Source organism: Carboxydocella sp. ULO1, assembly GCF_002049255.1.
Taxonomy (GTDB): domain Bacteria; phylum Bacillota.
This window is the reverse complement of sequence record NZ_BDLQ01000058.1, coordinates 1-57,671: the sequence shown is the minus strand read 5'-3', so window position 1 is coordinate 57,671 and position 57,671 is coordinate 1. Positions and strand designations below refer to the sequence as shown.

The window sequence follows — 57,671 nt, the reverse complement described above, 5'->3', positions numbered from 1 at the left end:
GTGTATGATATTATCATCATCGGAGGGGGGCCGGCAGGGTTGACGGCTGCCCTCTATGGAGCCCGCTCCAATCTGAAAGTGCTGGTAATCGAAAAAATGATGCCCGGTGGACAGGCTGCCATTACGGAAAGCATTGAAAATTATCCTGGTTTTCCCCAGGGTATTGCCGGTTTTGAACTGGGCATGAAATTGCATGAACAGGCCGGACGTTTTGGTGCTGAAATGGTAGTGGAAGAAGTGGTGGAACTGCAACTGGCCGGCCAGCCCAAGGTGGTCAAAACCACCCAGAATACTTATGAAGCTAAAGCGGTAATTCTGGCTACTGGGGCCAAAAACCGCGCCCTGGGTTGTCCGGGGGAAGAACAATTCCGGGGCCGGGGAGTTTCTTATTGTGCCACCTGTGATGGAGCCTTTTTCACCGGTAAAAAGGTGGTAGTAGTAGGTGGCGGCAACTCCGCAGTGGAGGAAGCGGTGTATCTGACCAAGTTTGCGGAAAAGGTAACCATTATCCACCGTCGGGATACTTTGCGGGCTGACAAAGTAGTACAGGAAAAGGCTTTTAATGAACCAAAGATCGATTTTCTCTGGAATAAAGTAGTGGTGGAAATCACCGGGCAGGATCAGGTAACAGGGGTAGTGGTTCAGGATACGGTGACCGGAGAAAAATCCACTGTAGCCACTGATGGGGTTTTCGTCTTTGTCGGCATGGAGCCCCAGACTGCTCTGGTAGCAGGACAGGTGGAACTCACTGAAGATGGCTATATTCGGGCCGATGAAAGCACTGCTACCAATTTGCCGGGGGTTTTTGCTGCCGGAGATGTGCGCAAAAAACCCCTGCGCCAGGTGGTAACAGCCGTAGCTGATGGAGCGGTAGCAGCCATGGCTGCTGAAAAATATGTCGAAAATTTGAAATAGATCAGGCCTGGCAGGAATCTGCCTGCCGGGGTAGAATATAACCTGTGGGAATTTTACCACAGGAAGGAGAATGTCTGGTGCCAAAGCCAAAACACCGGAAAAAGCCAAAGGTCGTGAAACAGGATGGGCTGGTTGGTACTGCGCCTACCGGGAACAAAAAGAAAGATCACTGGGTTATTCTGGCCATCTTTACCATTGCAGCCCTGATCGGGGCCATCCTGTTACCGGCAATATTCAACCGGGGGCAAGCCCAGCTGGGCGGCGGAGGAGTTAATATCAGCCAGCTGGAAGAGATAGTTAAGAAAAACCCTCAGGATATTGATGCCAAGGATGCGCTGGGGACTGCCTATTTCAACCAGGGCAGCAGCAAATTGCAGGCCGGGGACCAGAAAGGGGCCCAGCAGGATTTGCAACGGGCAATCGCTCTTTTCAATGATGTACTCAAAGTCAAGCCCCAAAAAATCGAAACCCTGGGTGACCTGGCCACAGCCTATTATTATACTGGCGATACGGTTAAAGCCATAGAACTGGCCCAAAAGGCCCTCAGTATTAATCCCGATTTTACTCCGGCGCGCTTGAACCTGGCTATCTACCTCAGCAGCCAGGGCAAATACCAGGAAGCGATAAATGAGCTGAAGAAAATCCCCGCTACCAGCCCGGATTATGCCACAGCTCAGGCGCGGATTAAGGAATATCAGCAGGCTCTGACCCAGCCTGCCCCTTCCGGAACAGGAAGCGCTGGAACGGGCAGCAGCACTACAGGAACAGGCGGTACTCCGGTTCCCGGTCCGGCACCGGCTCCCACACCGGCTAAACCGGCTCAATAAGATTTTCACCTCTGCCTTTCAGGGCAGAGGTTTTTTCTTGCCATAACTTACCGGGACCGCAAATAGCATATAAATTGTATAATAGAGGAGGAGAAAGAGTTAAAGGGAGAGATTAATATGCCGATTTTAGATACTAATCTTTATTACTGGCGGGGATTGCTGGCTGGTCTTGCCCTTTGTTTGCTAGGGCTGGTTTTGGTCTGGTGGCCTCAACCAAAACAGGGACTTTACCTGATTTTGCAGCAGCTACTCAAGGCCAAACTGGTCTGGGAGACCAGAGATTGGCGGGAAATTGAAGGGGAGCATTTTCGCATTCGCTATCAGGGCGATGCGGAAGGAGCTGATGAAGCCCGATTGGTTTTGCAGACTGCGGAAAAATTTTATCCTTCGCTGCTGAAAAAGTTTCATATTTCAGGAATAGAGGGAAAAACCCTGGTAGTCATTTTCCCCGACAAAGACAGCCTTAATCGTTCTTTTGGCTGGGGTGGGGATCAGGGGACTATGGGTGTCTACTGGGCAGGTACGATTCGGGTGCTGGCTCCGCAGCAATGGGCACAGGCAGAGGAGGATTTTGTGGTCAATGGACCTATGGCTCATGAATTTGCCCATTTGCTGGTGGATAAACTGACTCTGGGCAATTATCCCCGCTGGCTGACGGAAGGGATTGCCCAGCAACTGGAATATGAATTGACCGGTTTTGAATTTAAGGCCAGGTCAGGCTCTCATTCCTGGTATCCGGTAGAAATGATGGATGGACAGTTTGACAGCTTGCCTGATCAGGAGCTGGCCTATATCCAGGCCCGGCAAATGGTCAGGTTCATGGAGGAAAGATATGGCGAAAAAGCCTGGCGGCGCCTGTTGCCATATCTCGGTCAGGGCTGGCCTTTTAGCTGGGCCTGGTACAAAGCTTTTGGCGAAAATTTTGCTGATTTTTCCCGGGCATTTATAAGCACCGATCAAGCTGGGTAAACTACTGCCAAAAAGGGGTGCTGCTGATGAATCAGGATAACCGCTTGCAGGAAAAAATTACCTGGCATTTGCAGGAAAAGATGAACTTGAGTGCTGAAGATATCAATGTCCGGGTGGTCAAGGGCAAGATCCAGCTTTCCGGTTGTGTGGATGTACTGGCAGAAAAGGAAAGGGCAGAGGAACTGGTACGGGAAGTGGCCGGGGCTGAACCTCTGGATAATAGCCTGACGGTGGTAACGGAAAATGTGCCTGCCGATAAGGATGTAGAGGCGGCAGTACGGGAAAGATTGCTGCGCCATGGGATTGACCTGGGCCATATAGGAGTTAAAGTTAGTAACGGTGTGGTGGTACTGGTCGGCAAGACCGCCAGCTGGGCGGAAGAAGAGGCGGCTCGCCAGGCTGCCTCCCAGGTCTACGGGGTGAAGGAAGTAATTTCTCAGGTAGAAGCGGGGGCACTGGCAGACTGGGATGACGCTACCATTACCAACAGTATAGAGGATGTTTTTGCCCATGCCGAAACACTGGCCAACCATGACATTGTGACCCAAACCCGGGCTGGAGTGGTTACCCTGTTGGGCTGGGTAAACCGCCCCGAGGACAGAACTACTGCTGAAAAGCTGGCTGGACAGGTACCAGGGGTAAAAAAGGTGCGCAATCATCTGCGGGTCAGGGAAGGAGCCCGGAACGGGGATATTGCCCTGACCAATCAGGCTCGCAGTTTGCTGGGAGCCAGTGGTCTGGCCATGGTCAGGGTTTATGTGGTAGAGGGGATCGCTTTTCTGGCTGGTCGGGTAGCCAGCATTGACCAGAAGAAAAAGGCCGAAGCCCTGGTGACCGGGATTGAGGGGATAAAAGGTATCAATAATTCTATAATTGTTTCTCTGCATTGAAGGATTTTGCTGCTCAATGGCGAAAAATATTATAGGGAAAACGATACAAATGAAACGGAGGCGGGCCCTGAACGGTCCCGCTCCTTCTTTGCTTGCAGAGAATGGAGGAGACACGAGAGTGACAGTATTGAAAATACGCGGTGGTGTGAGACTGGAAGGAAAAGTACGGGTTAGTGGTGCCAAAAATGCTGCTCTGACTGCTATCAGTGCAGCCATGCTGGCTACCAGCCCTGTTTATCTGGAAAATATGCCGCAAATCAGCGATGTGCTGGTGATGCTGGATATTATTCGTCTGCTGGGAGCGGAAGTAAGCTGGGATGAGCCGACGGTAGTGCGGATTGTTCCCCCGGAGCACCCCGGTTATGATACCCCTTATGAACTGGTGAAAAAACTGCGGGCCTCCAATCTCTTACTGGGTTCGCTGCTACCACGGACCGGCCGGGCCCACATCGCCCTGCCGGGAGGCTGCAATATCGGGAGCCGGCCCATGGACTTGCATATCAAAGGGCTGGGGGCGCTGGGAGCCGAGGTGGAACTGAGCCAGGGGTATATTAAGGCCAGGGTTAGAAATGGTTTGCAGGGGGCCAAGATCTATCTGGATTTTCCCAGTGTTGGCGCAACGGAAAATCTGATGATGGCAGCTGCTACTGCCAAAGGCCAAACAATCATCGAAAATGCGGCCAAGGAACCGGAAATTGTGGATCTAGCCAATTTTCTCAATGCAATGGGTGCCAAAATCCGCGGAGCCGGCACTGATGTGATCAAAATCGAGGGAGTCAAGGCTTTGCAGGGGACCCGTTATGCCATCATTCCTGACCGTATTGAAGCCGGGACCTACATGGTGGCAGCGGCAGCCACTGATGGGGATGTTACTATCGAAAATGTCATTCCAACCCACGTGGAACCGGTGACAGCTAAACTAAAAGAAATGGGTGTAAGAGTAATTGAGGAAGATGATGTTATTCGGGTTATCAGCACAGGAACACGCCGACCGGTAGATATAAAAACGATGCCTTATCCTGGTTTTCCGACCGATATGCAGTCTCAAATGATGGCCCTGTTAGCTGTAACCCCTGGTGTCTCCATGGTTACCGAAAATGTCTTCGAAAACCGGATGCAACTGGCTGATGAGTTGAAACGCATGGGAGCCCGGATTAAGATTCAGGGCAGAACAGCAGTGGTGGAAGGAATTGAGCGGCTGGAAGGAGCCCAGGTGCGGGCCACGGATCTGCGGGCAGGCGCTGCCTTGATCATCGCCGGTCTGGTAGCAGAGGGAATTACTGAAATCGATAATGTTCACTATATTGACCGGGGTTATGAAAATCTGGAAGAAAAATTTAATGGTCTCGGGGCAGGAATTTGGCGGGAAATAGCGAAATAAGTCGCGTAGGTTAGATTATGGAAGTAGAGGAGTGTGAGAGGTGTGATATTTACCAGGTGGAAATACAGGCCGTTCTGGCGTCTGGGCGTAGTTTTTCTAACGGTGACCGGAGGCGGAACACTGATCTGGACCGCTTTTCTGGCCTGGTATCTGGAGGTACCGGATGATAAGTTGCTGGCCATTTTCGGACCAGTAATTCCTATCGGTGTCGTAGCGGCAGCTGCGATTCTGGCCTACGTGAATAGGTTGCTGGTGGAGGTCTTAACGATATTTGCAGATGCAGCGAAGCGGGTAGCAGAAAAAGACCTTACCACCACCATCTATTTTCCTACCAATGATATTTTTGGCAAGACCGCCGAAGCTTTTAATAAAATGATTGTCGATGTGAGAGCTACTGTCCAGCAAAGCGCTGTTACAGCAGAAGGGGTAACAAAAGAAGCTGTTGAGGTTTCAAAGGCTACGGAGAGTGCCACTGCCTCTATTCAGCAGATTTCCGCAGCCATGGAGCAAATTGCCGGCGGTTCGCAGCGACAGGCTGATGAGATTCTGGAAACCGTGCAGACCATGCAGGAAATATCGGCTGCTGTATCCCAGGTTGCGGCCCATTCCCAGCAGGCCTTTGCTTCCTCTCAGCAGGCAGCCCAGCTGGCCAGTAAAGGACTAAAGCAGGTGGAAGAGGCGGTAGCTAAAATGCATGCCATTTCAGAGGCGGTACAAACCTCCTCGGCAGCAGTGGAAAAACTCTATCAACGGTCCACTTACATTGGCGAGATTGTCAATGTCATTACCGGTATTGCCGATCAGACCAATTTGCTGGCCTTGAATGCGGCGATTGAAGCGGCCCGGGCCGGTGAACACGGACGCGGCTTTGCTGTTGTAGCCGATGAGGTGCGCAAACTGGCAGAAGGCTCAGGAGAAGCTGCCCAGAAAATTGGTGAACTGATTGAGGAAATTCAGGCTGAAACCGCCAGTGCTGCTCTGGCCATGACCAATGGCAACCGGGAGGTTGAAGACGGGGTCAAGGTTGCGCTGAAAGCAAAACAGGCCCTGGATGAAATTCACCATGCTGTTCTTTTAACCGAGGAAATGGTACAGGGTATAAGCAAGGCTTCCCAGGAGCAGTCTCAGGGACTATCCCAGCTGGCTGGAGCAGTGGAAAAAATCAGTGGCATTGCCCAGCAGTTCTCCACTGCTACCCAGCAGGTGGCAGCTTCCCTGGAACAGCAAATGTCGGCTAATGAGCAAATCAATGTTCTTTCCTATAACCTGGTGAAACTGGCAGAGGAATTGAAAAGGTATATTGATAATTTTAAAGTTCAGTGAACTTTAGCCGACCACGGTTGTCGCCGTGGTTTTTTTCTTGCTATAATGAAGAAGTACGGGAGGAACTGGTAATCATGGAACTGGAGCTGGTGAGCTGGCAGGGCAAGAAGAGGAGTTTTCAACTGTACCGGGTGCGCGACCTTGATACTCTGCTGGCTCAGGTGGAAACGGATGAAGATATTCCCTTCTGGGCCGAACTGTGGCCGTCGGCAGAAGGGCTGGCCCTGTGGCTGGAAGCGAGACCGGAACTGGTACAGGGCAAGCGGGCCCTGGAGCTGGGCTGTGGTCTGGGACTGGTGGGTCTGGTAGCAGCTGCCAACGGAGCAGAGGTAGTGCAAACCGATTTTGTCCCAGCGGCCCTGGAACTGGCCGGTCGAAATGCCCGGGCTAATGGCCTGGAACAACTGACCTGGCAGTTGCTGGACTGGCGGCAGCATCGAAAGCTGGGAGAGTTTCAGCTCATCCTGGGTTCGGATTTGTTTTATGAACCCGGGTTGCATGAAGATTTACTGGCCACCCTGGAACTTAACCTGGCTCCGTCTGGACACTGTCTTTTCAGTGACCCTGGGCGTGAAGGGGCCCAGGCCTTTGTCCGCCTTCTGGAGCAACGGGGCTGGCAGATTGAGAAAACCAAAGTGGAAAAGATCGATATTATCCAGGCAAGGAGAGGAGACCATGAGAATAGCTACCCTGGCGAGTAGCAGTTCAGGCAATGCCATCTGGGTGGAGGGAGAGGAAACGGCTGTACTGATTGATGCCGGACTGAGTGTACGCAAGCTAAAAGAGGCAGCTGCCCAGCTGGAACGCTGTCTGGAACAGCTAGCCGCAGTAGTGGTTACCCATGAACACAGGGATCATACCTGCGGACTGGGAGCTTTAAGCAGGAAATATAACTTGCCTGTGTATGCGACGGAATCCACCTGGGCGGCCATGGAGGCTCAGCTGGGCCCTATTGCCGAGCATAATCGCTGTATGCTGGCACCGGAGGAAAAAATAGAAATCGGGGAGCTGGCTTTCGAGGCTTTTTCCACTTCCCATGATGCCGGTGATCCGGTTGGCTATGTTTTTCATACCCGGGAAGCCACGGCAGGGGTTATGACTGATACCGGCTATGTCAGCCGGGGCATGGCTCGCAAATTGATGGAGTGTGAGCTACTGGTTTTTGAGGCTAACCATGACCGGGAGATGCTGATTCAGGGCCCTTATCCCTGGTCTTTAAAAAAGCGTATACTCAGTGACCGGGGGCACCTGGCCAATGATACGGCCGGTGATGTACTGGCCCGGCTCTGGGGTGGCCGCCAGCAGGGGGTGTTGCTGGCCCACCTGAGCCAGGAAAACAATACGCCCCAGAAGGCGCTGAAAACAGTGGAGGAACACTTTCAGGCTCTGGGAATCAAACCGGGAGAGGAAGCATGGCTGGAAGTGGCACCGGCCAGCAGTCCTTCTGCCTGGTTAGAAAAAAAATAATAAGGTAATCCTAATAAACAAAGGGAAGGAGGATACTTATGGATCAGTTTTATTATGAACGGAGACCTGGATTTTTAAGCTACATAGTTGTCAGTCTGCTTAGCGCCATAGTGGGCGGTCTGGTAGTAGGAGCTGCTTTATGGGGGCCACTTCGCGATCTGGAAAAGAAACAGGCAGAAGTGAAGATTAATCAGCCAGCGCAAATTACGCCCGGACAGACTGTCCCCCTGCCCGCAGGCTCGGCGCCAGTTGTGGATATTGCCAAACAGGTAGGACCGGCGGTAGTGGGAATATCTAACCGGGCTACCCGCATTGATTTCTGGGGTGAAACTCATGGCAGTGTGGAACAGGGTTCTGGCTCCGGGGTAATCATCGATCCCCAGGGTTATATAGTTACCAATAACCATGTAGTGGAAGGGGCCCAGGAACTGGTTGTCAGTCTGGCTAATGGCAAACATATCCCCGCCAAACTCATCGGCCGGGATCCCCGAACTGACCTGGCCGTAATCAAAATCAATCCGGCGGAAGCGGGAGAACTGACGGTGGCCAAACTGGGAGACTCCTCCCAGCTGCAGGTTGGGGAACTGGTAGTAGCTATCGGTAACCCGCTGGGGGAAGAATTTGCCCGCACGGTTACGGCCGGAATTATTTCCGCTCTCAACCGGACTCTGACCGTGGGGGAACAGAAATTTACCCTGATTCAGACTGATGCTGCCATCAACCCGGGTAATTCCGGTGGGGCCCTGGTCAATTCCAGGGGAGAAGTTATTGGGATCAACAGTGTAAAAATCATCAGCGAAAAAGTGGAAGGCATGAATTTCGCCATTCCCATCAATACCGCTAAACCCATAATTGAACAGCTCATCAAAAACGGGAAGGTAATCCGGCCCTGGCTGGGTATTCTCTACCGTGGTGTGGAAATTGACAAAGATCTGCAGCAACAATATGACTTGCCAGTAGATTACGGAATCGTGGTCGATGATGTAGTGGCCAATGGCCCTGCTGGTCTGGCCGGGATCCAGGCCCAGGATATCATCGTGGGAGTTGAGGGGGAAAAGGTAAAGACCTTCCAGGATCTGCAGGACCTGATCGGAAAACACAAGGTGGGCGATATCATCAAGGTAAAAGTGGTGCGTAACCGTCAATTCAAGGAATTTAGTGTAAAACTGGGTGAAATGCCGGGGACTTTACAGCCCTAAATGATGGGAGTGGCTAATGTGTATTGTGTTTGTGAACGCCATCTGGAGAAAGCAATGGACGAATTCGTCGATGTCTATGAACAACCTCCCGACCTCTATCTGCTAGAGAAGGTATCCTTTACGGACTGGCTGGCTCCTCAGCACTGCGATTTCTGCGATCAGCCGCCCAAATATCTGGTGGTATGACTATGCAGATAACTATAGTTTGTGTGGGTAAGCTCAAGGAAAAATACTGGCGAGAGGCGGAACAGGAATACCTGAAGCGGCTGGCACCCTATGCCAGGGTGAAAATCATTGAAGTCGCGGATGAGTCCTGCCCGGAAGAGGCCGGGGAGAGTGTTCGGGAACAGGTACGACAAAAAGAGGGGGAGCGTTTGCTGGCGGCTCTCCCCCCTCATTCCTGGCGGGTAGCTCTTGACCTGCGGGGAAAGACCTGTTCTTCGGAGGAGATGGCGGCCAGGGTCGAGGAATGGTTACTGGCAGGCTGGAGCCATCTGGTTTTTGTCATTGGCGGTTCCCTGGGACTGGCGGATAAGGTGCTGGCTGCCTGTCAGTTTAAGCTCAGTTTTGGGGCGTTTACCTATCCACATCAGCTGATGCGCGTGATTTTGCTGGAACAAATCTATCGCTGGCAGAAAATCCGGCGCGGGGAGCCGTATCATAAATAAAGCTGGTGATAAAATGATAAAATTTAACAAAATTAATTTCCATAAAATAAAACAACGATTGCCATTAACCAGTCAAATTTTTTCAAGATACAGTGAAGAAATAATTGCAGTGTATCTTTTTGGGTCATTAGTAAAGGATAATATCAAGCCTTTGAGTGATATTGATCTGGCCATTTTATTTAATTTTAAATTGACTCAGACAGTAATGGTCGATTTAGAAAACCGGATATTTATCGAGCTTATAAGATTTCTAGAAACAGAAGAAATAGACGGGATTGTTCTTAACTACCAGCCAATAAGCAGACAATTTGCAGTCCTTAAGAATAAACAGATCCTATATTGTTCTGATCATAAAAAAAGAATAGATTTTGAAACAGGGGTAATCCTTAGTTATCTTGATTTTAAGCCCTACCGGGAGGAATTTAACCGGGAGTTTGTTAGGGCACTGGGGGGAAGGTAAATTGGATGAAAAGTTACTTAAATCAAACAAGATTGCTAAAAAAATATATCAATCTGTTGGAAAAAGTTGCTCATACTGAAAAAAACGTTTTTTTAAAAGATGAAATTTTAACAGCTGCCGCTGAACGTTATTTACAGTTAGCTATTGAAACCTGCATCAATATAGGAAATCGAATAATAGCTTTAGAGTAATGGGGGAGCGCGAGGGGGCAGTAATCCCCCTCGATTCATTGAGGGGATACACGGACCCCCTCGCTCCGATATTTACAGAAATTTCATGTTATGTTATCATAATGGTATAAAGAAGAAAACCAGGATGTGATTGGATGCCTTTAATCACTCTCAAGGCGCAGGTCCACGCAGATTCTCAGACCGAAGCTGTTCTAAAAGACGCCATGTTCTGTGCCACCAAGGTCTACAACGGCCTCCTGTGGCACCTGCGGGAAGAGTACAAAGAAAACGGGAAAGTGAATATTTCTCGAAAGAACCTCAACCGCATCTTAAAGGAGCTACCCAGGGTCAAAGGGTATTACTCGATGTCAGTCCAGCTCACCCGTGATGAGGTACGGGAAGCATATAGGTCTTTCTTTGCTCTCAAGAAAAAGGGCCTCACACAACACAAGGCTCCCGGCTTCCGCCATAAAAATTATCTTTCCCCGCTCAAGTATGTCCAAAGCGGGTTCAGGGTAGATAAAAACAGAGTCACTCTGAGTCTGGGCACCAGCCGGGAAGATGGTGTAAAACAGGTTTCTTTCCGCATATCTCACCGTCCTGGTATTGAGTACGACCGGGTGCGGGAGCTTTCCATCACTTACGACAAGATTTCCGGGCAGATAGAGGCCCGTCTGGTGGTGGAGGTTAAGGCCCGTGAGAATAACGGGACGGAGAGAGTAGCGGTGGACCTCGGGGAGACGGTCCTTATGGCCTGCGCCTTTGGCGATGGCATGGTAACGCTTTACTCCGGCAGGCTGGTCAAGGCCATAAGGCGGTACTGGCAGAAGGTACGGGCCAGCCTTCAACGGAATTCCCGGAGATGGGGACAGGTAGCGCACCGGGAGAAGAAGCAGGTAGAACAGTTACTGCACGTAGCCACGTCCCACTTCATTGCAGAGTGTGTGCGGCGGGGCGTGAAGGAGATAGCCATAGGTGACCTCAACGGTATCCGTGAAAGCACCGACTATGGGGACCAGCTGAACCAACGTCTGCACGCCTGGCCGTACCGGAAGCTCATCAACATGCTCAAGTACAAGGGTGCTTTGGCGGGGATTGTGGTCCGGGACGACGTGAATGAGAGAGGTACGTCAGTCACTTGCCACGTCTGCGGGCGCGTCTTGTCCTCCAACCGGAAAAGCCGGGGGTTATACGAGTGTTCCTGCGGCTGGAGGGCGCAGGCGGACGTGAACGGGGCCTTGAACATTTTCGAGAAGAAGTACAAGGTATCTCCCATAAAGGGGAGTAGTGGCCGTGTGGCGTGGCCCGTGGTCCTGTCGTTCCGTTTGGGATGGCAAGGAGTCCACGAACCAAAGCGCGGGAATAAAGGCCTGCGTGCATCCGCTTGAAGATGCCCCTCAATTTATTGAGGGGAGGACGTCACAAACAAGCTTGTGCATGTCTAGTGGGAAATTGACCATGAAACGGTATATGAGATAATCACAAACAACCTAAGTGATTCAAAAGAGTTTTTAAATATTGTGGTCAGCTACCTACAAAAAAACTAAAATCCTTCCCCGCCTATTCAGCGGGAAAGGATTTTTTATTCCCCAATAATCTTAATCAGTACCCTTTTTCGGCGTTTGCCATCAAATTCCCCGTAAAAAATCTGTTCCCATGGTCCCAGGTCTAACTGGCCATTGGTAACAGCTACCACTACTTCCCGACCCATGATAGTACGTTTAAGGTGAGCATCGGCATTATCCTCAAAGCCATTATGCCGGTATTGTTCATAGGGCTTCTCGGGAGCCAGCTTTTCCAGCCAGGTTTCAAAATCGTGATGCAAGCCGCTTTCATCATCATTGATGAAAACACTGGCGGTTATATGCATGGCATTGCATAATAAAAGACCTTCCTTGATTCCGCTTTCCCGCAGGGCGGCTTCTACCTGAGGTGTAATATTAATAAAAGCCCGCCGGGTTTTGGTTTCAAACCACAGTTCCTTGCGATAGCTTTTCAATTTAATCCCCTCCTGCTTCCATTTTACGAACCTTAATGCAAGTATGCAATATGCATGCAGCAGAATGATTGTATTTAAGCACAAGCAATGTTAGAATATACAGCAATAGGAAAACTTAAACGAAGAAAGGTGCATGCTATGAGAGAGTACATGAATGGCTTACCACCCAAGCAAGGACTGTATGATCCCCAGTTTGAGCATGATGCCTGCGGTATTGGATTTGTGGCCAATATCAAGGGCAAGAAGTCCAATGAGATTGTACGTCAGGCTCTGACTATTCTCCTGAACCTGGATCACCGGGGAGGCCAGGGTTCGGAGACCAACACCGGTGACGGTGCCGGTATACTTATGCAAATTCCTCATGCCTTCCTGGTAAAGGAATGTGCCCGGCTGGGCATTGATTTACCTGAACCCGGACAATACGGGGTTGGTATGCTCTTTTTACCGGTTGATCCGGAGGAAAGGGCAGCCTGTGAACAGAAACTGGTGGAAATAATCGCAGAAGAAGGCCAGGTCTTGCTGGGCTGGCGGACTGTGCCTACCGATAATTCCAGCCTGGGGGAAATGGCTCGCAAAGCGCAGCCTTTTATTCGCCAGGTCTTTATTGCTCCTCCCCGGCCGCAGTCAGATCGGATGGCCTTTGAGCGTAAGCTCTATGTTATCCGTAAACGGGCTGAAAAGGAAATTCGCCATGGGGACCACCCTGGTGGTAAATATTTCTATTTCGCTAGTCTCTCGGCTAGCACTATTGTCTACAAGGGCATGCTGACTCCAGAACAAGTAGACCGCTTCTACATCGACCTACAGGACCCCGCAGTTGAAACAGCATTGGCCCTGGTTCATTCCCGCTTCAGTACCAATACCTTTCCCAGCTGGGAGAGGGCTCATCCCTACCGCTATCTGATTCACAATGGAGAAATCAATACTTTGCGCGGCAATGTCAACTGGATGCATGCACGCCAGGCGGTTTGTGAAAGCGAGCTTTTTGGTGAAGATATGGCCAAAATCCTGCCAGTTATCGATCCAGATGGCAGTGACTCGGCAATGTTCGATAACTGCCTGGAATTCCTCTACTTAACTGGACGGTCCTTGCCTCATGCCATGATGATGATGATTCCGGAACCCTGGCAGAACCATGAGAGCATGAGCCCGGAGAAAAAAGCCTTTTATGAGTATCATAGCTGCTTGATGGAACCATGGGATGGTCCGGCGGCTATGGCCTTTACCGATGGCCGCATCATCGGGGCTGTGCTGGACCGGAATGGGCTCAGACCTTCCCGCTATTATGTTACAGAAGATGACCTGATTATCATGGCTTCTGAAGTAGGGGTGCTGGAAGTTCCCCAGGAAAAAGTGATTATCAAGGAAAGACTGCGTCCGGGCCGCATGTTGCTGGTGGATACGGAAGCAGGCCGTATTATCTCCGATGATGAACTAAAGCATCAAATTGCAACCGAACATCCCTATGAAGAATGGCTGAAAGAACATCTGGTAGCACTGGAAGACCTGCCCGAAGGTCCGGTGGCACCGGAGCTGGATCACCAGACAGTACTGAAAAAACAGCTGGCCTTTGGTTATACTTTTGAGGAACTGAAAGATACCCTGGCGCCCATGGCGGAAAAGGGGATGGAACCGGTTGGATCCATGGGGATGGATGCACCGCTGGCGGTGCTTTCCGACCGGCCGCGGCTTCTGTATGATTACTTTAAACAGCTGTTTGCTCAGGTGACTAACCCGCCTATTGATGCTATTCGGGAGGAAATCATCACTGCGACGGTGACCAATCTGGGCCCGGAAGGAAACCTTCTCAAACCAGAGCCCACCAGTTGCCGGCAGATTAAAATCCAGACCCCGATTCTGAGCAACGAAGAGCTGGCCAAAATCCGCTATCTCCGGCGTGAGGGGGCCAAATCAGTAACTCTACCCATTCTCTTCCGGGCAGCAGACGGCGCCAGAGGCATGGAACAGGCACTGGAAGACCTGTGCCGGGCGGCGGATGCAGCTATTGATGCAGGGTGCAATTATCTGATTCTTTCCGACCGGGGAGTAGACGCCTATAATGCACCCATTCCCGCTTTGCTGGCCCTGTCCTGTGTCAACCATCATCTGGTCCGCAATGGCAGAAGGACTAAAGCCAGCCTGATTCTCGAATCAGGGGAGCCGCGGGAAGTTCACCATTTTGCTGTTCTACTGGGCTATGGGGCCGGCGCCATTAACCCTTACCTGGCTTTTGAGACCTTAGATGACATGATCAATCAGGGCATGTTGCCTGGCATCAGCCGGGAAAAGGCCATCAAAAACTATATCAAGGCTGTTACTAAAGGGGTAGTAAAAGTCCTGTCCAAAATGGGTATCTCCACTATCCAGAGCTACCGGGGAGCTCAGATCTTTGAAGCCATTGGCCTTTCCCAGGAGTTTATAGACAAGTATTTCACCTGGACTCCTTCGCGGGTGGGAGGTATTGGGCTGGATATAGTAGCCCAGGAGGCTTTAATGCGCCATCAACGAGCATTTTCTGCTCAGGAGGGGCTGGACCAAACCCTGGATCCTGGCTCCGATTACCAGTGGCGGCGAAATGGAGAGGACCATCTCTTCAATCCTGAGACCATTCATCTGTTGCAGGAAGCTTGCCGCCGGGGAGACTACCAGCTCTACAAAAAGTATGCTGCTTTAATTAATGACCAAACTCAGAAACACTTTACTTTACGGGGATTATTCAAGTTTAAACCCAAGCGCAAACCTATTCCACTGAATGAGGTCGAATCGGTGGAATCCATTTGCCGTCGTTTCAAGACGGGGGCGATGTCCTTTGGCTCCATTAGCAAGGAGGCCCATGAATGTCTGGCCATCGCCATGAACCGCATTGGCGGGAAGAGCAATACCGGGGAAGGCGGGGAGGATCCTGCCCGTTTTAAACCCGACCCCAATGGGGATCTCAGACGCAGTGCCATTAAACAGGTGGCTTCCGGACGTTTCGGGGTTACCAGCGAATATCTGGTCAATGCCGATGAAATTCAGATCAAAATGGCTCAAGGGGCCAAGCCCGGGGAAGGGGGCCAGCTGCCAGGGCGTAAGGTTTATCCCTGGGTAGCAGCGGTGCGGCATTCTACTCCTGGAGTGGAGCTGATTTCCCCTCCGCCTCACCATGATATCTATTCCATAGAGGATCTGGCTCAGTTGATCCATGACCTGAAAAACGCTAACTCCAATGCCCGTATTAATGTGAAGCTGGTATCGGAAGTGGGCGTAGGGACCATTGCTGCCGGGGTGGCCAAAGGCCGGGCTGATGTGGTGCTGATCAGCGGTTATGATGGTGGTACTGGAGCTTCCCCGCGGACCAGTATCAAGCACGCAGGGTTGCCCTGGGAGCTGGGACTGGCAGAAACCCACCAGACCCTGGTGTTAAATAACCTGCGGGACCGGATTGTGGTGGAAGTGGATGGCAAGCTGATGACCGGCCGGGATGTAGTGATCGCTACTCTGCTGGGGGCAGAGGAATATGGCTTTGCCACCGCGCCGCTAGTAGTTATGGGCTGTGTGATGATGCGGGTCTGTCATATGGACACCTGTCCGGTGGGGATTGCCACCCAGAACCCGGAACTGCGGAAAAACTTCCAGGGTAAACCGGAACATGTGGTTAACTTCATGCGTTTTGTGGCCCAGGAAATCAGGGAAATCATGGCTGAGCTCGGTTTCCGCACCATTGATGAAATGGTGGGACGTACCGATGTGCTGGAAGTAAATGAAGCCATTGAACACTGGAAGGCCAGGCATCTGGATTTATCACCCCTGTTGTACCAGCCGGATGTGCCGGAAACAGTAGGCAGATATTGCCGCACACAGCAGGACCATGGGCTGGATAAGTCCCTGGACCGTCGGGAGCTGCTGGATATTTGCCGACCGGCCATCGAGCGGGGTGAAAAGGTTACTGCCACTCTGCCTATCCGCAATATTAACCGGGTGGTGGGAACCATTGTGGGCAGTGAAATCACCCGTCGCTATGGTTCGGAAGGCCTGCCGGAAGATACCATCTGGCTCAAGTTTAAAGGCTCAGCAGGCCAGAGTTTTGGTGCCTTTATACCCAGAGGTATGACACTGGAGCTTGAAGGAGATGCCAATGACTATATTGGCAAGGGTCTATCAGGTGGCAAGATTATCGTCTATCCGCCTCTGGAAGCCAAATTCAAGCCGGAGGAGAATATCATTATCGGTAACGTCGCCCTTTATGGGGCTACTTCGGGGGAAGCGTATTTCCGGGGTGTAGCCGGGGAAAGATTCTGTGTGCGGAACAGTGGCGCCTATGCCGTGGTAGAAGGGGTAGGTGACCATGGTTGTGAATATATGACCGGTGGCCGGGTAGTAGTGCTGGGTAAAACCGGGCGCAACTTCGCTGCCGGGATGTCAGGCGGTATCGCCTATGTGCTGGACGAAGACGGCACTTTCCCGCAGCGCTGCAATAAAGAAATGGTATTGCTGGAACGGCTGGAAAATGAACGGGAAATCGAGGAAGTCAAGACTATGATCACTAAACACGCCCGTTACACCGGCAGTGCTCTGGCCGAAGCCGTACTGGCTGATTGGGATAACAAGATAACCCAATTCGTCAAGGTCATACCCAGGGATTATAAACGGATGATTGAGGCCATCGAGGAAGCCTATGCATCCGGTCTGACCGGGGACGAAGCCCTGCTGGCGGCCTTTAAGAAAAACTGGAATTAAGGGTGTATAGGAGGTACGGCTATGGGTAAACCGACCGGTTTTATGGAATACCAGCGGCAACTGCCGGGTGACCGGGAGCCATTGGAAAGAATCAAGGACTGGAATGAATTTCACTACCAATTTGAGGAAGAACAACTGAAGATCCAGGGGGCCCGCTGCATGGAGTGCGGCACCCCCTACTGCCACACCGGAGTGATCATCAATGGAGCTGTTTCCGGCTGTCCCCTCAACAATTTGATCCCTGAGTGGAATGACCTCATTTACCGGGGTCTGTGGCGGGAGGCACTGGAACGGTTGCACAAGACCAATAACTTCCCCGAATTTACAGGCCGGGTCTGTCCTGCTCCCTGTGAAGGGGCTTGTACTTGCGGTTTGCACGGTCAGCCGGTAACTATCAAGAATAACGAATGTGCTATAATCGACCGGGCTTATGAAGAAGGCTGGGTTGTGCCCCGGCCTCCGGCCATCCGCACTGGCAAAAAAATAGCGGTGGTAGGGTCAGGTCCCTCGGGTTTGGCAGCTGCAGCTCAGCTCAATAAAGCAGGCCACTGGGTTACTGTATTTGAGCGGGCTGACCGGGTGGGGGGGCTGTTGATGTATGGCATCCCCAATATGAAGCTGGATAAGAAGATTGTCCAGCGCCGCATCGATATTCTGACAGCAGAAGGCATTACATTCGTCACCAATACCGAAGTGGGTAAGGACTTTCCCGTAGGCCGCTTGCTGGGAGAATTTGATGCTGTTATCCTTTGCGGAGGTTCAACTAAGCCCCGGGATCTGCCGGTAGAAGGCCGTAACCTGCAAGGTATCCATTTCGCCATGGAGTTTCTCAAGGCCAATACCAAGAGTCTGCTGGACTCCAATCTGGAAGATGGTAACTATATTTCCGCCGCGGGCAAGGATGTAGTGGTGATCGGGGGCGGTGACACCGGTACTGACTGTGTTGCTACTGCCATCAGGCACGGTTGCCGTAGCGTGGTACAGCTGGAGATCATGCCCCAGCCACCGAAAACGAGAGCGGCAGACAATCCCTGGCCGCAGTTTCCCCGGGTATTGAAGGTGGATTATGGCCAGGAGGAAGCTGCCGCCCTTTATGGTGCAGATCCCCGTCAATATTGTGTGATGACCAAACGGTTTGTTGGTGATGAACAGGGGCGGGTCAAGGAAGTGCATACAGTCCAGGTGGAATGGGTGAAAGGGCCACAGGACCGCCTGGTACCACAGGAAATTCCCGGTACGGAAAAAGTCTGGCCCGCGCAGCTGGTGCTGCTGGCCATGGGTTTTGTGGGACCGGAAAGACAGCTCCTGGATCAGCTGGGAGTTGAACTGGACCAATTCGGTAATGTGAAAGCGGAATTTGGCAAATTCCGTACCAATATACCGAAGGTATTTGTAGCTGGTGACATGCGCCGGGGCCAGAGTTTGGTGGTCTGGGCCATTCGCGAAGGCCGGGGAGCGGCCCGGGAGTGTGACCGCTTCTTGATGGGAAACACCAATTTGCCATAAAGAGGGGCCTTATCGCCCCTTTTTGTTTTCTGTGGACTGTGCTACTTTTCACAAAAAATTCAGGGATTTAGCAGGAAAAAAAGAAAAAGCAGCGAATATAATTTGAGCGAAAAATTACAAACAATTACTGGAGGTGTCAAAATGGTAGAGAGAAAGAAAGTGTTGGGGGGAGTGCTGGCTGGGGCCTTATTGCTGGGGAGTTTTACTCTGGCTGGCTGTGGCAGTGAAGCCCAGAAGACCGGCGAAAATAGCGGTGAAAAGGCTGCCAGCGCACCGGCGGTTCAGGTCTATCAGCGACCGGAAATCATCAAAAATCCGGATGAAGCATTGAATCTGCTGAAAGATGGAAATGCCCGCTTTGCCGGCGAAAAGGTTTTGCCCGACAATCTGGGGGATGAACGGCGGGAAGAGCTGAAAAAGAATGGCCAGCATCCTTTTGCCATCATTGTCAGCTGTTCTGATTCCAGGGTACCGCCGGAAATCATCTTCGATCAGGCTTTAGGGGATTTATTTGTTATACGGGTAGCCGGAAATGTGATTGATCCGGTGGCTACTGGCAGTGTTGAATATGCGGCTGAACACCTGGGTACTCCCCTGATTGTCGTCATGGGTCATGAAAAATGCGGTGCCGTTACCGCTGCGGTTAAGGGCGGAGAAGTACCGGGCAGCATCGGCTCAATTATAGAAAAAATCAAGCCTTCGGTGGAAAAAGCGAAGGCTACCGGTCTGGCCGGCGATCAGCTGGTAGAAAAGTCTACGGAACTGAATGTGGAAGCTTCCATGGTCGAACTGGAAAAAAGCCCTATCATTAAGGAACTGGTAGAACAGGGTAAGCTGAAAATCGTGGGAGCCAAATATCATCTGGGCAGTGGCCAGGTTGAATGGCTGGAAACCAAATAAGGATAAAAGGCACTTTGCGGGAGAGCAAAGTGCCTTTTTATCTTACCGGGAGAGAGGAGTACCGGGGCTAATTGGAATATCTTCCTCTTCATCATGTTTGTAGATGACTTCCACATAGGGGCCCTGGTCCTGATACATGGCCAGGAAATCCTGTTCATATTTCTTGTATATGATCCTGCGTCGGATTTTCAGAGTGGGAGTGACTTCTCCGGCATCCATAGTAAATTCCTGGGCGCGGATGGTAATGCGTTTAACCTGTTCATACCTGGGGAGATGCTTGAGGGCTTTGGCTACCCGCTTGGCCAGAAGTTTCTGGATTTTGGGCAAGGTAATCAATTCCTGGCGGGTAGTGAAATTCACCCCTTTCTCGCGCGCATAGTGTTCCAGGTCGGTAAAATCAGGAACAATCATTGCAGTCATAAAAGGCTGTTTATCTCCATAAACAACGGCCTGGGCGATAAAACGGTCAGCTGTAAGGAGTTGTTCAATGGGCTGGGGGGCTACATTTTTGCCTCCGGCAGTGATGATTAAATCCTTTTTACGGTCGGTGATGAAAAGAAAGCCGTCATTATCAATGATGCCGATATCTCCTGTTTTTAACCAGCCATCTTCAGTAAATAATTCGGCAGTAGCTTCCGGATTGTTATAATAGCCCAGTGTGAGATTGGGGCCTTTGGCCAGAATTTCGCCATCAGGGGCAATTTTTAATTGCACTTCCGGAATGGCCAGGCCAACTGAACCAAACCGATAGTTTTCCCGGCGGTTACAGGTTAGAACCGGGGCAGTTTCGGTCAGACCATAGCCTTCAATGACCCTGATGCCTACAGCATAAAAGAATTCAGCCAGACCTCGGCCCAGGGGAGCGCCACCGGAGACGCAGAAATCCAGACGGCCGCCAAAGCGTTCCCTGATTTTACGAAAAACCAGACGGTCAGCCAGAGTGTCCTGCCAGCGTAGCCACAGGGGAACAGGTTGTTTGGCAGCCAGCAGGTTAGCGCGTTTTTTTCCTGCTTTAATTGCCCAGTGGAAAATGCGTTTTTTCAGGAAGGAAGAAGTGGCGACGTTTTCCATAATGCGGTGATGGATTTTTTCATAAAGGCGGGGTACACTGCACATGAGATGAGGACGAACTTCTTCCAGGTTTTTGGGGACGTCATTGATGCTTTCGGCATAGGCGATGGTTACCCCGGCATAAAGCATGTAGTACCAGCCCAGGGTTCTTTCCAGCACATGACTTAATGGCAGGAAGGAAAGGCTGACATGGGTATCCGGGCTGGGGACAACCTGGTAACAGCCCCAGGCATTGCTGAGAAAATTGATATGGGTCAGGATAACTCCTTTGGGGTTACCAGTAGTGCCGGATGTATAAATGATGGAACAGATATCAGTGGGTTTTACCTGGGGCCAGGTTCGATCATAAAGACCGGGTTGTTGTTGCCAGAGTTCCTTGCCCAGCTGACGCAAATCGGCAAAAGACCACAGTTTTATGTTTTCTGCTTTTTCTTTCAAAGAAGTGGGGATGGGGTCAGGCAGAATCAAATGTTTTAAATCTGGCATCAGCTGCTGATGATTTATTACTTCTTCTGCTAGTTCTGAGGAGCCAACAATCAGGATTTTGCTGCCACTATCATTGATAATATGAGCAACCTGAGGGCCTTTATTTGTAGGATAGATGGGAACATTGATGGCACGAGCAGCGATAATGGCCAGATCCCAGAGGGGCCAGAAATACTGGGTTGTCATCATCAGACCTATCCGGTCTCCGGGATTGGTTTCCAGGGCCAGAAGACCCAGGGTAAAGAGCTGGACTTCTTCGGCAGCCTCTTTCCAGGTTACAGGCTGATATTTGCCCTCTTTTTTGGTTAGAAACAGGGGTTTATTGATATATTTGGGCAGTTGTTGGTGAAACAGCCCAATAGTAGTTTGGTGATACATAGCATCTCCCTCCGGCCTGGCAGAATGAATATTCATTCAATTTAAAAATAATTCTATTTTCAGGCAAATACAACTTCTCTCCCCCTAAATGCAATTAAGTCATGGTAAATGGTAAAATATATAGGTTGGATGGTAGGTCTTTTTCATCGGTCAGCCTAACCGGTTACTGTTATCAGAAAGGGAAATATGCTACAATTAGCTTATGTCCAAATAGCAATATCTAAAACAGAAGGGAATGGATGGACAGCCATGGTTTTATTATCCTGGACCAGTGGGTTGATTTTGCTGGTCATGGTGGGAGTTTTCTGGCTCTTGCCGGGAAGCAGCAGCCGCAGCTTATGGTTGGCTCTGAGCAATATCGCACTCCTGCTATACTGGTATCCTGGGCAGGGCTTATTAATGCTGGGATTGGCCATGCTAACTTTTCTGCTGGGAGAAATTCTGAGTCGGTGGGGCCAGAGGCGAGCCTGGCTGCTGGCACTGGCTATAATAGTGGTGAGTTTTTATTTGCTTTATACCAAGTATTTTGCTTTTCTTTTACAAATACTCAATCAGGCTTTACAGGCCCTGGGACAGCCGGGCCGCTGGCACTGGGAAAAGGTGGCGGTTCCGGTGGGGATATCTTTTGTCACCTTTCGCTGGCTGCATTATGTAATCGATAGCTACTGGGGCAAGGTTGAGCAAAGAGAGTTAATAACCTTCCTGGGCTATTCCTTTTTCTGGCCCATTCTTACTTCCGGGCCTATTGAACGCTGGCAGGATTTTTCTCGCCAATTGGGAGAAAAACAGCGCTGGCAGTGGAATTACCTCTGGGAGGGGCTGGAACGCATTTTGCTGGGGTTGTTCAAGAAATTGCTGGTGGCAGCGGCGCTGGCTCCACTGGCCAGTGGCTTGAGCAAGCCCGGACTGTCTGCAGGAGCCTACTGGCTGGCAGCTCACGCCTATGCCTGGCAACTCTATGTGGATTTTTCCGGCTATACTGATATAGCTGTGGGCAGCAGCCGTCTCTTTGGTCTGAGAATCCAGGAAAACTTCGACTGGCCTTATTTGCGAGGGAATATATCTCTGTTCTGGAAACACTGGCATATGTCTTTGACCCGCTGGTTCCGGGACAATCTTTTTATCCCCCTGGGGGGAAGCCGGGTGGCTTTCCGCCGGATTTTATTCAATACCCTGGTGGTCATGTTTGTAACCGGTCTCTGGCATGGAGCGGGCTGGAACTTTATTTTCTGGGGGATGCTCCATGCTGGGGCGCTCATTCTCTGGCGGCTTTATCGCCGCTATCTTCTGCCCCGTTTACCCGAGAGCTGGCCTGACCAGTACTGGTATCGCAGTTTGGCCATATTCATTACATATAATTTTGTTGTACTGGCCTGGATACCTTTTACTACAAACCTGCAACAGGCCCTTCGGGTTCTGCAGATTATGGGAGGCGGTGGCTGATGCTGAGCTGGCGGGAGCTAATAGCGGCTATTTTCTGGCTTGGTTTGATCTTACTGGCTGTACTGGGCTCTACTCTTGGACAAACCCAGTTTATCTATAATCAATTTTAAGGAGAAAGAGGTATGAACAAAATTTTGCCTTTCAATGGCAAAGTACTGATATTGATTATAATTGGCCTCTTCCTGGTGGACTGGGGCCTGAACCGCTATCTGGACTGGCGGCTCCTGGAAAAACAGGACTGGCGGGTGAATAATCCTGATCTGGGTTCAATCCGGGTAGTGCTGGACCGGTTACCACGCGCTCCCGGACTGGTGGTAGTCTGTCTGGGGGATTCGGAAATGTATGGTTCCAGTACACCTGCTGACCGTACTATTCCGGCTTATTTGGCCCGCTCCCTGCGGGAGAAGTTTCCCGGTCAAAAGATAACTGTAATTAACCTGGGTATAAAGGGTTTGAAACCGGCAGAAGCCTATTTTCTGGTACGTCAGCTGAAAAAAATGCCGGTGGATATTCTGGTGTATAATATCAGCCGGGGCTGGTTTGCCGAAAAAGGGGGAGTGCGCTTTCAGGACGTACTACGCCTGCCCGGCAATGCTGAGGCAGCTCGTAACCTGGGCATAAAAGTAGCTGAGACCAGCAGGGAAGAGCAACTGGGGGAGAAAGTAGCGGCGGTTTGGAGTTTTTATCGCTATCGCCAGGTGGTAGCGCGGGACTTTTTGCATTTATCTGATCTGGTTCAGGGTACAGCCGAACGCAGCCAGGCGCCTCAGCAGTGGCAGCAGAAACAGCAACAGCAGGCAGGACAGGGAAGACCCTGGCAGGAAAAAAAGGAGGTTTTGTTAAAAGGGGCCGGAGGGCAACTGGCATCCCTGAATTTAACCACTGCCAATCTGGAGTGGCGGCTTTACCTGGAATTGTTGCGGGAATGGGAAAACGCAGGTCGACCGGCCCTGGTTTATGCTACTCCTGCCAATATGGAGTTATTGAAACAAAAGTATAAAATTGATGTACAGCGCTGGGAAAAGGAAAAGCAGCAAATACTGGCTGCAGCCCGGCGGCACAACTGCCGTTCCCTGGACTACAGCCAGCTGATAGAGAGTAAGTGGTTTACTGATGAGATTCACCTCATGGCAGAAGGTAACCGGAAGGTAGCGGAGCAACTGGCTCAGGAGCTAGCCAGTTTACCTGCCGCCCGGGCCAGTTTGGCCGGGATGGGCAACTGATAGGGGCATTTCTCCTGACACTGGCCACAGGCCTGACACTGGCTGGCTGGAACGGGGAGGGCGGCATAGCGCTCCTGGGCCCATTCCTTGAGATCATAACGGTCATAATAGCCTTCCAGTAGAAAAACCATGGGGATATCGATTTGCTGGGGGCAGGGCAGGCAATAGCCGCAGCGGCGGCAGAACTCCTGGCCAGCTGCCTGGGCCCAGGTCAGAAGTTTCTCTTCTTCTTCAATACCAAGAGCACCCTGGGCCAGAGCCTGGACATTAGCAGTGACTTCTGCAGCAGAAGCCATTCCCACCAGCAGGCAATCGACAGCTGGATCGGCGGCTAACCAGCGCAAAGCCTGATCTGCCGCAGGGATAAAACCGCCAGCCAGGGGCTTCATGGCCAGAGTGAGAAGGCCATGCTCCCGGGCTGATTGAAAGAGGCCCCGGTTTTGTTGTTCTACCACATTGTAGGGGAACATCATGCTGGCGAAAAGGCTGGACTTGATGGCCTGGGCCATGATTTCCGCTGAATGAGAAGTTACTCCAACCCAGCGGACCCAGCCCCGCTCTCTGGCCAGAAACAGGGCTTCCAGGGCTCCGCCGGGGGCGGTGACCCGTTGCCAGTCCGCAGGAGTTCTGAGATTGTGTAACTGGTAGAAGTCAAGATAGTCGGTTTGTAATAGGCGCAAACTGGTTTCAATATCTTTCAGCATGGTTTCCCGCTCCCGGGCCATGGACTTGCTGGCCAGCAGAAAACGGGAACGATAGCCTTTCAGGGCCTGGCCCAGCAAGGTTTCACTGGCACCATAACCACGGGCGGTATCGATAAAGTTTATGCCGTAGTCAGCGGCGGCAGCCACAAGATTGGCTACCTGTTCAGGTTCTGCCTTTTGCAGGGGAATGCCGCCTAAGCCCAGGCGGGAGACAACGATATCTGTTCCGGAAAGTTGACGATATTCCATATTATCACCTCAAAGGACTTAATTCCACATCGATGCTAAAAATCCTGTCTGAGGAGGTAAGCGGCTTGGCAATCACAGCAGAACGACTACCCCGGGAGTTTGTACAGAGGCTTGAACCCTTGCTGGGAGAGGAATGGCCGGAGTTCCTGGCCGCCCTGGCGGGAGAGAGTCAGCACGGCCTGCGCCAAAATCCCTTGAAAATTCAGCAGGCTGAGTGGGAAAAAATCGCTCCTTTTCCTCTGGAGAGGGTGCCCTGGTGTCGGGAAGGTTATTATTTACAGGAAGAAGAGCGACCGGGGAAACACCCTTACTACCATGCCGGACTTTATTATATCCAGGAACCCAGTGCCATGGCGCCAGTGGAAGCTCTGGAGGTTCAGCCAGGGGAGAAGGTACTGGATCTCTGTGCAGCTCCGGGGGGCAAAACCACCCAGATTGGAGCCAAATTGCAAGGAAAAGGGATTCTGGTAGCCAATGATAATAATCCCCAGCGCATCCGGCCCATGGTTAAATATGTTGAGACTTTTGGTTTAACCAATTGCCTGATTTTCAACGAACGACCAGAGCGGCTGGCCCGCCATTTTCCCGGCTATTTTGATAAAATTCTGGTGGATGCACCCTGTTCAGGAGAAGGGATGTTCCGGCGGGAGCCGGAGAGCATGGGGGCATATCAGAAGTTTGGTCCGGAACGCTGCCGGCAGATGCAGAGGGAGATCTTGCGGGCAGCTGCCCGGATGCTGAAACCCGGGGGAGTAATGGTTTATTCTACCTGTACCTTTAATCCATATGAAAACGAAGGGACAATCCAGGAGTTTTTGCAGGAACATTCCGAATTTCAGCTGGAGCCGGTGCCTCAGGCCCATCTCTATAGCCCGGGCCGCCCCGACTGGGTGGTAGGGGGCAGGCCGGAACTGGCCCTGGCTTGCCGGATCTGGCCGCATAAAAACAGAGGAGAAGGACATTTTCTGGCCAGATTGCGCAAAAATAACAATGGAAGCAGATTGGCTGGAGCAGGCAGACCCGGTGGTACTGATCCCTACCTGGCCGAAGGAGCCAGGGAACTGGCCTCCTGGCACCGCTTCCGCCAGAACTATTTAAAAACAGAATTGAATGGGCGTTACTGGTTGAATGGCGGGACCCTCTATCTTGTACCCCCGGAATTGCCGGTATTGCAGGGATTAAAACTGATTCGTCCCGGATTGACCCTGGGTAATCTCTATAAAGGCAAATTTTATCCTGATTATGCCCTGGCGATGGCTTTAAAACCGGAACAGTTTGCCCAGCCGGTCTATTTCACCCTGGATGCTCCGGAGCTGAGGAAATACCTGAAAGGCGAGACCTTGCCGGCTGGAGCGGCAAAAGGCTGGCATTTGCTCTGTCTGGACCGGTGGCCACTGGGCTGGGCCCTGGCAGTAGATGGCTATTTAAAAAATTATTATCCTAAAGGCTGGCGACTTCAGAGTTAGTTTGTCCGGGAAAATTCCCGGAGTTTTTTTTATATTCTTTACCTCCAGGCAGGAAAAGAAACAATACTATCGAATATAATAAATTGAGTACTTACTCGAAAAGGAGGGAGGGAGGGGAAGTGGCCAGAACCCGTAAAGGAGAAGAAACCAGGCAGCGGATCCTGGCAGCAGCCCTGAAGCTATTCAGTGCCAGAGGTTATGCCGGTACTTCTACAAGAGAGATTGCCCGGGAGGCAGGGGTGGCAGAGGGTACTATTTTTCATTATTTTCCTACCAAAAAAGCTCTCCTGCAGGGTGTACTGGAACCGATTATGATCAGCAGTCTGATGCGAACCTGGGCGGAGACCGAACAATTGCCCCTGGCCCAGGCGCTGGAGAAGATTCTGCGGCAGCGGCTGACTATCATCGAGCAGAATCAGGAGCTGTTCAAGCTGATTTTGCTGGAAGCAGCTCTGCAGCCAGAATTGAGGGAGTATTTGCTCAAGGAAATAATCTTGCCTCTACGGGCAGCAGTACTGGAATTTCTGGAGAAGAAATTGGACAGAGAAAAGCTGAGGCCTGTAAATCGAACGGCCCTGGTTCAAATATTACTGGGGGCGATGGTTTCGTCTTTAATGTATAAGGGCTTGCTCAAGCCTGCTTTGCCTGAAGAACCGGAGATGGATAAGATGATAGCTGAAATGATAAAAATTATCATGGAAGGGGTGACTAATGATGAAGGGAGTTAGAATTGTGGTGGTCCTGCTGGTGCTGGCAGGACTGGGCTGGTATGGCTGGCTGAAACAGCAGGGAAAACCAGCAGAAGATGTTTATAACGGCTGGGTTGAAGGCGAGGAATACCGGGTAGTGGCGGAAACGGCCGGCAAGGTCAAGGAGATACTGGTAAAGGAAGGGGAGCTGGTCAAGGCTGGCCAGGTAGTGGCTAAACTGGATGATGAAGCGGCCCGCCTGCAGCTGGCGCTGGCGCAGGCTAACCGGGCAGCGGCCGAAGCCAGGGCTGGTGATGTGAAAGCAGGTAGCCGTCCGCAACAAATCGCCCAGGCCCAGGCCCAGGTACGGGCTCTGCAGGCTTCTTTGCAGGGAGCTCTGGAGAATTTGAAGCGTTTGCAAAGTCAGCGCCAGGATGTAGAGGAGCTGGTCCAAACCGGGGGAGCTACCGCTGACCAGCTGGAAGCCGCAAAAGCGGCAGAAGCCAGTGCCCAGGCCGCTGTAAATAGCCTCAAGGCTCAGATTGATGCTGCCAGGGAGCAAGTCCGCTTACTCCAGGCGGGAGCTACCTCCTATTCCCTCTCTGCCCAGGACGCCCAGGTGGAGGCAGCTCGTCAGCAGGAGGCCCTGGCCCAATTGCAGGTGAATAAGGCCCGGGTAGTAGCTCCGGTAAGGGGAGTGGTTCAGAATATCCTTCTCAAGGTGGGGGAGCTGGCCAATCCCGGTTCTACCCTGTTAAATCTGGTAGATCAGGACCGCCTTTATGTAAATATCTTTGTACCCCAGAGCCAGCTGGACCGGGTGCAACTGGGAAGGAAGGCGATAGTGGAGGCGGAAAATGGCAAGCTCAAAGGGGAAGGCAAAATCGTCTATATTTCTCCCCAGGGGGAATTTACACCTAAAAATATTCAAACCAGGGAAGAAAGAGCCACTCAAGTCTTCAAAGTAAAAGTTGAAATCACTTCCGGCGGGTCCAGTGGCTTTAAACCGGGCCAGGCGGTGGAAGTCAGGCTGAAATAGGGGGAGTGGCCAGTGGAATATGCCATCAAGGTAGAAAACCTGACCAAGATTTTTGGTGACCGCAAGGCAGTAGATAACCTTTCCTTTGCCATCAAGCCGGGACAAATTTTTGGCTTTCTTGGCCCCAATGGTTCCGGCAAATCCACCACCATCCGCATGTTGTGCGGAATTCTCACTCCGACCTCAGGCAAGGGGACAGTGCTGGGCATAGACCTGAAGGATGGGGAAAAGATTAAACAGCATATAGGCTATATGTCGCAGAAGTTTAGCCTTTATGAGGATTTAACTGTCAGGGAAAACATGCGCTTTTATGGCGGGGTATATGGGTTAAAGGGCAAGAAACTGGAGGAGCGTTACCGTTATCTCCTGGACTTGACCGGTTTGGGGGACCGGGAGGAACAGCTGGCGGGTACACTATCAGGGGGCTGGAAACAACGACTGGCCCTGGCCTGTGCCCTTTTACATGAGCCCCAGCTGCTGTTTTTAGATGAACCTACTGCCGGGGTTGACCCCTTGTCCCGACGCATTTTCTGGCAGTTGATTCACCGCCTGGCAGAAGAGGGAGTAACAATCCTGGTCACTACCCACTATATGGATGAGGCAGAACAATGTGATGTACTGGGCTTTATCTTTCAAGGGCGTTTGCTGGATTTCGGTGCCCCGGCGGAAATCAAGGCCCGGCACGGAGGACAATCAGTGGAGGATATATTCATCAATTTTGTGGCTGGGCAAGAGGCTAAGGCGGGTGAAAGCCGATGAGCTGGGTGCGACTGAAAGCGATAATATGGAAAGAATTTATTCAAATCAGCCGGGACCGACCCAGTTTGGCCATGATTTTTGGGGTACCGGTTATGATGATGCTGCTTTTTGGTTATGCCATCAGTACTGATGTGGAAAACATCGCGACCCTGGTCTGTGATCAAAGTAAAACCAGAGCCAGCCGGGAGCTGGTGAGTGCCATGGCCAATACCGGTACCTTTGATTTACGCTACTGGACCGAAAATCCCGGGGAAGTCCGCCGTTATCTGGATGGCGGGATAGCCAGGGTGGCTCTGATTATTCCTCCAGATTACAGTAAGCGTTTAGCCCGGGGAGAAATGGCCCAGGTTCAGGTTTTGCTGGATGGATCTGATCCGCTGGTGGCCCGCACTGCCCTTTCGGCAGCCCAGATGCTGGCCCAGTCTCTAAATCTCAATCTGGTTACCCAGCGTCTGGAACGGCAGGGAGCCGGGCCGGGGTTGAATTTGGCTCTGGATATGAGGACGAGAGTTTGGTATAACCCTAATCTGGAAAGTCTGCGGTTTAATATCCCGGGGCTAATGGGTCTGGTTTTGCAGAACATAACAGTGATTCTCACCGCTTTTGCCCTGGTGCGGGAGCGGGAACGGGGGACTCTGGAGCAAATCATTATTACTCCCATCAAGCCGGTGGAACTGATTATCGGCAAACTGGTTCCTTATGTATTTATCGGCTTTTTTGATCTCTTGCTGGTACTGGCGGTGGCGGTTTTCTGGTTCGGGGTGAAAATTTCTGGCAGCGTGGCGTTGCTGCTGGCGTTAGCTACTATCTTTCTGGCCTGTGCGCTGGGGATGGGTATGTTTGTTTCTACCGTTGCCCGAAACCAGCTGCAGGCTATGCAGATGGCCTTTTTGATTCTGTTGCCCAGTATTCTTTTGTCCGGGTTTTTGTTTCCCCGGGAATCCATGCCTAAAATCATCTATTGGATTGGGCAGGTTCTACCATTAACCTACTTTTTGCAGATTGTCCGCGGCATCGTGCTGCGGGGAGCGGATTTTTCCCATCTCTGGCAGGTATCATTCTGGCTGGCTGTGCTGACGGCAATCATCTGTACTCTTTCCGTTTTGCGCTTCCGTAAACGGCTGGATTAAAAGAGATTGAGCAAAGCCTCTACCACCCTGGCGTCAAAGCGGCCGGCAACCGCTTCCTGGCGCAAGAGGTGGTAAATTTTTTCCCTGGGCAGGGCAGCCCGATAGGGACGGTCATCAGCCAGGGCCTGATAATAATCAGCTACTGCCAGGATACGAGCGGGCAAGGGCAGTTGGTCTGCCCGCAGACGGGAAGGATAGCCACTGCCATCCAGTTTTTCGTGATGAGCGGCGGCCCAGAAGGCCAGCTCCTCCAGACCGGGGATTTCCATCAACAGCCGTTCGGTATAATAGGCGTGGGCGATGATGCGGCTGTATTCCTGGGGGGTGAGCTGGTCTGGCTTATCCAGGATAGCCGAGGGGACAGCCAGCTTGCCCAGGTCATGTAAGAGACCAGCCAGATAGAGCTGACGGCACTGAGCGGTTGGCAGGCCCAGGGCCTGGCCCAGGTAGAAGGCGGTATTGGCAACCCGGCGGCTGTGGGTGGCGGTATAGGGGCTTTTGGCATCCACCAGGTCAGCGAAAAGGAGGGCTAAATGTTCCAGGGATGCTAGCTGGATATCCTGTTCAAAAACCTGGCTGCGGCGGCGGATGGCCTGGGCTAAATTGCGATGGGCCAGGTCATAATAAACACGAGGTTCCTGCAAAAGTTCCAGACAGGCATCGGCTACTACAGGAGCCAGGCGTTTGCCTTTTTCCTTTTCCACAAAGGCGACAATCCGTTCCTGCACCGGTAGCAGGTCATAGTCCTGGCCAAACTGGTTTTCAATCTGATCGGCCAGGAAAAGGAGCTGGGCTTCTATGGGAATCTCCTCACCGCTCAAGCCCAGTGGGAAACCGCTGCCATCCCAGGCTTCGTGATGAGCAGCAATAATAGGAGCGATTTCAGTTAACAAAGGAAGCTGGGCGGACCAGCGGGCCCCGGCCAGAGGGTGAGATTCTACCGGGAGCTGAGCATTGATTTTGCCGATATCATGGAGCAGACCGCCATAAAAAACCAGGAGCAGGCGGTCAGGAGCAAGTCCCAGTTTTTCGCCGGTGCGTAAGGCCAGATATGCTACCCGCTGGGCGTGCTCCAGTTTTTTGTTTTCCGCCAGGTCCAGGGCCAGGGAGAAGGTACTGATTAAAGTGAACAAAGATACTTTCCAGCTATCCATTTTTTTTTTTGCCACTCCTTTGCAGGTATTTGCTGCCTGATGAAGAATATCTTAACATAAAAACTTTTGACAATCTATGATTTTTGTAATATGATATAACTAATAATAATTCCTAATAAGCTCAAATGCAAGGGGGTATTTTAAATGGATAGAGTTGGAGCGATCAAAATAAAAGAAGGGATTTACTGGGCAGGGGCCCTCAATCCGGATTTAAGGGTATTTGATATTGTGATGGAAACAGCCCATGGCACTACATATAACTCTTATGTTGTCAAAGGGGCAAAGATAGCGGTATTTGAAACTGTCAAGGAGCGCTTTTTCTCCGAATACCTGACCCGGCTGAAAGAGGTAGTGAACCCTGCTGATATTGATTATATTATCGTTGACCATACTGAACCGGATCATGCTGGCAGCGTCTTTGCTCTGCTGGACCTGGCTCCTAATGCCAAAGTGGTGGGGTCCAAATCTGCTTTGCGCTTTCTGAAAGCCATTACCAACCGGGAATTTCCGTCGATTGAGGCCAAAGAGGGCATGACTATAGACCTGGGAGGGAAAACCCTGCAGTTTATTATGGCCCCCTTCCTGCACTGGCCGGATTCTATGTATACCTACATTCCCGAGGACAAAGTGCTGATCACCTGTGATAGTTTTGGCAGCCATTACAGCAGCCCGCTGATTTTCGATGACCTGGTCGGGGATTTCAGTTCTGACCTGCGTTATTACTATGATGTAATCATGAGTCCTTTCGTCAGCTACGTACTGGAGGCCATCAATAAAATCCGCAATTTGCCCATAGATGTATTCTGTCCTGGACATGGTCCTGTTTTGCGCAGCAAGGGCTGGGAAATTGTTGACCTCTATGAACAGTGGAGCAAACAATTGCTGGCAGAGCAGCACCAGGGTCCGGTGTTGATCGCCTATATTTCAGCTTATGGCTACACCAAGGCGATGGCGGCAGAGATCGCCCGGGGGATTGCCAGTGTCAATAGCTGTGAAGTAGAAGTGGTGGATATTACCGAAATACCGCTGAGCGAGTTGAAGACAAAAATAGAACGAGCCCGGGCTTTTCTGGTCGGCTCCCCTACCATTAACAGGGATGCTGTCAAACCCGCCTGGGATATGCTCTCGGTGGTATGTCCCATCAAGAATAAGAACAAACCTGTTGCCGCTTTCGGTTCCTATGGCTGGAGCGGGGAGGCAACCAGAATGCTGGAGGAACGGATGAGTGCCCTGGGCCTCAAGGTAGTGCAACCGGCATTGCGGGTCAACTTTAAACCCAGTGAGAAGGAACTCAGGGACTGTTTTGAGTTCGGGGTGGCCTTTGCTCAAAGCCTGGGCAAAGATGAAACCGGTCGCTAGAGGAGATGGGAAAGGGGTATGGCCGATGGCAATAGTAATTTTGGGCGGCGGGGTAGCTGCTGTTAGTGCCATAGAAGGCATTCGCCAGCAGGATAAAGAGCAACCGGTTGTTCTGGTTGCAGCAGAAAAGTACCTACCATATTACCGTTTGCGCCTATCCTTTCTTCTGGGCCAGGAGTTTGAGGTAGAAAAGTTTTTGTTAAAACCTCCGGCCTGGTATCAGGAAATGGGGGTGGAGCTAAGGCTGGGAATAAAGGCGGAAAGGATTGATCCCGCTTCCCGTCAGGTGTGGTTAGAAGACGGAAGTGTCCTTTCCTATTCATCCCTGATTATAGCCACCGGAAGCCGGGCCTTTTTGCCACCGGTACCGGGCAATCAGCTGGCAGGAGTTTTTACCCTGCGCACGGCTGAGGATGCCCAACGAATCAATGAATTCGCCCGGCCAGGCCAAAAAGGGATCATCATCGGAGGGGGACCGCTGGGGCTGGAAGCGGCCTGGACTCTCAGTCAGCGCGGTATTCAGGTGGCGGTATTAGAACACAATCCGCGTTTGTTGCCTCGCCAGGTGGATGAAAAAGCTTCAGCCTACCTCCACCGGGCTGCCCAGAGAGCGGGGATTGAATTGGTGCTGGCTGCCCAGGCCCAGGCCATTACCGGCACGGAAAAAGTAGAAGCTTTGCAACTGGCTGATGGCCGACAGCTGCTGGCGGATTTTATTCTCTTTTCCACTGGAGTACGGCCCAATCTGGAAATAGCCCAGGCTGCCGGACTTGCCTGCCAGCGGGGCATTGTGGTCGACCGGTTTCTTCGCACTTCCCTGGACCAAATCTGGGCTTGCGGGGACGTGGCGGAATACAATGGCCAGGTCTGGGGGCTGTGGCCAGTGGCTCAGGCTCAGGGGCGGGTAGCCGGGATGAATGCTGCTGGCGCTGAGGAAAAATATGTAGAGGTGCCGCCGCCATCGATTCTTAAAGTCATGGGCACGTCCGTCTTCTCCATAGGCAACTGGGCTGAGAGTGGTAGCCAGAAAGTCAAGGCAGACGAAGAGGGTTTTTATTGCAAATTGTGTTTCCAGGGCCGTCAGCTCACTGGTGCCATAGTCATTGGAGATGAGGGCCTGGCCCGGCAGTTAAAACGGGCGGTGGAAAAAGGCATGGAAACGGATCCGGAAGCAGATTTTTCCCGGATTCTGGCGGATCTGGGACAGGGATAAAAAGAAAGGAGATGTTCTTATGGAAAAATACGTCTGTGTTATTTGCGGCTATGTCTATGACCCGGCAGTTGGGGATACGGATAATGGGATTGCTCCTGGCACTCCTTTTGAAGCTCTGCCGGCAGACTGGGTTTGCCCCATGTGTGGCGCTGGCAAGGAAGATTTCGAAAAAGAGTAAGGCTTTTGGCCCCGGGAAAGCCCGGGGCCTTTCTGGCAAGGAGGATTAGATTGTATGCGCAAGCTATTGTTGCTTGTAATTGTATTGCTGGTCATCATTACTGGCTGTGCCAGACAGACTACCTCTCCTCCGCAGCTGGATAATAAAACGGCGGCCATAGTGAACGGCGAAAAGATCAGCACCGTTGACTTTGAACGCCGGGTAGAGAAGAAAAAGTTTGTCCTCACGGCTCAGGGCACGGATTTTAACGGGCCCAGCCGGGAGCATGCCCTGACCATGCTCCGGGAAGAGGTAATCGCTGACCTGGTCAGGGAAACTTTATTAATGCAGGAGGCGACCAGACTAAAGCTGATAGCTACTGATGCGGAAGTAGAGGCGGTTATCAAGGAAATCCGGGCCAATTTTCCCGATGAGGCCACCTTCCAGGCTACAATGCAGGCCCGGGGGCTGACAGTGGAGGCGATGCACAAATATAACCGGCTCCAGCTGACACGACAGAAGCTGGTGCAATACTGGGGCGGGGAGGATAAACTGCAGGAAAGGTTGGCAGAGGTGGAAAAAAAGGCGAAGATCCGTATTAATGATCAGGTAGTGGAACGGATATTGCAAGAAATTTAAATATAATCCCCACTAACTATATTGACATACTTAGATATACATGCTATTGTTATACTACACAAATAAATAGGCGACTCTTATCGCGAGTGGTGGAGGGACTGGCCCGATGAAGCCCGGCAACAGCCGCCTGAAGGCGGAAATGTGCCAAATCCTGCAGGCAAAAGCCTGAGAGATGAGAGGGAAGCATGGTTATGCCAGGCGCCTCTCGGGCGCTTTTAATTTTTTCAAGAAAGGGGAAAGGATAATGAACAAAAAACCAGGCTTTGATACGATTGCACTTCATGGCGGGCAACAACCTGATCCTGCTACTGGAGCCAGGGCTGTGCCCATTTATCAGACTACATCCTATTGCTTCCGTGATTCCCAGCATGCGGCCGACCTGTTTGCCCTGAAGGAAGCGGGCAATATTTATACCCGGATTATGAATCCCACTACTGATGTGTTTGAACAGCGGATGGCCCAGCTGGAAGGAGGAGTAGGGGCACTGGCTGTTTCCTCCGGTCAGGCGGCTATCACTTTCTCCATCCTTAACCTGGCCCAGGCCGGTGATGAAATCGTAGCTTCCAGCAGCCTTTATGGCGGGACCTATAACCTGTTTGCCCACACCCTCCCTAAACTGGGGATCAAGGTGATTTTCGTCGACTCCCGGGATCCGGAAAATTACCGACAGGCTATTACCCCTAAGACCAAAGCCCTTTATGGAGAACTGATCGGGAACCCGCGCCTGGATGTGCTGGATATAGAAAGGGTGGCGGAAATCGCCCATGAAAACGGGATTCCCCTGATTGTGGACAACACCCTGGGGACGCCTTACCTCTGCCGGCCCATAGAACATGGAGCGGATATAGTGGTCCATTCGGCCACCAAGTTTATCGGAGGCCATGGGACTTCTATTGGCGGGGTCATTATTGACGGGGGCAAATTTGACTGGTCGGCCAGTGGTAAATTCCCCGGTCTGACTGAACCCGACCCCAGCTACCATGGGATGAAATACCATGAAGCCCTGGGACCGCTGGCTTATATCGTTAAGGCCAGAGTGCAGTTATTGCGGGATCTGGGTTCCTGCTTGAGTCCCTTCAACAGCTTCCTTTTCCTGCAGGGTCTGGAAACCCTGTCCCTGCGCATGGAGCGGCATAGCAGCAATGCCCTGCAAGTAGCCCGCTGGTTGGAACAGCATCCCCTGGTAGAATGGGTTAACTATCCTGGTTTGGCAAGCAGCCCGGAATACGCCAGGGCACAAAAATACCTGCCCCGGGGCCAGGGAGCTATCCTGACCTTTGGCATTAAGGGCGGTCTGGAGGCAGGTCGGAAATTTATCGATAGCCTTGAATTATTCTCCCATCTGGCCAATGTAGGGGATGCCAAATCCCTGGTCATTCATCCGGCCTCTACCACCCACCAGCAATTAACTCCGGAACAGCAATTGACAACCGGGGTAACGGAAGAAATGATCCGTCTCTCCATTGGTTTGGAAGATGTCAATGACCTGATCGCTGACCTGGATCAGGCCCTGCAAAAAGCCCAGGCCTAAGGCCTGGACTTATTTTTGCAGTAATAGACGGGCACCGATAACCAGGAGCAAGAGACCGGCCAGGTGGGTCCAGTGGGGCTGTTTGGGCGTAAGACCAGCCAGGCCCAGATAATCCAGCAAGGCGGCGGTGCTGACCTGGCCGACGATAATTGCTGTAGTGGCGGAAATGGCCCCCAGGCGGCTAATGCCCAGCACGACGGTAGCAATAATGGCTACATTGATAAAACCCCCCAGATAGGCATACCAGGGGACTGTACTGATTTTCCCCCAGGTTGGAAAACCGGTACCGGTAAAAATCAGCACCGCCCCCACTCCCGCCAGTCCCAGCAAATGTACCAGCAGGGTGGCAGGCCAGAGGCCGAGGTTTTTGTTGAGCAGGGTGTTAAGTACCCCTTGTACAGCCATCAGGGACCCGGCTGCCACCGGAATCAACAGTGCAGTCCAATTGCTCATTATCTCCCCTCCCGTGTCGAAAAAGATAATTACATTTATTATTCTGGCTATTAATGTAATGTTTTATGTAAAAAGAGGATTTTTTTGCAGCAGGGAGAATACAAATAAATTATTAGATAGCAGGCAGAATAACTCGGGCTCATAGCGGAGAAAGGGGCTTGGGGAGATGAAACTGAATCTGAGGACCAGGTTAACGCTGATTCTAGCGGTGCTTGTCTTCTTTTCCTGTGGTCTGACGGGCTGGCTGGCGGTCTATCGGGCTAAATCAGTGATTGAAGACGAAATGCTGGACCAGGTTAAACGGATATCCTTGCATTTGGACAAAAAAATAGAAGGGGATTTTGAAATGATCATGGCCCGCCTGGGAGTAATTAATGCTGCCGAAGGGACCAAGTGGCAGGAACTCAAGGCGGAATTGCAACGGCTGGTCACGGCTGAGCTGGTAGGCAGCGCAGATGAGATGGGAGCAGCCTACCATGTGGAAGGTCGGGACTGGCTGGTGGCGGTAAAGGAACCGCCGGGCGGAGAACTGTTTTTGCGCCAGTTATTGCGCAGGGTACATCAGCTGGAAAACAAAAACATCTGGGAAGAACACCTTTTTACTGAAAATGGTGTACAGATGATTGTGCGTCCCCTGATCCGTAATGACCAGATAATTGGTCATGTCTTTGTCTGGCGAACTATTGAACCCATTGAAAATCTGGTCGATAAACTGAAAACCGAAATTTTACTGGTTTTTATTTTAACCTTTGTTATGGGCCTGGCGGGGGTTTTCTGGTTATCCCGGGCCCTGCTGACAGATGTAGACAAAATCAAGGAAGGGATTCAGAGGTTGAAATTTGATTTGCATTCTCCTCTGCCCAAAGTAGGAAGTGAGCTGGAGGAGATTGCGGCTGCTATTGAAACCCTGTCGGTTTCCCTCCTGAACTTGCAGGAAGCCAGCAAGGGGCTGGTGGCTTCCCGCTATCTGGACGAAACCCTGCAACGAGGCCTGGAAATGATAGAAAGAGTATTCGGGGCCAAATATGCCGCTATTTTCCTGTATGATGAAAAGGCTGATGAGCTGAGCATTAAAGCATCCATTGGCTTAAGCCGGGAATATGTCAAAACCGTAAGGATGAAAAAAGGGGAAGGTTATAGCGGCAGGGTCATGTTGACCGATTTGCCATCTGCAACCGATGATTTGCGCAGGGATGAACGCACTGTCTGGGTGCAGATGGTACGCTTTGAAGGGATCGTTTCCCTGCTGGTGGTACCTTTAAGGGGCAAGGGGGGGCTGCTGGGAACCATTGAGGTCTATACCAAACATAAACACACTTTTACCCCCAGTGAGATCAGTTTGCTTTCATCTCTGGCTCACCAGATCGGGTTATCGGTGGAAAATGCCATGCTCTTTGAGGAAATGCAAACCAGAGCAATTACCGACCGTTTAACTGGTTTATATAACCAGAAGCAATTTTATGAACTACTGCAATCAGAGATTGCGGCTGCGCAGTTATATAAAAAGCCTCTTTCCTTGTTGATGCTGGATGTCGACTTTTTCAAGCAGTACAATGATACCTTTGGCCATCCGGCCGGGGACCGTCTGTTAAAGGAATTTGCCCGTATTCTGGTGGAGAATGTGCGACCTGATGATATTGTCGCCCGTTACGGGGGTGAGGAATTTGCCATTATCCTGCGGGAGACTTCCCTGGAACAGGCTCTGGACATTGCGGAACGCATACGCCAGAAAGTGGCTGATTCCAGGTTTGAAGGCCGGCTCCAGCAACCCAGTGGACGGATAACCTGTTCCATCGGGATTGCCCAGTATCCCGTTCATGCCAAAACCCTGGAAGACCTGGTCAAACGGGCAGATGAAGCTCTGTACCGGGCCAAGTACAATGGCCGTAACCGGGTGGCTTACCACCTGACCTTTATGGATGCTCTGCTGGAGTCTCTGCCGGCGGAAGAGAAAAACAAGCTGGAACGGCTAAAGACTATGATTACAGTCATCAATGCCCGGGACCGCTATACTTTCGGGCACAGCGAACGGGTGATGATGCTGGCCTGTAAAGTAGGAGAACGAATGGGTCTGACGGCAGAACGCCTTAATCTGTTACAACTGGCAGCCTATTTCCATGATATTGGTAAAATGGAAGTAACCAAGGAGATTTTGTGCAAAGAAGGCGATTTAACAGAAGCAGAATGGGAACAGTTAAAACAACACGCTGTTGCCGGTGGGGCAGTGGTCAAGACCATACCGGTTCTGGCAGAAGTAGCCCTGATTATCCGCCATCACCATGAACGCTATGATGGTTCCGGATATCCTGACGGATTGGCGGGAGATAATATACCTCTGGAGGCCCGGATCCTGGCGGTGGTGGATGCCTGGGATGCCATGACCAGTACCCGGGTGTTCCGGGAAGCCAAAGGTCCGGAACAGGCTCTGTTGGAAATCAGGGAACAGAGCGGGAAACAGTTTGATCCCCGAATTGTAGAAATCTTTACTGCCCTGGTTGAAGGAGGTGAGCTAAATGGCCCAGGTAGTCATCAATGTCGAGGGCATGAGCTGCGGCCATTGTAAAATGGCAGTGGAAAAGGCGCTGAAGCAGGTTGGTGGGGTCACTGAGGCTGTAGTGGATCTGGCAGCCAAACAAGTGACAGTTACCTATGATGAAAATCAAACTGGTTTAGCTGCTTTGCATGCTGCCATTGAAGAGGCCGGCTATGATGTAGTCAAGTAAGTAAAAGGGCAATACCTGAATACGGGTATTGCCCTTTTACTTTTTTGGCAGAATATAACCTGAGGTGGTAAGGTTTGTACAGCAGAGTGGATCGTACCGGGGAAATAGCCTGGAAAATAGCCAATTACCTCTGGCGTTACCGGCATTTGCGGGAATTGAAGGCCATTGGCGAGGTGGTCAGGGCTTTGCTGCAGGAACTGGGTCCGACTTTTATCAAACTGGGACAGGTAGCCAGTACCCGGCCGGATCTTCTGCCGGAAGAATTGTGTCAGCAGTTGCGGGAGTTACAGGATCAGGCCGGCTTGATGAGCCCTGAAGAAGTAAAGGTTCAGGTCCAGCGCGGCTTAGGCCGCTCGGTAGAAGAGCTTTTTGCTTATTTTGACTGGCAACCTCTGGCCTCTGCTTCCATCGCCCAGGTGCATTTAGCTATTTTGCCCAGCGGGGAAAAGGTAGCTGTTAAAATCAAGCGGGCCGGGATTGAACGACAGATCAACGGGGACCTGGTTGCCCTGGAGCGGCTGCTGCCTTATCTGCAAAAAGTGAGAGTAATCCAGGAGACGCTGGATAGTGAGCAGCTTTATCAGCAATTCCGGCGCATTATCCGACGGGAACTGGATTTCTCGGCAGAAGGACTGGCGGTAGAACATTTTGCCTTTCTCTATCGGGAATGTCCCTGGCCTGTGCGCTTGCCCCGGGTTTTCTGGGAATATAGCAGTAAGGATGTACTGACTATGGAATATATCGCGGGAGAAAAACTATCTGTCCTGGCTGAGCGGGAGGAATGGGAACAAAGACGGCAGCTGGCACGGCACTGGCTGGGGGTTTTTCTTTATCCCCTTTTTAATGTCGGGGTTTTTCATGCCGATCCTCATCCCGGCAATATCCTGGTGGATGGAGAGGGCAAAATAGTTCTGCTGGATTTTGGGGCTGTAGGCCGGTTTGATCAACAGTTTCGGGAACAGGTAGCACAGCTGATGGTAGCTTTATGGCGGCAACGGACTGATGAGGTAGTGGAATTAACCCTCAAGATGGGTCAACCCCGGGGCCGGGTGGATTTTTACCGGTTATTCGAGGATCTGGCCTGCCTGCTGGAGCGAACCAGGGGCATGGGGAGAGGGAAAATCTCTTTTGGCCAGATCATTCAGGGCATGGTGGGAATTGCGGTTAATCATCAGATTCGCATGCCGCCTCCTTTTTTTCTGCTGGGCAAGGCTCTATTGCTGGCTGAGGGGCTGGCGGTTCAGCTGGATCCGGAAATCAATATCCTGGAGGTAGCGGAACCCCTGGGCCGTCAGGCTCTGGTCCGGGAATGGCAGGGGTGGTGGCAGGATTTGCCCCGCTGGTGGGGGGAATGGCAGAAACTGAATCGGGACCTGCCCCGACAGATGCATGTAATTCTGGAGCAATTGGCCAGGGGGGAAATGCGCTTTATTTTTCATCACCGTAATTTACAGTGGTTATATGATATGCTGGAAGTTATATCCAGTCGGTTGGCTTTGAGTATGATTGTAGCGGCCATTACTGTTGGTTCGGCCCTGATTTTGCATGCCGGTTTTGGCCCCAAGGTATTTGGCTATCCTGTTCTGGGGGTATCCGGTTTTCTGGTTTCCACTTTATTTGGCGCCTGGATGGCCATGATTTTACTGAAAAAGGTAAAATAGGGGTTGTAGAGGTACTGACCCAGCTGTTATAATATACAAAAGTAAAAATCAGCTGTTATAAAGGGGAGGGAGTGGCTTGGATAAAAACATGGAAAGGGAAATTCTTGAGCTACTGGAACAGAATAGCCGCTACACGACGGCGGAAATAGCAAGCTTGCTGGGAGAACCGGAGGAGGAGGTGGCCCAGGCTATCGCCCGACTGGTGGCGGACAGGGTAATTGTCAAATACCATACCATCATTAACTGGGAGAAATTCGGTGATGATGCTGTTTCCGCCATGATCGATGTCAAGATCACTCCCCAGCGGGATAAGGGCTATGATGCCGTAGCCCGGCGCATCTACCGCTATCCCGAGGTCAAGTCGGTTTTTCTGATGTCAGGGGCTTATGACCTGGCGGTACTGATCGAGGGACGCACTCTGAAAGAAGTGGCCCTGTTTGTGGCGGAAAAACTGGCTACTCTTGAAGATGTGCAGAGCACCACCACCCATTTTGTGTTAAAAAAGTACAAACAGGCCGGTGTAATTCTGGATGAGGATGCCGGTGATGATGAGCGGCTGGTGGTGTCACCGTGATTGAGAAGGTGGCCACTCTGGTCCGGGAGCTTCCGCCTTCCGGGATCAGGCGTTTTTTTGACCTGGTAGCAGAAACTCCAGGGGTAATTTCCCTGGGGGTAGGGGAACCGGATTTCGTCACACCCTGGGCGGGCCGGGAGGCCTGTATCTGGGGGCTGGAGAAGGGGAAAACCCACTATACCAGCAATCATGGCTTGCTGGAATTGCGGGAAGCCATTAGCAGGGATGTGGAGGCTAACCTGGGGGTGAGCTATGACCCCAGACGAGAAATTATGGTGACCGTTGGCGTATCGGAAGCCCTGGATATTGCTTTGAGGGCTCTGCTCAATCCAGGGGAAGAAGTGATTATCCCTGAGCCTTCTTATGTTTCCTATCAGCCCTGTACTTTGCTGGCCGGAGGACGGCCGGTGCCAGTAGCGACCAGCTGGGAAGATGGATTCCGCTTGACGCCGGCGGCTCTGGAACAGGCTTTGACCCCTCGCACCAAGGCGGTTTTGCTCTGTTATCCCAATAATCCGACTGGTACTACCCTGAGCCGTCAGGACCTGGAAGGGATCGCCGAAATCGCCCGGGCCCGAGATCTTATCGTTATTGCCGATGAAATTTATCATCATCTGACCTATGGGCGGCAGCATTTCAGTATCGCAGCTTTACCGGACATGAAAGAGCGTACCATTTTGCTAAATGGTTTCTCCAAAGCCTATGCTATGACGGGCTGGCGCCTGGGTTATGCCTGCGCTCATCCTGATCTGATCAGTGCGATGGTGAAAATTCACCAGTATACCATGCTCTGTGCCCCGATTACAGCGCAGCTGGCCGCACTGGAAGTGCTGAAAAGCTGCCGGGGGGAAATGGAGGCAATGGTACGGGAATATGATCGACGGCGGCGACTGGTAGTGGCTGGATTGAGGGAAGCAGGCCTGGAGTGCCATGAACCGGAAGGGGCCTTTTATGTCTTTCCTTCCATTCGCAGTACAGGACTAACTTCCGAGCAGTTTGCCACCGAGTTGCTGCGGGAGCAAAAGGTGGCGGTAGTGCCGGGGTCGGCTTTTGGGGCAGCCGGCGAAGGCTGTATCCGTATTTCCTATGCCTATTCCCTGGCCCAGTTACAGGAGGCCTTAAAGCGTATCAGGATGTTCGTGCAGTCCAGGATGGCAGGATAGTAGAGCTGAGCATGAGCAGGAAGCCAGGAAAGAGCAGAACGGAGGTATGGTAGAATGATTAAATGGGTGTTGCTGGTTCTTTTTGTTTCAATCCTGATCGGCAGTGGTTGGTGGGCGCGCAGCAAAAACAGGACACCGGGAGACTTCTTTCTGGGAGGCAGGAAGGTCGGGCCCTGGATGACTGCTTTTGCTTATGGTACCACTTACTTTTCTGCCGTTCTTTTTGTTGGTTATGCCGGTAAAGTAGGATGGGGGTTTGGTTTAAGCGCTCTCTGGGTCGCTCTCGGCAATGCCCTGCTGGGCAGCTGGCTGGCCTGGAAGGTGCTGGCCCGTCCCACCAGGCAAATGACAGAGCGCCTGGGAGTGATGACTATGCCGGAATTTTTCCGGGCCCGCTATCAGAGTCCGCTGATGAAGGTACTGGCATCCAGTTTGATTTTTGTTTTCCTAGTGCCTTATTCTGCTTCCGTTTACATGGGCTTAAGCTACCTTTTTGAACAAATCTTTGGTCTTCCCTACGCCCTGGTGGCCTGGCTGATGGCTGCCGTGACGGCAGTATTTCTTATTCTGGGCGGTTATCTGGCAGTAGCGGTTACAGATTTTATTCAGGGGATTGTCATGCTGGGGGGAGTCGGAGTGATGACCTGGTATATCCTCCATGCTCCCCAGGTAGGCGGTCTGGCTACCGGTATCAGCCGGCTGGCAGAGAAGGGGAGCCAGCTGGTCAGTTTTTTTCCCCAGGGCCCGGGTCTGGAGCAATTGCTGGCCCTGGTCTTGCTTACCAGCTTTGGTACCTGGGGGATGCCCCAGATGGTGCAAAAATTCTGTGCAATTCGCGATGAGAAAGTGGTCTACACCGCTACTCGTATCACTACCTTATTTGCCCTGTTGATTTCCGGAGCAGCTTATGGCATCGGTGCCTTCAGCCGCCTCTTTTTTGACCAGATTCCCCTGGATCCGGTCACAGGGAAACCTTCTGCCGACCTGATCATGCCCCTGATTTTAAAACAGGCCCTGCCGGAATGGGCAGCAGCGGTCATCTTGCTGCTGGTCTTATCCGCTTCCATGTCGACTCTATCTTCTCTGGTACTGGTGGCCAGTTCAGCCCTGACCATGGATGTGATCCATAGCTGGCTGGCCCCTGGTTTAACCCCCCGTCGGGTTTTGCAGCTGTTGCGTTTGTTCAGCCTGGTTTTTGTCGGCTTTTCCCTCTATATTGCCCTGCAAAAACCCGCAATTATCCTGACCCTGATGGCTTTATCCTGGGGGACGGTGGCCGGGGCTTTTCTGGGACCCTATCTCTGGGGGCTGTACAGCCGCCGGGTCAATCAAACGGGGGCTCTGGCCGGGATGGTGGCAGGAGCGGCATTCTCCATTATCTGGGCCTGGTATTTTCAGATGGATGCCAAATATATACCTCTAGGCGGGTGTCTGGCCATGTTGACCTCTATCCTGACGGTACCGGTGTTCAGTCTGGTGGGTCAACAATTACCGGCGGATCACCTGGCCCTGGTATTCGGTGAGGAAGGTGGAATCAACCAGGGAGAGGAAGGAGCAATGGTGGATGTGGGATAAGGAGGAGAGCTTGAACCGGGAAGAGCTGCAGGCAATCCAGCTGGAACGTTTACAGGCAACAGTGAAAAGAGCCTATGAACGGGTACCCTATTACCGGGAACTGCTGGATGAGCAGGGAGTAACCCCGGCGGATATTCGCAGCCTGGAAGATGTGCGTTTGTTGCCTTTTACTACCAAGGATGTTTTGCGGGAGCAGTATCCCTATGGTCTGTTTGCCGTACCGCTGGAGGAAATCGTGCGTTTGCACGCCTCCTCCGGTACTACCGGCAAGCCTACTGTTGTCGGTTATACCAAACAGGATCTGAAAACCTGGGCCAATCTGATTGCCCGGATTGTAACCATGGCCGGAGTTGAGCGGCGGGATATCGCCCAGATCTGTTTTGGCTACGGCTTGTTTACCGGTGCTTTTGGATTGCATTATGGTCTGGAAGAGGTGGGGGTTACCATAGTGCCGGCTTCTACCGGCAATTCCGAGAAACAGATCATGTTGATGCAGGATTTTGGCACTACAGTGCTGGTCAGTACGCCTTCCTACGCCCTTTACCTGGCGGAAGTAGCCCGGGGGATGGGGGTTGAACCCCGTTCCCTGGGCTTAAGAATCGGCCTGTTTGGCTCCGAGCCCTGGTCGGAGGAAATCAGGCAGCAAATTGAGGCGGAATGGGGCCTGTTTGCTACTGACAATTACGGATTAAGTGAAGTGATGGGACCGGGTGTAGCGGGGGAATGCCAGGCGCGCCAGGGATTGCATATTAATGAAGACCACTTTCTGGTGGAACTGATCAATCCCGAGACCGGTGAACCGGTTGGTCCGGGTGAACAGGGGGAACTGGTGTTTACTCCGCTGACCAAAGAGGCCTTGCCTATTTTGCGCTATCGGACCCGGGACCTGGCTACCCTTGACTATGCTCCCTGTGCCTGTGGCCGTACTCTTGTGCGCATGAGCCGGGTTTGTGGCCGTTCTGATGACATGCTGGTGATTCGAGGTGTCAATGTTTTCCCCACCCAGGTGGAAAGCGTTTTGTTGACTGTACCGGCCGTAGCTCCCCATTACCAGCTGGTGGTACGGAAAAAGGGCTTTCTGGATGATCTGGAGGTTCGGGTGGAATTAAAAGAAGAATACTTTACTGATGATTATAAGAAACTGGTGGAAATCGAAGAGGAAATTCGCCACAAGTTGCAAAATGTTTTATCTATTGGCACCAAAGTCACTCTGGCAGCACCGGGAAGTATTGAGCGTTTCACCGGCAAAGCCAGAAGGGTGCTGGATTTACGGCAAGAGGGGAAGGGGAGAAAGAATGAAGGAACTGCTGACAGGCAATGAGGCCATTGCCCGGGGAGCTTATGAAGCCGGGGTTGTGGTAGCTGCCGGTTATCCGGGCACACCCAGTACAGAGATTCTGGAAAACATGACCAAATACCCGAACATCAAGGCCCAGTGGTCTCCCAATGAGAAGGTGGCCCTGGAAGTGGGGGCAGGGGCGGCTATTGCCGGGGCCCGCACGATTGTGACCATGAAACACGTTGGGGTTAATGTGGCTGCTGACCCCTTGCTGACTCTGGCTTATACCGGTGTTAATGGTGGCTTTTTGCTGGTAGCTGCTGACGACCCGGGGATGCACAGCTCCCAGAATGAGCAGGATTCCCGCTATTACGGGCGTCTGGCTAAAATTCCGGTATTAGAACCGGCAGACAGCCAGGAATGCAAGGATTTTGTCCTGCTGGGACTGGCTCTCTCCGAACAATTTGATACCCCGGTTATGCTCAGAACTCATACCCGGATTGCCCATAGCCAGACGCTGGTAGAGCTGGGAGAACCCCTGGTTACGGAAGTAAAACCCTACCAGAAAAACCCGCAGAAATATGTGATGATTCCTGCTTACGGACGGCAGCGCCATCTGGTAGTGGAAGAAAGGATGCGCCAGCTGGCTGCCTGGGCGGAAACGGCGGAGATTAACCGTCTGGAGTGGGGAGACCGGGATATGGGTATTATCACTTCCGGTATTTGTTATCAGTATGTTCGGGAAGCTTTTCCGCGGGCAACAGTGTTGAAACTGGGACTGACCAATCCCCTGCCGATAGAAAAAATAAAGGAACTGGCCGCTGGGGTGGAACAGGTCTTCGTTGTGGAGGAACTGGATGGTTTGATTGAAGAACAGGTCAAGGCCATGGGGATTATGGTGCAGGGCAAAGAGCTCTTCCCGCCGGTGGGGGAATTGAGCGCAACCCTGGTGCGGCGGCAAATCCTGCTGGCTTGTGGGCGGCAGGAGGAGGCAGAATATTTGCCCCGGCAACCGCAAGGCCAGGAAGTGCCCAATCGGCCACCGGTATTGTGTCCTGGTTGTCCCCACCGTGCTACCTTTTTCATGCTGCGGGAATTGAAGCTGCGGGTGGCCGGGGATATCGGCTGCTATACCCTGGGAGTATTGCCGCCTCTCAATGCCATAGATACCTGTATCTGTATGGGTGCCAGTATCGGCGCGGCCCTGGGGATGGAAAAGGCCAATCCGGAAGAATTTAAAGGGCGGACGGTAGCGGTGATCGGGGATTCCACCTTCCTGCATTCCGGTATTACCGGTTTGCTGGACCTGGTTTATAATGGCGGAACCGGCACGGTGCTGATTCTGGATAACCGGACGACAGCCATGACGGGACACCAGCCTCACCCTGGCACTGGCCAGCGGCTGAGCGGGGAAGCGGCTCCCCAGGTGGACCTGGCGGCGATTGCCCGGGCCTGTGGGGTTAAAAGAATAGCTGAAGTGGATCCCTTTGAACTGAAAGCATTCCGGCAAATCCTGAAGGAAGAACTGGCTGCTGCTGAGCCTTCAGTAATAATCGTACGGCGCCCCTGTGCCCTGATCGTCAAGGAGAAAAACCCGCCTCTGGCTATTGACCCGGAAAAATGCCTTAACTGTGGGCGCTGTATCTCCCTGGGTTGTCCCGCCATTAGCAAGGGAGAGGACAAGCCGGTGATCGATCAGGCTTTATGTAATGGTTGTGACCTCTGTGCCCGGGTATGTCCGGTGGAGGCCATCAGCAGCAAGGGGGGCGAGGCATAATGGCAGATATACTGAATATATTGCTGGTAGGAGTAGGTGGTCAGGGAACCATTCTAGCAGCCAAAGTTCTGGCAGCGGCGGCCCTGGCCCAGGGGCTGGATGTAAAGATGTCGGAAATCCACGGCATGGCTCAGCGGGGGGGAAGTGTGATCACTCATGTTCGGGTAGGGGAAAAAGTTTTTTCACCCCTGGTGGAAAGCGGGGAAGCCGATATCATAGTAGCCTTTGAGGAACTGGAGGCCCTGCGCTATGCTCATTATTTGCGGCCCGGTGGAATAATCATTGTCAATCAACGGCAAATTCCCCCGCTACCGGTGGTAATCGGGGCGGCCCCGTATCCGCAAGAAGTTACCGGGAAACTGGCAGCCTATGGGCAGGTGCAGGTAATAGCGGCCGAGGAACTGGCCGGCCAGGCTGGTAACCCCAGGGGTGCCAACCTGGTTTTGCTGGGGGCCCTGGCAGCCCGGTTGCCCTGGGCTCTGGCTGACTGGGAAGCAGCCATTCAAGCGAGAGTTCCAGCCCGTTTCCTGGAAAGCAATTTAACAGCCTTTCAACTGGGTTTCGCGAAAAATGTCGATTAATGTCGAAAAAGGACTTGGCAAATTCAAAAAGTTTTGCTATTATGTTAGTGGTTATGCATAACATCTTTTCAGTCCCCCTTGAAACCGGGTATCATAAACAATGATACCTGGTATTTTTTTTAGCTCGGGTGAGGTGATCAGGGTGTTAACGGTGAAAATTCAGCTGCGCAGTTATCAGCAGGAAAAAGGGGGAGAATATAGCGGGGGAGAGTGGGAAACCACTGGCTATTATCTGAGGGAAAACAACCAGTATCGCCTGTTCTATCAGGAACCGGCGGAAACAGGGCTGGATACCCGGACGGAAATCACGGTGGATGGGGAGGAATTGACAGTTCGCCGCCGGGGAGCTGTGGAAATGGAACAGAGCTTTTGCCGGGGGAGACATTGCCGGGGGAATTATCGCACTCCCTACGGACAGTTGGCCCTGGAAACCAGAACGATTCAGACAGAGGTAAACTTGACAGAGACCGGTGGAAATATTAAGCTAAAGTATGAACTTTTTTTGGCAGGAGAATACATAGGCATCCACTGGTTGGAAATAAATTTCCAGGCAGAATGAGTGGGTAGGAGGAACAGTGTATGGATAATTTGATTGCCAGCTTGCGCCAACAGTTGAATGAAGCCATCCTTTATGCGGTGGAAGAGAGCCGTGAGCGGGGAGAGCTGACCCTTGAAAGTATACCCGAATTTGTGCTGGAGATACCGCGGGAAAAAGCTCACGGTGATTTTGCTACTAATATCGCTATGTTACTAACCCGTCAGGCCAGAAAAGCGCCCCGGCAGATTGCCGAAACCTTGCTGCCTTACCTGCAAGCAAAACTGGGGGAGACAGTTACTGCTATTGAAGTAGCGGGACCGGGTTTTATCAATTTCCGCTTAAATCCTCGCTGGCTGCAACAGGTGGTACCTCTAGTGCTGAACAAAGGGGCAGATTACGGGCGCACTCAGGTCGGTGGTGGCAAAAAGGTTCAGGTGGAGTTTGTTTCCGCTAACCCTACCGGTTTGTTGCATATGGGCAATGCCCGGGGGGCGGCTTTAGGAGATACCATTGCGGCTTTACTGGATTTTTCCGGTCATGCTGTGACCCGGGAGTTTTATATCAATGATGCCGGTAACCAGATCGAAAATTTCGGCAAATCCCTGGAAGCCCGTTATTTGCAATTACTGGGCCAGGATGTAGAATTTCCGGAAGAGGGCTACCATGGTCGGGATATTATCGAGACTATGCAGAAACTGATCGATCAGGAAGGGGACAAATGGCTGACAGTTGCTCCTGCTGAGCGCCGGGCTTATTTTATCCAGTTTGGCCTCAAGGAAAAACTGGGGGCGATCAAAACTGTCCTGGAGCGCTTTGGCGTTCACTATGATGTCTGGTTCAGTGAGCAATCCCTTCATGACTCCGGGGCGGTGACCAATGTCATCGAGGAACTGCGGCAGAAAGGCTATATTTACGAAGAAGACGGGGCTCTCTGGTTTAAGGCAACCGCTTTCGGAGATGACAAGGATGAAGTAGTGGTTCGCAAAAATGGAGTACCTACTTACTTCGCGGCCGATATCGCTTACCATAAGAACAAGTTTGACCGCGGGTTTGAACGGGTAATCAATATCTGGGGGGCTGATCACCACGGCCATGTAGCCCGGATGAAAGGGGCTATGGCGGCTTTAGGTTATGATCCGGACAAGCTGGATGTGGTGATCATGCAGCTGGTGCGCCTTTTCAAAGGCGGCGAAATTGTCCGCATGTCCAAGCGTTCCGGGGAGTTTGTAACCCTGGAGGATTTGATTGAAGAGGTAGGGGTAGATGCCGCCCGTTACTTCTTCATCATGCGCAGTGCGGATAGCCACCTGGATTTCGACCTGGACCTGGCCAGGACTCAATCCAGTGAAAACCCGGTCTATTATGTCCAGTATGCCCATGCCCGTATCTGCAGTATTCTGCGCCAGGTCGAGGAGAAGGGGCTGAGCTTGCCGGCAGTGGAAAAAGCGGATTTTGCCTGCCTGCAACAACCGGAAGAGCAGGATCTGCTCAAAAAACTGGCGGAACTGCCGGATGAGATTGCTTATGCGGCTATTAACCTGGAACCCCACCGGATTGCCCGTTATGCCCACGAGCTGGCAGCGGCTTTCCACAGTTTCTATAATCATTGCCGGGTGATCGGGGAGGAAGAGAAAATCTATCAGGCCCGGGTCTTACTGGTGAAGGCTACTCAGATCGCTCTGGCCAATACTTTGCGGCTGCTGGGAGTAACTGCTCCGGAACGGATGTAAAAAGCACTTGTCAAAGGTCTGACCTTTCCGTATAATAAGAATTGCCTTCTATTAAAGGAGGCGGTTGGGTGTGAGGGGCTGAAACGGCGGAAAGGAGGATGACCGATGAAAGAACTGCTGATGGCCACTTTGTCCGGCGCCATCGTAGGCCTGGTTTTTGGTTTCATGAAACTGCCCATTCCAGCTCCCGCTAGTTTGACGGGGATTATGGGCATAGTCGGCATCTTTCTGGGCTATATTGTTTCGCAAAACTTGCGCTGACCTGCTGGTTGGCGCTTTTGTTTTTTTGGTGAGAGCAGCAGGAAATCGTTGACAAACGGCGAATATTGTATCAAACAATATCCCCGAAAGCGGGAGAGGAGTTGGGAGCAGTGGCAAAATACTCCTATGCCGAATTGGCTTATCGCATCCTCAGGGAGGCACAAAGACCCTTACCGGTACGGCAATTGCTGGAACAGGTAGTGGCTGAACAGCAAAAAAATGAAGGCCAGCTCAAGGGCAGTTTGCCCCAGCTGATGGCCAGTGCCTATACGGAAATCAACCTGGACCAGAGATTTGTTCACCTGGGTGAAGGGCTGTGGAGCATACGGGAACTGGTAGGTACCAGGACCACCCCTGATGACAGCTGGGATATCTAACTTGACAATTATCGACGCCACAAGCTAAAATAGTACAGTATGGAAAAAAAACAAATCAGCTGGTACACGGCTGATTTGTTCTTTTTGTGAGGGGGCAAAATTATAATGACCAAGTACATCTTTGTGACGGGCGGAGTAGTTTCATCACTGGGAAAAGGGATCACTGCGGCCTCTTTAGGTCGGCTCCTGAAAAGCAGAGGCCTGAAGGTGGCTATCCAGAAGTTTGATCCCTACATCAACGTGGATCCCGGCACCATGAGCCCCTACCAGCACGGTGAAGTCTTTGTTACCGATGACGGAGCGGAGACAGACCTGGACCTGGGGCATTATGAGCGCTTTGTCGACATCAGTGTTACCAAAAACTCCAATGTGACCACCGGCAAAATCTACTGGTCGGTAATCAGCAAGGAACGGAAAGGGGACTATCTGGGCGGAACAGTACAGGTTATTCCCCATATCACCAATGAAATCAAGGACCGGATTTACAGGGTAGCCAGGGAGTCCAATCCTGATGTAGTGATTACAGAAATCGGTGGTACTGTCGGTGACATCGAGTCCCTGCCTTTTCTAGAGGCCATCCGGCAGATTAAAGGGGATATCGGTAAGGAAAATGTCCTTTACATTCATGTTACCCTTGTACCTTATATTAAAGCTGCTGGTGAGCTGAAAACCAAGCCCACCCAGCACAGTGTCAAGGAGCTGCGCAGTATCGGGATAAAGCCGGATGTTATCGTTTGCCGGACCGAACGGCCTTTGTCCCGGGAGATGGAAGAAAAACTGGCCCTGTTCTGTGACATCGATCCTGAAGCAGTGATTCAGGCAGTAGATGCTTCCTCCATATATGAAGTGCCGCTGATGCTGAAAAAAGAGGGCCTGGATGATATCGTGATCGAAAAACTGGGCTTAACCTGCGGGGAAGCGGATTTGCGGGAATGGGAAGAAATCGTGGAAAAGGTCAAGAATCCCCGCGCCTTTGTCAATATCGCTGTCGTCGGTAAATATGTGGAGCTGCCGGATGCCTACATGAGTGTGGCTGAGGCCCTGCGCCATGGCGGTATTTATCACGAAGCTGCTGTTAATATCCTCTGGGTCAGTGCCGAGGAAATGGAACGCCGGGATCCGGCCGAGTTGCTGGCTGAAGCTGATGGTATCCTGGTACCCGGTGGCTTTGGGGATCGGGGAATTGAAGGCAAAATCCGGGCCATCAATTATGCCCGGGAGAAAGGGATTCCTTTCCTTGGTATTTGTCTGGGTATGCAATGCGCTGTGATCGAGTTTGCCCGTAATGTAGCCGGATTGAAGGGAGCTAACAGTTCCGAGTTTGGTGACACTCCCTATCCTGTTATCGACCTGCTGCCGGAACAGAAGGATATCGAGGAAATGGGAGGAACCATGCGATTGGGCATCTATCCCTGCAAGCTCGCCAGTGACAGCAGGGCTTATACGGCCTACGGGGAAGAGCTGATTTATGAACGCCATCGCCATCGTTTTGAATTCAATAACGAGTTCAGGGAACAGCTAACTGAGCTGGGCCTGGTGATTTCCGGTACCAGTCCGGATGGGCGGCTGGTAGAAATTGTGGAATTGCCGGATCACCCCTGGTTTGTGGCTACCCAGTTTCACCCTGAATTCAAGTCCCGGCCTAACCGGCCCCATCCCCTGTTCCGGGATTTTGTCGGTGCAGCTCTGAATAGGGCATAAGCCAGCAAAGCCCGCCATAAGCTGTAAGGAGAAGGGTGGGAACAGCATGAAAAAAAGGCTCATAGTCCTTGTGTTGCTCGCTGTGATCGTAATCCCGGTACTGCTGGCCATTAAACAAAATGGTTTGGGAGGAGAAGGAAAGAAAAAGGCTGCACTCCCTAAAGGCGGGGATAAAATCGGAATTATATATGTCGAAGGGCCCATTGTAGGCGGTCGCTCAGAGGATGGAATCTTTGGCCAGGCGGTAGCTGCTGGTGATGATTTGATGGAGCAACTAAGGGAGGCCCGGGAAGATGATAGCATCAAGGCGGTAATCCTGCGCATAAACAGCCCGGGAGGCAGTGCAGCTGCTTCCCAGGAGGTAGGCGAAGAAATCGACCGCCTGCGGGAAGCCGGTAAGGTGATAGTCACTTCCATGGGGGATGTGGCGGCATCTGGCGGTTACTGGCTGGCTGCCAAAACCGATTATATTGTGGCTAATCCCGCTACAATGACCGGCAGTATCGGTGTGATTATGCGGTTTCAGGAACTAAAAGGCCTGTATGACAAGCTGGGCATTACCGATAATACCATCAAATCCGGGCCGTTGAAGGATATTGGCAGTGAAGCCCGGCCTATGACTCCGGCGGAAAAGGCTTTGCTGCAGGGCATGGTCAATGACATCTATGAACAGTTTGTGGATGTAGTGGCTGAAGGGCGCAAATTGCCCCGGGAAAAGGTCAAGGCCCTGGCTGATGGCCGGATTTTCACCGGCCGCCAGGCCAAAGAGGCCGGGTTGGTAGATGAACTGGGCAACTTCTATACCGCAGTGGAAAAAACCAGGGAGTTGGCCCATCTGGATGAAGAAGCAGAACTGGTAGAACTGGGTAAACCTTCCCCCTGGCGCAAGATCTTCGGCAGCACTGAAACTGTCGGACTGAGCGGGCCTTTGCGCCTGTCTCCTGCGGAAGAAGCCGCTCTTAAGAAGCTGTTGAGTGGAATCAAAGGGGGAGAATAGCGTGGGTTTTCTGGATTTAATTTATGGTGTATTTGTGCAGCCCCGGCGTCTTTTTCGCTCTCTGGCGGAACAGCCCCGGCCGGGTGCGGCATTTCTGGCTGTAATCATAGTTGCGGTCCTGAATCTGGTTACTCAGGTTTATGTGGTTTTACCGGGGGAATTGAAGAATGTTCCTCAAGGGGCAGAGGAGCTGGCCCTCGTTCAGGAGTTTTTTCGCCTGCCTTCCATGCAGATTTTGATGATCATTGCAGGGGCGTTGTTTTCCCTGGTCTGGTTAGTAATGCAAGCGGGGTATTTTCAGGTACTGGCGGAGATGTTAGGGGGAATACCCCGCTCTGCTCTGGCGCTGTTTTCAGCACTTGCATTGGCCCAAACGGTGCAAGTAGTAATGATCCCCCTGCAGGCGCTGGTGGCAATAGGGGTGCTCAATCAATTGTTGCTGGGACTAGGAGCACTGATTGTATATATTTACAGTTCCCTGATCCTTCCCTACTGGGCTATGCGGGAAATCAGCGAACTCAGCAGTGGTCGCACCTTGTTGGTTGTATTTTCGCCTCTGTTGATTTTCCTGGCGTTCCTGATTTTAATCGGGGCAGGTATTGGGATAGCTGTTCAGCATTTTGGCGATTTTTTCAATTCTCTATGAAAAAGACTTTACCTCAACCGCAGTGCGAACTGCGGTTTTTGTTTGTCCAGCATAATATATGATTGTTTATAAAATTCCTGCCTTTTTGGCAGGAAAAGTTGTTTTTGTGCAGAATATGGAATTAAGCTAGTGAGATTGGGGGGACTAAATTTGGCAGAAAAGAAAATTTTAATTGTGGATGACCAGGTAGGAATTCGCATGTTAATGCGAGAAGCGCTCAAGGATTTAACCAGTCAGCTGGAAATGGCAGCTAGCGGCCAGGAAGCGATTGAAAAATTTCTTAGTTTTCAGCCAGACATCATGTTGATTGACTTGAAAATGCCGGGGATGAATGGTTTGGAAGTTTTAGAAGCATTGCAGGATAAACGCGAAAAATGTCGAATTATCTTAATGACGGCATACGGGGAGCTAGATGTGATGTCCCAGGTGCCTAAAATAGGCATTGATGAGTATTTGACCAAACCTTTTGATATCAACGAGTTGCGCCAGATCATAACCAGATACCTGTGATAGTGGGACAAAATTTTTATGGGTGGGACCAAAAACGTAGCAGGAATTTGGGGGTTGATGGCGAATACTCAATTTCGAGTGAGGTGTAAAAGCAATGGTCATTACAACCCAGGCCAGTGTTGCGATCAGGTGTCCTGCCTGTGGACGGCTGGAACTGCATAGTTTGTCGCTTTTTCAACTGAATAAGGGTCAGAGCCTGGAAATTTTCTGTTCCTGCGGAGCACGGGTAGCAACTTTTAAGATGAAAAAAGGACAGGAAGTTTATTTGCAGGTGGATTGTGTCCTCTGTGATGCCAAACATCTCTACCAGTTCCACCGCAAACAGGTATGGGGCAAGAAGGTGCTGAACCTGATCTGTGCTGACAGCAAACTGGATCTGGGGCACCTGGGCCCGAAAGAACAGGTAGCCCGCCTGGTGAAAAACCACGAGGCCGAGTTGCTGAAATTGCTGCAGGAGATAGAGGATGCCGACTATTTTCGGGCCCCGGAAGTGATGTTACAGGCGGTCAGTTATCTGCAGGACCTGGCGGTAGATGGGGCGGTTTATTGCAGTTGTGGCAATCCCCATATCGGCATGGATCTTCTGCCTGACCGAATAGAACTGCATTGCCGGGATTGTGATGCGGTAGGGGTAGTTTATGTGGAGAATGAACAGGAATTAGCTGCTATCAAAAGCCTAAGGGAAGTAGAATTGACTGCCGGCAGCCTGTCAATTATTGAACCGCCGCTGTTTTCTCCCTATCCCCAGGGACAAACCAAAAAATAAGCATAGAAGAGTTTGGGCTGGTCATATACTAAACTTGCAGGGACAAGTTTAGTATTTTCCTTTTTCAGCCTATTTAAAAATATTAAGGAGGTTATCCGTATGGCACTGGTACCTATTACCGAACTACTGAAAGAGGCAGAAGCTGGCGGATATGCCGTCGGTGCCTTTAACTGCAACAACATGGAAATTGTCCAGGCGATCATCGCTGCAGCTGAAGCGGAAAAGGCTCCGGTTATCATGCAGGCCAGTCAGGGAGCCATCAAATATGCTGGATTGGATTACATAGTGGCAATGGCCAAAACAGCAGCGGAAAAAGCTACTGTGCCGGTGGCCCTGCATCTGGACCATGGCACCAGCTTCGAACAGGTGATGAAATGCATCCGGGCGGGCTTTTCGTCCGTCATGATCGATGGTTCCAAATTACCCCTGGAAGAAAATATTGCTCTTACCAAAAAAGTTATTGACGTGGCCCATGCAGTAGGTGTTTCCGTAGAAGCGGAACTGGGTAAAATCGGTGGTACTGAGGATGATATCTCTGTAGATGAAAAAGAGGCTTTGTTCACCGACCCGGAAGAAGCCCGCATTTTTGTAGAGCGCACCGGCGTAGATGCTCTGGCTGTGGCTATCGGTACTGCCCATGGTCAGTACAAGGGAGTGCCCAAGCTGGATTTTGAGCGGTTGAAGAAAATTCGCTCCCTGGTGAATGTTCCCATCGTTTTGCATGGTTCTTCCGGTGTACCTGATGAAGCCATCCAGGAAGCCATCCGTCTGGGGGTGCGCAAGGTAAATATTGACACCAATATCCGGGAAGCCTTCGTCGCCGCCATGCGGGAAGTGCTGGCTCGGGATGAAAAGGAAATTGATCCGCGCAAGGTGCTGACTCCGGCCAGGGAAGCGGCTATTGAAGTAATCCGGGAAAAAATACGGGTATTCGGGAGCAGTGGTAAAGCATGAGATTGTTTATTGATACAGCCAATATCGAAGAAATTAAAGCAGCTAACGATTTAGGAGTCATTGCCGGAGTTACCACTAACCCGTCCTTGATTGCCAGAGAAGGACGAAATTTCGAAGAGGTAGTACGGGAAATCTGCGCTATTGTGGATGGGCCCATCAGTGCCGAGGTAATCAGCACTGAAGCGGAAGGGATGCTGGTTGAAGCCCGGCAGCTGGCAGCTATTCATCCCAATATCGTGATCAAAATCCCCATGACCGGCGAAGGTTTGAAAGCGGTTAAGGTGCTGGCTAAAGAAGGGATTCGCACCAATGTCACTCTGATTTTTTCCGCCAGCCAGGCCTTGCTGGCTGCCCTGGCGGGGGCCACTTATGTCAGCCCCTTTGTCGGGCGCCTGGATGATATCAGCCATGATGGTATCCAGCTGATTGCCGATATCGCTGCCATTTTCGACTTGCACGGACTGGAAACGGAAATCATCGCTGCTTCCATCCGTCATCCCATGCATGTAGTTGAGGCAGCCAAAGCGGGTGCCCATATTGCCACCATCCCATACGGGGTATTGCAACAAATGCTGAAGCATCCATTGACTGACATCGGGATTCAGAAGTTCCTGGCCGACTGGCAAAAGGTAGCAGGCAAGTAAAATAAGGCCCTTCCCCGCGGGGAAGAGGCCTTTTTTGTTTTAGGAAATTATGCTTTAAGGCTTGATGTGGATAACTTAGAGTGTTAAGGTAGAAATATGAGGACAAGTGATGAAAGAAAAGAGACAAGCAATAAAGATAGTAGACATACTCAAGAACCATTGGAAAGTGTCATTAAAGCAGTAGAAAAAGCCAGTTTTTCCGCTTATTTCAAGAGTTTACTTGGTTTTCAGACATGCGAAAGTTGAGTTAGTAAATTATGAGTCCTGTTTGCTTTTGACTGCAGGCAGTTTTTTGTTTTTCTAGATTAATATTGTTAAAATTAAAAAAGTTCTAGGAGAGGAGGAGAACTTTGAAAAAAATATATTCTAAGGGCTTAATTTTTCAGATTTTAGTTTTAATAGGAATGGTATTGTTGATAACATCAGTTCTGTCTTTTTTTATACTTTGGGAAATAAATCAAACACAAAAAGTTTTATTAGAGCAACAGAAAAGTAATCTTAATAAGATTTTAGAAATAGTTATCTCTAAAACGATTCCATTATATGAATTTAAAAAGACCAATTTTAAAATAATTGGAAAGAAACAGAAAAAAATAAATATAACTGTACCTAAGATTAGCATATCAAAACCATTTGGATTAGAAATTAAAAAAGTTATAGATTCAATTAGTAATAACT

General features: G+C 51.5%; 55 protein-coding genes and 1 riboswitch (1 of these 56 running past the window's edge). Of the genes, 50 read left to right on the top strand and 5 right to left on the bottom strand.

The features are described from left to right. From trxB to ULO1_RS08380, 14 genes are all read left to right on the top strand, one after another. Positions 1-915, top strand: partial view of a thioredoxin-disulfide reductase gene (trxB, locus tag ULO1_RS08445; RefSeq protein WP_078665426.1) — the 3' portion only. The gene continues 12 nt to the left of window position 1, outside the view; only the last 915 of its 927 coding nucleotides appear in the window; its start codon lies off the left edge, out of view; it ends in the stop codon at positions 913-915. A gap of 77 nt (positions 916-992) precedes the next feature. Further along, on the top strand, positions 993-1,742 hold the full coding sequence (locus tag ULO1_RS08440) for a tetratricopeptide repeat protein (RefSeq protein WP_159071773.1): 750 nt from the start codon (positions 993-995) through the stop codon (positions 1,740-1,742). Positions 1,743-1,859: 117 nt separating this feature from the next. Beyond that, complete coding sequence (locus ULO1_RS08435) at positions 1,860-2,711, top strand: peptidase MA family metallohydrolase (protein WP_078665424.1); 852 nt, start codon at positions 1,860-1,862, stop codon at positions 2,709-2,711. 26 nt (positions 2,712-2,737) lie between these two features. Continuing rightward, a complete protein-coding gene (locus ULO1_RS08430; protein WP_079933382.1) occupies positions 2,738-3,601 on the top strand; it encodes a BON domain-containing protein in 864 nt (287 codons plus the stop codon). 118 nt (positions 3,602-3,719) lie between these two features. Continuing rightward, the gene (gene murA, locus ULO1_RS08425; protein ID WP_079906417.1) at positions 3,720-4,982 is read left to right on the top strand and encodes a UDP-N-acetylglucosamine 1-carboxyvinyltransferase; all 1,263 of its coding nucleotides are present in this window, start codon (positions 3,720-3,722) and stop codon (positions 4,980-4,982) included. A gap of 42 nt (positions 4,983-5,024) precedes the next feature. Beyond that, a complete protein-coding gene (locus tag ULO1_RS14765; protein ID WP_079906418.1) occupies positions 5,025-6,305 on the top strand; it encodes a methyl-accepting chemotaxis protein in 1,281 nt (426 codons plus the stop codon). Between the two features lie 74 nt (positions 6,306-6,379). Next, a complete protein-coding gene (locus tag ULO1_RS08415) occupies positions 6,380-7,006 on the top strand; it encodes a methyltransferase (protein ID WP_079906419.1) in 627 nt (208 codons plus the stop codon). After that, complete coding sequence (locus ULO1_RS08410) at positions 6,981-7,772, top strand: MBL fold metallo-hydrolase (RefSeq protein WP_078665419.1); 792 nt, start codon at positions 6,981-6,983, stop codon at positions 7,770-7,772. Before ULO1_RS08415 ends, ULO1_RS08410 begins: the two co-directional genes overlap by 26 nt. A gap of 38 nt (positions 7,773-7,810) precedes the next feature. Continuing rightward, positions 7,811-8,971 (top strand): S1C family serine protease, encoded by a 1,161-nt coding sequence (locus tag ULO1_RS08405; RefSeq protein WP_078665418.1) that lies wholly within the window; start codon positions 7,811-7,813, stop codon positions 8,969-8,971. After that, positions 8,972-9,157, top strand: a complete 186-nt coding sequence (locus tag ULO1_RS08400; RefSeq protein ID WP_242947920.1) for a CxxH/CxxC protein — start codon at positions 8,972-8,974, stop codon at positions 9,155-9,157. Between the two features lie 2 nt (positions 9,158-9,159). Then, positions 9,160-9,639 carry a 23S rRNA (pseudouridine(1915)-N(3))-methyltransferase RlmH gene (gene rlmH / locus ULO1_RS08395; protein ID WP_078665416.1) on the top strand — a complete coding sequence of 160 codons (480 nt, stop codon included), beginning with the start codon at positions 9,160-9,162 and terminating at the stop codon, positions 9,637-9,639. Between the two features lie 13 nt (positions 9,640-9,652). Next, entirely contained in the window at positions 9,653-10,099 is a 447-nt protein-coding gene (locus tag ULO1_RS08390) for a nucleotidyltransferase domain-containing protein (protein ID WP_079933381.1), read from the top strand. Between the two features lie 5 nt (positions 10,100-10,104). Then, positions 10,105-10,290 (top strand): HepT-like ribonuclease domain-containing protein, encoded by a 186-nt coding sequence (locus ULO1_RS08385; RefSeq protein WP_079933380.1) that lies wholly within the window; start codon positions 10,105-10,107, stop codon positions 10,288-10,290. A 134-nt stretch (positions 10,291-10,424) separates the two neighbouring features. Further along, positions 10,425-11,657: an RNA-guided endonuclease TnpB family protein gene (locus ULO1_RS08380; RefSeq protein ID WP_079933379.1), complete on the top strand. Its 1,233-nt coding sequence runs from the start codon at positions 10,425-10,427 to the stop codon at positions 11,655-11,657. A gap of 194 nt (positions 11,658-11,851) precedes the next feature. Here the strand turns inward: ULO1_RS08380 and ULO1_RS08375 are convergent, their stop codons facing one another. Further along, positions 11,852-12,268 carry a secondary thiamine-phosphate synthase enzyme YjbQ gene (locus ULO1_RS08375; RefSeq protein WP_078665413.1) on the bottom strand — a complete coding sequence of 139 codons (417 nt, stop codon included), beginning with the start codon at positions 12,266-12,268 and terminating at the stop codon, positions 11,852-11,854. Between the two features lie 138 nt (positions 12,269-12,406). Between ULO1_RS08375 and gltB the strand changes: the two genes are divergently transcribed. The 3 genes from gltB to ULO1_RS08360 all read left to right on the top strand — a co-directional run bounded on the left by gltB (position 12,407) and on the right by ULO1_RS08360 (position 19,393). Next, entirely contained in the window at positions 12,407-16,987 is a 4,581-nt protein-coding gene (gene gltB, locus ULO1_RS08370; RefSeq protein WP_079933378.1) for a glutamate synthase large subunit, read from the top strand. 21 nt (positions 16,988-17,008) lie between these two features. Further along, a complete protein-coding gene (locus ULO1_RS08365; RefSeq protein ID WP_079933377.1) occupies positions 17,009-18,493 on the top strand; it encodes a glutamate synthase subunit beta in 1,485 nt (494 codons plus the stop codon). A gap of 141 nt (positions 18,494-18,634) precedes the next feature. Further along, positions 18,635-19,393 carry a carbonic anhydrase gene (locus ULO1_RS08360; protein WP_079933376.1) on the top strand — a complete coding sequence of 253 codons (759 nt, stop codon included), beginning with the start codon at positions 18,635-18,637 and terminating at the stop codon, positions 19,391-19,393. Positions 19,394-19,435: 42 nt separating this feature from the next. Here the strand turns inward: ULO1_RS08360 and ULO1_RS08355 are convergent, their stop codons facing one another. Continuing rightward, positions 19,436-21,328, bottom strand: a complete 1,893-nt coding sequence (locus ULO1_RS08355; RefSeq protein WP_159446865.1) for a long-chain fatty acid--CoA ligase — start codon at positions 21,326-21,328, stop codon at positions 19,436-19,438. 249 nt (positions 21,329-21,577) lie between these two features. On the opposite strand from ULO1_RS08355, the gene ULO1_RS08350 reads away from it, so the two are divergent. After that, positions 21,578-22,771 carry an MBOAT family protein gene (locus ULO1_RS08350; RefSeq protein ID WP_159446864.1) on the top strand — a complete coding sequence of 398 codons (1,194 nt, stop codon included), beginning with the start codon at positions 21,578-21,580 and terminating at the stop codon, positions 22,769-22,771. Between the two features lie 122 nt (positions 22,772-22,893). Then, positions 22,894-23,994: a hypothetical protein gene (locus ULO1_RS08345; protein ID WP_079906461.1), complete on the top strand. Its 1,101-nt coding sequence runs from the start codon at positions 22,894-22,896 to the stop codon at positions 23,992-23,994. Here the strand turns inward: ULO1_RS08345 and ULO1_RS08340 are convergent. Further along, positions 23,937-24,947, bottom strand: coding sequence for an aldo/keto reductase (locus tag ULO1_RS08340; RefSeq protein WP_079933373.1), 1,011 nt, complete (start codon positions 24,945-24,947; stop codon positions 23,937-23,939). The genes ULO1_RS08345 and ULO1_RS08340 overlap by 58 nt on opposite strands. Positions 24,948-25,012: 65 nt before the next feature. Between ULO1_RS08340 and ULO1_RS08335 the strand changes: the two genes are divergently transcribed. The 5 genes from ULO1_RS08335 (at position 25,013) to ULO1_RS08315 (ending at position 30,030) form a co-directional block, all read left to right on the top strand. Continuing rightward, on the top strand, positions 25,013-26,413 hold the full coding sequence (locus ULO1_RS08335; protein ID WP_242946602.1) for an RsmB/NOP family class I SAM-dependent RNA methyltransferase: 1,401 nt from the start codon (positions 25,013-25,015) through the stop codon (positions 26,411-26,413). Between the two features lie 119 nt (positions 26,414-26,532). Further along, positions 26,533-27,141 carry a TetR/AcrR family transcriptional regulator gene (locus ULO1_RS08330; RefSeq protein ID WP_159446545.1) on the top strand — a complete coding sequence of 203 codons (609 nt, stop codon included), beginning with the start codon at positions 26,533-26,535 and terminating at the stop codon, positions 27,139-27,141. Beyond that, the gene (locus ULO1_RS08325; RefSeq protein ID WP_159446863.1) at positions 27,128-28,141 is read left to right on the top strand and encodes an HlyD family secretion protein; all 1,014 of its coding nucleotides are present in this window, start codon (positions 27,128-27,130) and stop codon (positions 28,139-28,141) included. The genes ULO1_RS08330 and ULO1_RS08325 overlap by 14 nt, the downstream gene beginning before the upstream one ends. A gap of 12 nt (positions 28,142-28,153) precedes the next feature. Then, entirely contained in the window at positions 28,154-28,900 is a 747-nt protein-coding gene (locus ULO1_RS08320) for an ABC transporter ATP-binding protein (RefSeq protein ID WP_078665402.1), read from the top strand. Beyond that, positions 28,897-30,030 carry an ABC transporter permease gene (locus ULO1_RS08315; protein ID WP_078665401.1) on the top strand — a complete coding sequence of 378 codons (1,134 nt, stop codon included), beginning with the start codon at positions 28,897-28,899 and terminating at the stop codon, positions 30,028-30,030. The genes ULO1_RS08320 and ULO1_RS08315 overlap by 4 nt, the downstream gene beginning before the upstream one ends. Here ULO1_RS08315 and ULO1_RS08310 read toward each other — a convergent pair. Continuing rightward, positions 30,027-31,184, bottom strand: coding sequence for an HD-GYP domain-containing protein (locus tag ULO1_RS08310; RefSeq protein ID WP_079933370.1), 1,158 nt, complete (start codon positions 31,182-31,184; stop codon positions 30,027-30,029). The two genes, ULO1_RS08315 and ULO1_RS08310, sit on opposite strands and share 4 nt — an antisense overlap. Before the next feature lie 144 nt (positions 31,185-31,328). On the opposite strand from ULO1_RS08310, the gene ULO1_RS08305 reads away from it, so the two are divergent. The 5 genes from ULO1_RS08305 to ULO1_RS08285 all read left to right on the top strand — a co-directional run bounded on the left by ULO1_RS08305 (position 31,329) and on the right by ULO1_RS08285 (position 36,083). Beyond that, positions 31,329-32,543: an FprA family A-type flavoprotein gene (locus ULO1_RS08305; protein WP_079933369.1), complete on the top strand. Its 1,215-nt coding sequence runs from the start codon at positions 31,329-31,331 to the stop codon at positions 32,541-32,543. 25 nt (positions 32,544-32,568) lie between these two features. Next, positions 32,569-33,756 carry an NAD(P)/FAD-dependent oxidoreductase gene (locus ULO1_RS08300; RefSeq protein ID WP_159446862.1) on the top strand — a complete coding sequence of 396 codons (1,188 nt, stop codon included), beginning with the start codon at positions 32,569-32,571 and terminating at the stop codon, positions 33,754-33,756. Positions 33,757-33,775: 19 nt separating this feature from the next. Further along, positions 33,776-33,934 carry a rubredoxin gene (rd, locus tag ULO1_RS08295; RefSeq protein ID WP_078665397.1) on the top strand — a complete coding sequence of 53 codons (159 nt, stop codon included), beginning with the start codon at positions 33,776-33,778 and terminating at the stop codon, positions 33,932-33,934. Between the two features lie 54 nt (positions 33,935-33,988). After that, entirely contained in the window at positions 33,989-34,552 is a 564-nt protein-coding gene (locus ULO1_RS08290; RefSeq protein WP_079906470.1) for a SurA N-terminal domain-containing protein, read from the top strand. A 74-nt stretch (positions 34,553-34,626) separates the two neighbouring features. Beyond that, positions 34,627-34,731, top strand: a riboswitch (SAM riboswitch). A 65-nt stretch (positions 34,732-34,796) separates the two neighbouring features. Beyond that, complete coding sequence (locus ULO1_RS08285; protein ID WP_078665395.1) at positions 34,797-36,083, top strand: homocysteine synthase; 1,287 nt, start codon at positions 34,797-34,799, stop codon at positions 36,081-36,083. Between the two features lie 9 nt (positions 36,084-36,092). Here ULO1_RS08285 and ULO1_RS08280 read toward each other — a convergent pair whose 3' ends face one another. Next, a complete protein-coding gene (locus tag ULO1_RS08280; protein WP_078665394.1) occupies positions 36,093-36,536 on the bottom strand; it encodes a DMT family transporter in 444 nt (147 codons plus the stop codon). A 166-nt stretch (positions 36,537-36,702) separates the two neighbouring features. Between ULO1_RS08280 and ULO1_RS08275 the strand changes: the two genes are divergently transcribed. From ULO1_RS08275 to ULO1_RS08175, 21 genes are all read left to right on the top strand, one after another. After that, entirely contained in the window at positions 36,703-39,099 is a 2,397-nt protein-coding gene (locus tag ULO1_RS08275; protein WP_079933367.1) for a diguanylate cyclase, read from the top strand. Then, positions 39,050-39,259: a cation transporter gene (locus ULO1_RS08270; RefSeq protein WP_078665392.1), complete on the top strand. Its 210-nt coding sequence runs from the start codon at positions 39,050-39,052 to the stop codon at positions 39,257-39,259. The genes ULO1_RS08275 and ULO1_RS08270 overlap by 50 nt, the downstream gene beginning before the upstream one ends. A gap of 74 nt (positions 39,260-39,333) precedes the next feature. After that, on the top strand, positions 39,334-40,920 hold the full coding sequence (locus ULO1_RS08265; RefSeq protein ID WP_079933366.1) for an AarF/ABC1/UbiB kinase family protein: 1,587 nt from the start codon (positions 39,334-39,336) through the stop codon (positions 40,918-40,920). A gap of 88 nt (positions 40,921-41,008) precedes the next feature. Next, entirely contained in the window at positions 41,009-41,494 is a 486-nt protein-coding gene (locus ULO1_RS08260; protein WP_079906477.1) for an Lrp/AsnC family transcriptional regulator, read from the top strand. Continuing rightward, the gene (locus ULO1_RS08255; RefSeq protein ID WP_079906474.1) at positions 41,491-42,657 is read left to right on the top strand and encodes an aminotransferase class I/II-fold pyridoxal phosphate-dependent enzyme; all 1,167 of its coding nucleotides are present in this window, start codon (positions 41,491-41,493) and stop codon (positions 42,655-42,657) included. Before ULO1_RS08260 ends, ULO1_RS08255 begins: the two co-directional genes overlap by 4 nt. 54 nt (positions 42,658-42,711) lie before the next feature. Continuing rightward, complete coding sequence (locus ULO1_RS08250) at positions 42,712-44,232, top strand: sodium:solute symporter (RefSeq protein WP_200805632.1); 1,521 nt, start codon at positions 42,712-42,714, stop codon at positions 44,230-44,232. After that, complete coding sequence (locus ULO1_RS08245; RefSeq protein WP_079933365.1) at positions 44,222-45,553, top strand: phenylacetate--CoA ligase family protein; 1,332 nt, start codon at positions 44,222-44,224, stop codon at positions 45,551-45,553. The genes ULO1_RS08250 and ULO1_RS08245 overlap by 11 nt, the downstream gene beginning before the upstream one ends. Next, the gene (gene iorA / locus ULO1_RS08240) at positions 45,528-47,288 is read left to right on the top strand and encodes an indolepyruvate ferredoxin oxidoreductase subunit alpha (RefSeq protein WP_079933364.1); all 1,761 of its coding nucleotides are present in this window, start codon (positions 45,528-45,530) and stop codon (positions 47,286-47,288) included. The genes ULO1_RS08245 and iorA overlap by 26 nt, the downstream gene beginning before the upstream one ends. Next, positions 47,288-47,869, top strand: coding sequence for an indolepyruvate oxidoreductase subunit beta (locus ULO1_RS08235; protein WP_078665386.1), 582 nt, complete (start codon positions 47,288-47,290; stop codon positions 47,867-47,869). The genes iorA and ULO1_RS08235 overlap by 1 nt, the downstream gene beginning before the upstream one ends. Positions 47,870-48,011: 142 nt before the next feature. Next, entirely contained in the window at positions 48,012-48,428 is a 417-nt protein-coding gene (locus ULO1_RS08230) for a DUF1934 domain-containing protein (RefSeq protein ID WP_159071781.1), read from the top strand. A 20-nt stretch (positions 48,429-48,448) separates the two neighbouring features. Beyond that, positions 48,449-50,137, top strand: a complete 1,689-nt coding sequence (argS, locus tag ULO1_RS08225) for an arginine--tRNA ligase (RefSeq protein WP_079906494.1) — start codon at positions 48,449-48,451, stop codon at positions 50,135-50,137. A gap of 105 nt (positions 50,138-50,242) precedes the next feature. Beyond that, positions 50,243-50,398 carry a XapX domain-containing protein gene (locus ULO1_RS08220; protein WP_078665383.1) on the top strand — a complete coding sequence of 52 codons (156 nt, stop codon included), beginning with the start codon at positions 50,243-50,245 and terminating at the stop codon, positions 50,396-50,398. A gap of 110 nt (positions 50,399-50,508) precedes the next feature. Next, positions 50,509-50,775 (top strand): DNA-directed RNA polymerase subunit delta, encoded by a 267-nt coding sequence (gene rpoE / locus ULO1_RS08215; protein WP_159071782.1) that lies wholly within the window; start codon positions 50,509-50,511, stop codon positions 50,773-50,775. Positions 50,776-50,880: 105 nt separating this feature from the next. After that, positions 50,881-52,476, top strand: a complete 1,596-nt coding sequence (locus ULO1_RS08210) for a CTP synthase (RefSeq protein WP_078665381.1) — start codon at positions 50,881-50,883, stop codon at positions 52,474-52,476. A 46-nt stretch (positions 52,477-52,522) separates the two neighbouring features. Continuing rightward, entirely contained in the window at positions 52,523-53,473 is a 951-nt protein-coding gene (gene sppA / locus ULO1_RS08205; RefSeq protein ID WP_079906495.1) for a signal peptide peptidase SppA, read from the top strand. Position 53,474: 1 nt separating this feature from the next. Then, on the top strand, positions 53,475-54,119 hold the full coding sequence (locus ULO1_RS08200; RefSeq protein WP_159446549.1) for a YIP1 family protein: 645 nt from the start codon (positions 53,475-53,477) through the stop codon (positions 54,117-54,119). 150 nt (positions 54,120-54,269) lie between these two features. Then, positions 54,270-54,629 carry a response regulator gene (locus ULO1_RS08195; protein WP_078665378.1) on the top strand — a complete coding sequence of 120 codons (360 nt, stop codon included), beginning with the start codon at positions 54,270-54,272 and terminating at the stop codon, positions 54,627-54,629. A 94-nt stretch (positions 54,630-54,723) separates the two neighbouring features. Further along, entirely contained in the window at positions 54,724-55,395 is a 672-nt protein-coding gene (locus ULO1_RS08190) for a hypothetical protein (RefSeq protein WP_079933363.1), read from the top strand. Between the two features lie 99 nt (positions 55,396-55,494). Next, entirely contained in the window at positions 55,495-56,349 is an 855-nt protein-coding gene (locus ULO1_RS08185) for a class II fructose-1,6-bisphosphate aldolase (RefSeq protein ID WP_079906497.1), read from the top strand. Beyond that, positions 56,346-56,993 carry a fructose-6-phosphate aldolase gene (gene fsa, locus ULO1_RS08180; protein WP_078665375.1) on the top strand — a complete coding sequence of 216 codons (648 nt, stop codon included), beginning with the start codon at positions 56,346-56,348 and terminating at the stop codon, positions 56,991-56,993. The genes ULO1_RS08185 and fsa overlap by 4 nt, the downstream gene beginning before the upstream one ends. 350 nt (positions 56,994-57,343) lie before the next feature. Then, on the top strand, positions 57,344-57,671 hold a 328-nt coding region (locus ULO1_RS08175; RefSeq protein ID WP_143325434.1), incomplete at its 3' end, for a hypothetical protein.

Bases quoted from the DNA above. Each gene is read 5' to 3' on its own strand.
- ULO1_RS08435 (WP_078665424.1), top strand. From the start codon at position 1,860: ATGCCGATTTTAGATACTAATCTTTATTACTGGCGGGGATTGCTGGCT.
- ULO1_RS08430 (WP_079933382.1), top strand. From the start codon at position 2,738: ATGAATCAGGATAACCGCTTGCAGGAAAAAATTACCTGGCATTTGCAG.
- ULO1_RS08415 (WP_079906419.1), top strand. From the start codon at position 6,380: ATGGAACTGGAGCTGGTGAGCTGGCAGGGCAAGAAGAGGAGTTTTCAA.
- ULO1_RS08410 (WP_078665419.1), top strand. From the start codon at position 6,981: ATGAGAATAGCTACCCTGGCGAGTAGCAGTTCAGGCAATGCCATCTGG.
- ULO1_RS08405 (WP_078665418.1), top strand. From the start codon at position 7,811: ATGGATCAGTTTTATTATGAACGGAGACCTGGATTTTTAAGCTACATA.
- ULO1_RS08400 (WP_242947920.1), top strand. From the start codon at position 8,972: ATGATGGGAGTGGCTAATGTGTATTGTGTTTGTGAACGCCATCTGGAG.
- rlmH (WP_078665416.1), top strand. From the start codon at position 9,160: ATGCAGATAACTATAGTTTGTGTGGGTAAGCTCAAGGAAAAATACTGG.
- ULO1_RS08390 (WP_079933381.1), top strand. From the start codon at position 9,653: ATGATAAAATTTAACAAAATTAATTTCCATAAAATAAAACAACGATTG.
- ULO1_RS08385 (WP_079933380.1), top strand. From the start codon at position 10,105: ATGAAAAGTTACTTAAATCAAACAAGATTGCTAAAAAAATATATCAAT.
- ULO1_RS08380 (WP_079933379.1), top strand. From the start codon at position 10,425: ATGCCTTTAATCACTCTCAAGGCGCAGGTCCACGCAGATTCTCAGACC.
- gltB (WP_079933378.1), top strand. From the start codon at position 12,407: ATGAGAGAGTACATGAATGGCTTACCACCCAAGCAAGGACTGTATGAT.
- ULO1_RS08365 (WP_079933377.1), top strand. From the start codon at position 17,009: ATGGGTAAACCGACCGGTTTTATGGAATACCAGCGGCAACTGCCGGGT.
- ULO1_RS08360 (WP_079933376.1), top strand. From the start codon at position 18,635: ATGGTAGAGAGAAAGAAAGTGTTGGGGGGAGTGCTGGCTGGGGCCTTA.
- ULO1_RS08355 (WP_159446865.1), bottom strand. From the start codon at position 21,328: ATGTATCACCAAACTACTATTGGGCTGTTTCACCAACAACTGCCCAAA.
- ULO1_RS08350 (WP_159446864.1), top strand. From the start codon at position 21,578: ATGGTTTTATTATCCTGGACCAGTGGGTTGATTTTGCTGGTCATGGTG.
- ULO1_RS08345 (WP_079906461.1), top strand. From the start codon at position 22,894: ATGAACAAAATTTTGCCTTTCAATGGCAAAGTACTGATATTGATTATA.
- ULO1_RS08340 (WP_079933373.1), bottom strand. From the start codon at position 24,947: ATGGAATATCGTCAACTTTCCGGAACAGATATCGTTGTCTCCCGCCTG.
- ULO1_RS08325 (WP_159446863.1), top strand. From the start codon at position 27,128: ATGAAGGGAGTTAGAATTGTGGTGGTCCTGCTGGTGCTGGCAGGACTG.
- ULO1_RS08315 (WP_078665401.1), top strand. From the start codon at position 28,897: ATGAGCTGGGTGCGACTGAAAGCGATAATATGGAAAGAATTTATTCAA.
- ULO1_RS08310 (WP_079933370.1), bottom strand. From the start codon at position 31,184: ATGGATAGCTGGAAAGTATCTTTGTTCACTTTAATCAGTACCTTCTCC.
- ULO1_RS08305 (WP_079933369.1), top strand. From the start codon at position 31,329: ATGGATAGAGTTGGAGCGATCAAAATAAAAGAAGGGATTTACTGGGCA.
- ULO1_RS08300 (WP_159446862.1), top strand. From the start codon at position 32,569: ATGGCAATAGTAATTTTGGGCGGCGGGGTAGCTGCTGTTAGTGCCATA.
- rd (WP_078665397.1), top strand. From the start codon at position 33,776: ATGGAAAAATACGTCTGTGTTATTTGCGGCTATGTCTATGACCCGGCA.
- ULO1_RS08290 (WP_079906470.1), top strand. From the start codon at position 33,989: ATGCGCAAGCTATTGTTGCTTGTAATTGTATTGCTGGTCATCATTACT.
- ULO1_RS08285 (WP_078665395.1), top strand. From the start codon at position 34,797: ATGAACAAAAAACCAGGCTTTGATACGATTGCACTTCATGGCGGGCAA.
- ULO1_RS08280 (WP_078665394.1), bottom strand. From the start codon at position 36,536: ATGAGCAATTGGACTGCACTGTTGATTCCGGTGGCAGCCGGGTCCCTG.
- ULO1_RS08275 (WP_079933367.1), top strand. From the start codon at position 36,703: ATGAAACTGAATCTGAGGACCAGGTTAACGCTGATTCTAGCGGTGCTT.
- ULO1_RS08270 (WP_078665392.1), top strand. From the start codon at position 39,050: ATGGCCCAGGTAGTCATCAATGTCGAGGGCATGAGCTGCGGCCATTGT.
- ULO1_RS08260 (WP_079906477.1), top strand. From the start codon at position 41,009: ATGGAAAGGGAAATTCTTGAGCTACTGGAACAGAATAGCCGCTACACG.
- ULO1_RS08250 (WP_200805632.1), top strand. From the start codon at position 42,712: ATGATTAAATGGGTGTTGCTGGTTCTTTTTGTTTCAATCCTGATCGGC.
- ULO1_RS08245 (WP_079933365.1), top strand. From the start codon at position 44,222: ATGTGGGATAAGGAGGAGAGCTTGAACCGGGAAGAGCTGCAGGCAATC.
- iorA (WP_079933364.1), top strand. From the start codon at position 45,528: ATGAAGGAACTGCTGACAGGCAATGAGGCCATTGCCCGGGGAGCTTAT.
- ULO1_RS08235 (WP_078665386.1), top strand. From the start codon at position 47,288: ATGGCAGATATACTGAATATATTGCTGGTAGGAGTAGGTGGTCAGGGA.
- argS (WP_079906494.1), top strand. From the start codon at position 48,449: ATGGATAATTTGATTGCCAGCTTGCGCCAACAGTTGAATGAAGCCATC.
- ULO1_RS08220 (WP_078665383.1), top strand. From the start codon at position 50,243: ATGAAAGAACTGCTGATGGCCACTTTGTCCGGCGCCATCGTAGGCCTG.
- ULO1_RS08210 (WP_078665381.1), top strand. From the start codon at position 50,881: ATGACCAAGTACATCTTTGTGACGGGCGGAGTAGTTTCATCACTGGGA.
- sppA (WP_079906495.1), top strand. From the start codon at position 52,523: ATGAAAAAAAGGCTCATAGTCCTTGTGTTGCTCGCTGTGATCGTAATC.
- ULO1_RS08190 (WP_079933363.1), top strand. From the start codon at position 54,724: ATGGTCATTACAACCCAGGCCAGTGTTGCGATCAGGTGTCCTGCCTGT.
- ULO1_RS08185 (WP_079906497.1), top strand. From the start codon at position 55,495: ATGGCACTGGTACCTATTACCGAACTACTGAAAGAGGCAGAAGCTGGC.
- fsa (WP_078665375.1), top strand. From the start codon at position 56,346: ATGAGATTGTTTATTGATACAGCCAATATCGAAGAAATTAAAGCAGCT.